The following is a 56,244-nucleotide window of genomic DNA, read 5'->3' on the forward strand; positions in this document are numbered from 1 at the left end:
GGCGGCGGTGCTTGGCGCTCCGCGGGACGCTGTCGCTGAGACCAAGGCGTTGTTGCGGGGGGTTGCCGGCCGTTCCTACGACGAGCAGCGGGCTGCTGAGCGGGCTGCTCAGGGGCGGCGGTTGCGGGAGCTGGCCGGGCTCGGCGAATGAACCCAGGGCTGGCCGGCCTCGGCCAGTGAACCGGCGCTGAACCGGCACCCGGCGTTGTTCGCTGTGCCCACCCTCCCCCACCCTCGGCTTCGCTCGGGCGGGGGACCCCCGTCGCCCTGCGGAACGCCTGCCCACAGAGAGGGCGTTCGTGGGGCGGGTGGGGGGATTTTTGCTTACGGTGGCCGGGGGGCGATGAGCCGAAGGGACGTGCGGCGATGAGTGACATGACGACGAACCCGGACGGTGGCGGCGAAGCCGGGGTGTCCACCCGCAAGGCGCCACGGCGCGGCGGCGGCGACCCCGGGCTCCGGGGGCGTACCACCATCGCCGACGGCGTCGTGGAGAAGATCGCCGGCCTGGCCGCCCGGGATGTCGTCGGCGTCCATGCCCTGGGCAGCGGACTGGCGCGGACCTTCGGGGCCGTACGGGACCGGGTGCCGGGCGGGTCGAAGTCGGTGACCCGGGGTGTGAAGGCCGAGGTCGGCGAGGTGCAGACCGCGCTCGACCTGGAGATCGTCGTGGACTACGGCGTGTCGATCGCCGACGTCGCCCGCGCCGTCCGGGAGAACGTGATCGCCGCCGTGGAGCGGATGACCGGACTTGAGGTCGTCGAGGTCAACATCGCGGTGAGCGACGTCAAACTCCCGGACGAAGAGGACGAGGAACCGGAGCCGCCCCGCATCCAGTGAACGGGGCGTCCGCCCCCGGAAAAGGCCCTGACCACGCACGCCTGACCCATTCGAGGAGCGCCGCATGAGTACCGCCGTGATCGGCATGTTCGCCGGGATGGCACTGGGCTTCGCCGGCTGGTTCGGGGGCTTCGGGGCCTTCCTGGTGGTGGCGGCGCTCGGCGCCGTCGGATTCGTGGCGGGCCGGTTCCTGGAGGGCGAGCTGGAACTCGGCGAGTTCTTCCGCATGCGTGACGACCGGCGCGACCGGCGGCGGTGACACCGGTGAGCGCCGGGACGTCCGCGGCACGCAGCGCCGCGGACCGTGTGGCACCGGGAGAGCGCGGCGCGACCCGGATCGCCGACCGGGTCGTGGCCAAGATCGCCGGCCAGGCCGCCCGTGAGGCGCTGGCACCGCTCCCGGCGGACGCCACCGGGCCGTACGCCAACGTCGTCGTCCGCCACGACACCGCGCGCGTCCGGGTCCACCTCGAACTCGGCTATCCCTGTGACATCGGTGCCTGCTGCGCCGCCGTGCGCCGCCGGGTCGTCGAACGGGTGCGGGAGCTGGTGCGGATGGACGTGCCGGAGGTGGCCGTCCAGGTGGAGCGGCTGCACCTGGTGCCCGCGCCGGACGCGGACCGGGGGAGGGCGCGATGAGCGAGCCCCCCGGACCCGGGACGGACGTTCCCGGGCCCACCGACCTGGAGAAGGCGCCCGGCACCCCGGAACCGGCGCTGCGCGGCAGCGGCCGGTTCTGGTCGGCGCGGCGGGTGCCCGCCGGGATCGTCGCCCTGGCCGTCCTGGTCGTGGCCGGTGTCTTCCTGTACGACATCGCCGCCGTGCGCGCCCACCGGCCGGCGATGCGCTGGCGCCGCGCCCTCGCCCGGCAGCTCGCCGAGCGGCCCCTGGACGACACCTGGGTGCTGGTCGGCGCCGGTGTCGCCGCCGCGCTCGGCCTGTGGCTGGTCGGCCTCGCGGTGACTCCGGGACTGCGGGACCTGCTGCCGATGCGCCGCCCGCACCCCGACGTCCGGGCCGCCCTCCGGCGCGACGCGGCCGCCCTGGTGCTGCGCGACCGGGCCCTGGAGGTCCCCGGCGTCCGCGCCGTGCGGGTCCGGATGGGGCGCGGGAAGGCCGACGTGCGGGCCGTCTCGCACTTCCGCGACCTGGACGACGTACACGCCGATCTGGACACCTCGCTCGCCGACGCCGCACGGGCCCTCGGCCTGGACCGGCCACCGGCGCTGTCCGTGCGCGTCGCACGGCCCGGACGGAAGGGGTGAGACCGTGCGCAGGGGCACCGTCAACCGTGTGCTGACCGGGATCACGGGCCTGCTGCTCCTCGTGGTGGGCGGGTCCGTGCTGGCCGTCGGCCTGGGCGCGTCCGTGCCGTCCTGGTGGCCGTACACCGGCTCGCACGACGTGCTGCTGACCCGGGCCGAATGCACCCGCTGGCGGGACGCCGGCTGGTGGTGGCCGGCCGTCCTCGGAGGGCTGGCCGTCCTCGTCCTGCTGGCCCTGTGGTGGCTGACCGCGCTGCTGCGCCGGCGCCGGCAGGGCGAGATCACCGTCGACACCGGCGACGGCGACGCCGCCCGGCTGCGGACCAGGGCGCTGGAGTCGGCCCTGGCCGCCGAGGCCGGCCGGCAGGACGGCGTGGCCCACGCCGAGGTCCTGCTGACCCGCGGCCGCCGGGGCGCACCCGCGGTCAGGGCCGGACTCCGGCTGGACCCCGACGCGGCCCCGGCCACCGCGCTGACGGACTTCACGACCGGAGCCCTGGCGCACGCCCGCACGTCGGCGGGCCTGCCCGCCCTCCCGGCGGAGGTGCGCCTCAGCGGTGTCAGACACCGCCCGGAGCGGGTCAGTTGAGCCAGGACACGTACCGTCAGGTGCTCAGAACCCGTGCCGCATGCCGCCGTCCACGGGCAGCATGATCCCGGTCAGGTAGGAGGCCGCGGGGGAGAGCAGGAACGCCGCGGTACGGCCGAACTCCTCGGGCGTGCCGTAGCGGCGCAGCGGGATCCGGGACTCGTTGGCGGCCCGGGTGGCCTCCGGGTCCGCGGACAGCCCGTCCAGCTCGCGCACGCGGTCCGTGTCGATGCGGGACGGCAGCAGCCCGACCACACGGATGCCGCGCGGCCCCAGCTCGTCGGCGATCGACTTCGCGAACCCGGCGAGACCGGGCCGCAGTCCGTTGGACACGGTCAGCGCGGGGATCGGCTCGTGCACCGACGCGGACAGCACGAACCCGATGACACCGCCCGCCTCCAGCTCGTCCGCGGCCTTGCGGGCGAGCCGGACCGCGCCGAGGAACACGGACTCGAAGGCGTCGCGCCACTGCTCGTCGGTGTTGTCGGCGACGAAGCCGGGCGGCGGGCCGCCGACGCTGATGAGCACGCCGTGGAAGCCGCCGAAGTGCTCCCGCGCGGCCGCGACGAGCCGCTCGGGCGCCCCCGCGTCGGAGTTGTCGACGGCCACGCCCACCGCGTCCGGCCCGAGTTCGGCGGCGGCGTCGGCGACCCGCTTCTCGTCCCGGCCGGTGATCACCACCTTCGCCCCGTCGGCGACCAGCTCCCGCGCGGCGGCGTTGCCCAGCCCCCGGGTGGCACCCGTGACGACGTACACCCGGTCCTTCAGTCCAAGATCCATGGCCCCTATCCTGCCTTCCCGTCCCCGCCGCCGAACAGGGCGAGCGAGGTGTTCACCAGGGCGATGTGGCTGAACGCCTGCGGGAAGTTGCCCACCTGGCACCCGCCCACCGGGTCGTACTCCTCGGCCAGCAGCCCGACGTCGTTGACGAGCCCGGCGAGCCGGTCGAACAGCTCGCGCGCCTCCTCCGTACGGCCCGTCAGGTGCAGGGCGTCGGCGAGCCAGAACGAGCAGGCGAGGAAGGCGCCCTCGCCGGTCCTCGGCAGGCCGTCTACGACCGGGCCGTCGGGGTCCGTGTCGTAGCGGCGCAGGAAGCCGCCGTGGCCGAGGTCGGCGCGGATCGCGTCGACCGTGCCGGCGACGCGCGGGTCGTCGGGCGGCAGGAAGCCGACGCGGGGGATCAGCAGCAGCGCGGCGTCCAGTCCGGCCGAGCCGTAGTACTGGGTGAAGGTGTTGCGTGCGGCGTCGTAGCCCTTCTCGCACACCTCGCGGTGCACCTCGTCGCGCAGCGTGCGCCAGCCCTCCAGGTCACCCCGCAGGTCCGGGTAGCGTTCCAGGGTGCGTACGGCGCGGTCGGCGGCCACCCACACCATCACCTTGGAGTGCACGAAGTGACGCCGGCCGCCGCGCACCTCCCACAGCCCCTCGTCCGGCTGCCGCCACGCCTTCTCCAGGAACCCCAGGAGCGCGCGCTGCAGGGACCACATGTGCGGCTTGGTGGGCAGTCCGGAGGCGCGGGCCAGCCACAGGGAGTCCATCACCTCGCCGTACACGTCGAGCTGGAGCTGGTCGACGGCGCCGTTGCCGGTCCGCACCGGCGTCGAGCCCGCGAACCCGGTCAGCCAGGGCAACTCGGTCTCCGGGAGCCGTCGTTCGCCCGCCACGCCGTACATGATCTGCAGGTCCGCCGGGTCGCCCGCGACGGCGCGGAGCAGCCAGTCGCGCCATGCCTCGGCCTCGTCCTGGTAGCCGGCGGCCAGCAGGGCGTTGAGGGTCAGGGTGGAGTCGCGCAGCCAGCAGTAGCGGTAGTCCCAGTTGCGCACGCCGCCCGGCTTCTCCGGCAGCGAGGTGGTGGGGGCGGCGACGATCCCGCCGGTCGGGGCGTAGGTGAGGGCCTTCAGGGTGATCAGGGAGCGCACGACGGCGTCCCGGTACGGCCCGTCGTAGCGGCAGCGCGCGGCCCAGCGCCGCCAGTCCGTGACGCTGGTGCGCACCGCCTCGTACGGGTCGATGAGCGGGGGCCGGGGCTCGTGCGAGGGATGCCAGGTGAGCACGAACGCCACCTGTTCGCCGGGTTCGACGGTGAACTCCGAGTGCGTGCCGAAGTCCTCGCCCCAGGTGCGCACGGCCGGTTCGGACCGCAGCCACACGGAGTCCGGTCCGGCGACGGCGACCCGGTGGCCGTCGGAGCGGCGCATCCAGGGGACGACCGAGCCGTAGTCGAAGCGCAGCCGCAGCGTGCTGACGACGGTGACGCGCCCGCTGACCCCCTCCACGACGCGTACGACGTCGGGGGCCCGCTCCCGCTGGGGCATCAGGTCGGTGACGCGCACCGTGCCCTCGCCGGTCTCCCACTCGGTGTCGAGGACCAGCGTGTCGCTCCGGTAGGCGCGGCGGGTGCAGGTGTCCGCCCCCTTGGGGGCGATCCGCCAGTGGCCGTTGTTCTCGTCGCCCAGGATCCTGGCGAAGCACGCGGCGGAGTCGAACCGGGGCAGGCACAGCCAGTCGATCGAGCCGTCCCTGCCGACCAGGGCCGCGGTCTGTTCGTCACCGATGAGGGCGTAGTCCTCGATACGCGCGTTCACGGGGTGCGGCTTCCCGGAGTGGGAGGGGGCCAATCAGGTGGTGGGCCGGGGGAGTGACGGGGACCGGACGATCATCCGGGGGGACCCGGCACCGGCCCGGGGAGTGACGGTCGGGGACGATCACTCCGGGGGACGCTGGACACGGGACGCCGGGCCGGGGGGTGCCGGGTTCGGGACGATCAGCCCGGGGCGCCGGACGCCGGGCCGGGGGGTGCCGGCGCGGAGACCGTCGCCCCCGGTCCCGAGAAGACCACGCCCGGGCCGGACGGCGCCCGGTTGAGCACCCACAGGCCGATCAGGACCGCCACGGCGAAGACGACCGCGACGAGGACGGCGAGGACGAGACGGCGGCGGCGTTCGCGGCGCAGCCATTCCCCGCGGGCCGTGCGGTAGGCGTCGGGGGCGGCGTGCACCCCGCCGGCCAGCGCGGCGAGCGCGTCCGCGAGGTCCCGCTCGGTGCGGTCAGGGCCGGTGTCGTTCATCGCCGGGCCTCCATCGCCTGGGTCAGGGCGGCGATGCCGCGTGAGGTGTGGGTCTTGACCGAGCCGCAGGAGATGCCCATCGCCGCGGCGATCTCGCTCTCCTTCAGGCCGAGCCAGTGCCGCAGCACCAGCGCCTCGCGCTGCCGGGCGGGCAGCTGCTGCAGCGCGCCGATCAGTACGCGCTGGTCGTCGTGGAGCAGCGCGGTGCTCTCGGCGGAGGCCACCGGCTCGGGCACCGGCTGCTCCTCGTGCCGGCGGGCCACCTGGAGGTGGCGTATCCGCATCCGGGTCAGATTGCAGACGGTGGAGCGCAGATAGGCCTCGGCGGCCTCGGTGTCCCTGAGGCGCCGCCACTTGCGGTAGATCTGGTAGTACGCCTCGGCGACCACGTTCTCCGGGTCGTCGGCGCCGAGCAGCACGGCGAGCCGCAGCATCGAGGTGTAGTGCCGCTCGAACAGCCGGGCGACCCCGGCCTCGCGCTCCACGTCGGCCGGGTCGGCGGCCGCGGGGGCCAGGGATGCCGGCGCGGGCGTGCCGGCGCCGGGTCTCAGGTGCTGTCTCACGGGTTGTTCGCTCCCGTCTCGGGGCGCCGCCGGACGGTCAGGCGCGCGGGCAGGTCGGTCAGATCGGCGCCGCGCGGGACGCCCAGCCGGGCCAGAACCGGGGTCGTGGCCACGGCGACGAGCAGGTTGAGCGCCAGGGCGAGGAGACCCGCGTAGACGGCGGGCGCCCCGCTGCCCAGCGGAACGATCGGCGAGAAGCCCTGCCGGACCACCAGGAACGTGCCGGCCAGCATGCCCGCGCCCCAGCCGGCCAGCAGCGCCCGCGGATGCAGCCACCGGGTGTAGAGGCCGACCGCCACCGCCGGGAAGATCTGCAGGATCCACACCCCGCCGAGCAGTTGCAGGTTGATCGCGTCCTGGTCGCGGAGCCCGAACACGAACGCCACCGCGCCCACCTTCGCGGTCAGCGACACCGTCTTGGCGATGCGCACCTGCCGTTTGGGCGTGGCCGTCGGGTGCACGTACTCGACGTAGACGTTGCGGACGAAGCTGGTGGCGGCCGCGATCGACATCACCGCGGCCGGCACCAGCGCGCCGACCGTGATCGCACCGAACACCAGCCCGGCCAGCGGCCCGGGCATCAGCCGGTCCACCAGCATCGGTACGGCCGCCTCCGCGTTGCCCTTGGGCGCCCGCACCCCGGCGGCGAGGGCCGCGATGCCGAGGAAGCCGAACATCGCGAGCAGCCCGATCCAGGCGGGCAGGGCCACGGTCGTCCGGCGCAGGGTCCGCGGGCCGTCCGCGGCGAAGCCGACGGTCAGCACGTGCGGGTACATCAGCAGGGCGAGCGCGGAGCCGAGCGCGAGCGTGGCGTACGCCGGCTGCTGTGCGGGGGTGAGCAGCAGCGCGGGCCCGCCCAGCCGGCGCGCCGCCCCGTCGAACACGCCGCCCGGGCCGTGGAAGCGCTCCAGGACCAGCCAGGTCACGGCCGTGAGGGAGACGAAGACGGCCACGGCCTTCAGCGCCGAGATGACGGTAGGCGCCCGCAGCCCGTGCCGGTACGTGGCCACCGCGAGCCCCGCGAACAGCGCCACCATCACCAGGTCCCCGGTCGCGCCCCGCGGGTACACGCCCCCGGCCGCGAGCACGGCCCGGATGCCGAGCAGTTGCAGCGCCAGGTACGGCATCGTCGCCAGGATGCCGGTCAGCGCGACGACCAGGGCGAGGGGCGGGGAGCCGTACCGGCCGCGCACGAAGTCGGCGACGGTGATGTAGCCGTGCCGGCGGGCCACCGTCCACAGCCGGCCCAGCAGCACGAAGGCGAGCGGGCACATGATCACCGTGTACGGCACGGCGAAGAAGGCGGGCGCGCCGTTGCCGTAGGCCAGGCCGGGGATGGCGGTGAAGGTGTAGGCGGTGAACATCGTGCCGCCCAGCAGCAGCCAGATCCAGCCCGTGCCCAGGCTGCGGTCGGCCAGCGCCCAGCCCTCCAAAGACGGCAGCCGGTCGCTGGGGCGTAGCCGGCGCGCGGTCACGGCGAGCAGCGACGCCCCGCCGATCACGGCGAGGAAGGTCGCCGCGGTGGCGCCATCGGCCATGGGTCACCGTCCCTGGTTGTGCCCTCCCCGGAGAGTTGCGCGGGGGCCGCGTCCGGAGGACAGGAAGCCGGCGGGTGCTCGCGGCGCGCGCCACGGCCCGGCCCCCGGCGGGGCGCAACTCTTCCACAGACCGGCGGCCGGGGGGAGGGGAGCGCAGGTCACGGCACGGTGGGGTCGCCGGTGGCTACGGTGTGTCGTGGGCGCGGGGACGGGCTCTGGCGGCTCTGGCGCGGTCGGCGAGCTTATGCCGGGCGGGCTGACTGACGGGTGGCTGGGCGGCGGTCAGACCGTGGCTTGTTCGCGCGTGGCCCGTCCAACTAGTGGCGACCGTGGCTTGTTCGCGCGTGGCCCGTCCAACTAGTGGCGACCGTGGCTTGTTCGCGCGTGGCCCGTCCAACTAGTGGCGACCGTGTCCCGTCCGATCGTGCCCGTCAGACCGTGGCCTTGTCCGTCTCCGCCGGCCCTGCCGGCCCCGGCGTCTCCGCCGTGTCCTCGGGCGTCTTCTGGGCCGCCTTCTCCTCGCGGTCGCGGATCTCGCGGCGCAGCAGGAACCACCAGCCGACCGGTACCGCCGCGGCGAACAGCCACCACTGGAGCATGTACGCGTAGTTCAGCGGGGCGTCCTCGCTGCCGGGGTCGGAGATCTGCTCCGGGGAGCCGCCCTTGGGCTCCGGCGCGATCTGCTCGACGTAGCCGCCCAGCACGCGTGCGTGCAGCCGCCGGGCTTCCTCCGCGCTGTTGATCAGCATGATCTGCCGGTCGGGGAGGCCCTGGACGTTCTTGATGCCGCTCGCCGCGGTCGTCTCGTCCGCCATCAGCCGGCCCTTGATCGTGGTCCGCCCGGCGGGCGGCGCGGGGATCTTCGGGAACGCGGTCTGCGCGCCGTTCGCGGGGATCCAGCCCCGGTTGACCAGCAGCACCTTGCCGTCGTCGAGGACGAACGGGGTCAGGACGTGGAAGCCGACCTGGTCGTCGGAGTTGGTGCGGCGCCGGACCACCTGTTCGTGGGCGGTGTCGAAGGTGCCCGTCGCGGTGACCGTCCGGTACTTCTCGGTGCGGGTCACGGCGTGGCCGGGGGAGGACAGCTCCTCGACCGGGACCGGCTTGGCGTGCAGCGCCGAGGAGACCAGGTTGTTGCGTGCGGTGCGCTCGTCGTACCGGTGCCCCTGCCAGAAGCCGAGCCTGATCATCGTCGGGATCAGCGCGATCGCGACGAGGGTGAGGATCACCCACTGGCGGCTCAGCAGGAAGCGGTAACGGTGCACCCCACGACGGTACCTCCGGGTCGTGGGGCGCATGCGCGCGGGTACCGGGTCACACCCGGTCCACGACCCCCGTCTTCCCGTCGGCCCGGGCGCAGTGCGCGCCGCAGTACCAGGTGCCGTCGGCCTCCACGCCCTGGCCGATGATCTGCACCCGGCAGTGCTCGCAGATGGGGGCCATGCGGTGGATCGCACAGGAGAAGCAGTCGAAGACGTGCACCGCGCCCTGCGCGTGCACCTCGAACGTCATTCCGTAGTCATTGCCGCAAACTTCGCATTTCGCCATGCGCCACAGGGTGAGCCGTCACCGGTGCCCGGGCGAGCGGGCGCCGGGCGAGTCGCGCGGCAATCACCCATCCGTACGGTCGACCGCCTTCGCCCTGTCAGCCGTGCCGGCGCTGTCAGCCGTCGGCGGGCTCGACGTCCCTCAGGAGCTGCCCGAAAGCCGCCTCGTCCACGATCGGGGTGCCGTACTGCCGCGCCTTGACGGTCTTCGAGGTGCCCGCCCCGGGGTCGTTGGTGACCAGCAGGCTGGTCAGCCGGGACAGGCTCGTCGCCACGTGCAGCCCGGCCTCGACGGCCCGGTCCTCCAGCAGCTCCCGGTCGACGGAGGTGTCGCCGGAGAATGCCACCCGCATGCCCTGTTTGAGTCGTTTGCCCTCTTCGTAGCGGCCCGGGTTGGGGTGCGGGCAGGCCGGGCGCTTTCGGGACGGCCGCCAACTGCCCGGCCGGTAGCCGCCGTAGCCCCCGCTCGCCTGGTGGCCGATCCGGGGCGTGTCCGACCACTCCGTCAGCGGCCGGCACTCCAGCAGCGGCAGCCGTACGCCGCTCGCCGCCGCGCTGCGCAGGCTGGGCCGGAACGCCTCCGCGAGCACCCGCGCGTCGTCCAGCGCGTGGTGCGCCCGCTGCTGGACGACCCCGAAGTACGCCGCCAGCGACTCCAGCTTGTGGTTGGGCAGCGGCAGCCCCAGCTCCTTGGAGAGCGCGATGGTGCACAGCCGCTGCCGCACCGGCGCCTGGCGCTTCGCGCGCGCGTACTCCCGCGCGATCATCTGCCAGTCGAAGACCGCGTTGTGCGCGACGAGGACCCGGCCGTCGAGCCGGGCGGAGAACTCCTCGGCGATGTCCGGGAACAGCGGCGCCCCTTCGAGCGCCTCACTCGTCAGACCGTGTATCCACACGGGTCCCGGATCGCGCTCCGGGTTGACCAGCGTGTACCAGTGGTCCTCCACCTCGCCGCGCGCGTCCAGCCGGTAGACGGCCGCCGAGATGATCCGGTCGTCCCGGGCCAGGCCGGTGGTCTCCACGTCAACGACCGCGTATCCCTGGGGATACGCGGCCGGCCACTGGGTGGGGGAGGACACTGCGGTCGCACGGTCGTCGAGCATGGTCACTGAGGATACGGGCCACGACTGACAGCCCCGCCCCCCAGGTACCGGCTGGGCATGAACTGTCGTACACGTGGACGCCTTTCACGGGCGTACACGCGCGTGTGTGCGGTCACCGCCGGCGCCGTGCGCGGCTCCGCGTGTGTGCGGTCCACCTCCGGCTCCACCCCCGCTCCGCGCGTGTGGGCAGGCGCCCGCCAGGCAGGCGCCCGCCGGGCACCACGCGCGTGGGCTCGGGCCCGCCGGTCAGCCTCCGTCCCCCGCGAGCAGCCCCCGCACCAGGGCCCGTACCGACGTCATGAACAGCCGGTCCGCCGCCGGCGGGCGGGACAGTGCACGGGCCAGGGCCGGGTCGTCCCCGGCTGCCTCGGCACGCCACAGCTCCTCGCCGCCGGGATGCTGCGCCGGGGCGCGCTCCCGGTTCCGCTCGACCAGCACATGGCCGACGACCTGGAACTGCACGGCCCGCACGAACTCGGCCGCCCGCCCGCCGCGCAGCCCCGCCGCGTGCGCCTCGCGCACCAGGGCCTGCTGGGCCGGCAGGAACATGCGGTCGGTCAGCCCGCGTTCGTGCACCAGCGCCACCAGGTGCGGGTGGTCGCGCAACTGCCGGCGCAGCGCCCGCGCGACGGAGACGACCCGCTGCTCCGGCGTACGCCCGCGCGGACGGATTTCACCGAGGTCGGCCACCGTGCGCTCCACCAGGGCGTCGAGCAGCGCCTCGCGGCCCCCGACGTGCCAGTAGATCGACGTGACGGCGGTGCCCAGCCCGGCGGCCAGCCCGCGCATGGTGAGGGCGCCCGGACCCTGCCGCTTCACCAGCTCCGCGGCGGCCGCCAGCACCTCCTCGCGGGACAGCGCGCCTCTCGCCATGTTCATCCCCCTCGCACCTTTTCGTGCGGCCGTATTTACCCGGCACGGACTCTGCTGTAACTGTGTTACAGGTGACGGTTCGTCAGCTACCGGCGGGCGGGGCCCCCGGGAGAAGGGCGGTACGGCGTATGGCACGCGTACGGTACGGCGCACGGACCGAGCGGGAGAGAGCCGCCACCCGCACCGCGAGCGCACGGCTCCCCGACATCTGGTCCACCGGTGTGGTGGCCGTCTGGGAGACCGACCCGGACGCGGTCGCAGCGGTGCTCCCACCCCCGCTCAAGCCCACCGCGCGCCCCCTCGCGCGCGTGAACATCAGCAAGGTCGACCTGCCCGGATACCCGCTGGGCGCGGGCTCCTTCGCGGTCGCCGCCGCCCACGGCGCGGTCGACGGCTGGTACCCGCTGGTCATGCCGATGACCCACGAGCGCGCCCTCACCGGTGGCCGCGAGGTCTTCGGCGAGCCCAAGAAACTGGGCGAGGTGACGCTCGACCGCGACGCGTCCGGCCTGCGCGCCGCGCTGGGCCGCCACGGCATCGACTTCGTGGAGGTGTGCGGCACCGTCGACGGCGACCTGCCCCTGCCGGAGCCGTCCCGCAAGACCGACTTCTACTTCAAGTTCCTGCCCGCCGTCGACGGGTCCGGCTTCGACGGCGACCCCTTGCTGGTGCACTGCGTCCGCCACGAGAGGACACGTCGGCTGCGACGGGTCACCGGCGAGGTCGTGCTGCGCGAGTCCCCCTACGACCCCGTGGCCGACCTCCCGGTGCTGCGCCTGCTGGACCTCACCCTCGGCGAGAAGACCAGCGACCAGAGCGGCCGGGTCGTCGAACGCGCCGACGCGCGTGCCCTGCTGCCGTACGTCCACCAGCGCTACGACGACCCTCTTCAGATCCTCGACGCGCCCCCGGAGCAGGCCTCCGAGGCACCGTCGGAAGGGAGTCACTGATGGACCTCCGCGCGGGACAGGTGGCCGTCGTCACCGGAGCGGCGAGCGGCATCGGCCTCGCCATGGCCCGGCGGTTCGCCGCCGAGGGACTGAAGGTCGTCCTCGCCGACGTCGAGGAGACCGCCCTGGACAAGGCCGCCGCCGACCTGCGGGCGACGGGCGCCGACGTGCACGCGCGCGTGGTCGACGTCGGCGTGCGCGAACAGGTCGTCGCTCTCGCCGAGTCGGCGTACGACACCTACGGCGCCGTGCACCTGCTGTGCAACAACGCCGGGGTCGGCTCCGGCGCCGAGGGCCGCATGTGGGAGCACGAGCCGAACGACTGGCAGTGGGCCTTCAACGTCAACGTGTGGGGCGTCTTCCACGGCGTCCAGGCGTTCGTGCCACGGATGATCAAGTCGGGTCAACCCGGTCATGTCGTCAACACGTCCTCCGGTGACGGCGGCATCGCCCCGCTGCCCACCGCCTCCGTCTATGCCGTCACCAAGGCCGCCGTCGTCACCCTGACCGAGTCGCTCTACGCCCACCTCAGGGCGGAGCACGCGCGCGTGGGCGCCTCCGTGCTCTTCCCGGGCCCGCACATGCTGCGCACCGGCCTGTGGGAGTCGCACCGCAACCGGCCCGCCCGCTACGCCAAGCAGCGGCCCCGCAGAACCCCGTACCGCAGCCTCGGCCAGTGGGAGGCCGCCATGCGCGAGGCCGGCCAGGAGGTCCGCTTCACGCCCGTCGAGGACGTCGCCGACCTGGTCGTGTCCGGCGTCCGCGCCGACCGCTTCTGGCTGCTGCCCGAGAGCGAGCACAGCGACGCCCAGATCCGCGCGCGGGCCCGGTCGATGCTGGACCGCGCGAACCCGTCGTACCTCGAAGGCTTCATTCTCGACTGACTCGACTGACTCGACTGACTCGACTGACTCGACTGACTCGACCGACTCGACCGACTTGACCCAGTTGACCGACCGGGAGGCTGCCATGGCCGGCCAGGACCCGTACCTGATCATCTCCTCCGACTGTCACGCCGGGCTGCCCACCGAGCGGTACCGGCCCTACCTGGAGTCCCGCTTCCACCGGGACTTCGACGATTTCCTCGCCGGCCGCGACCGGCGGCGCGAGGAGATGACCCGGCTCGGCATCCGCAACGAGGCGTTCGCGGACAAGTGGTTCCAGGACAACGAGGAGGGCCTGCGCGGCGGCTGGGACAGCGCGCAGCGCCTGAAGGAGCTGGACGGCGACGGGGTGGCCGCCGAGGTCGTCTTCCCCGACGCCGACGCGGTGGACAGCCGGACGGCGGCTCCCTTCGGCGTGGGCCTCGGCCTGTCCGGCGACCACGACCCCGAACTGGGCATGGCCGGCGCCCGCGCCCACAACCGCTGGCTCGCGGAGTTCGTCTCCGAGCACCCCGAGCGGCACTGCGGAGTCGCCCTGCTGCCCGTCACCGCCGAGACCGGCGCCGTCGTCGCCGAGATCCACCGGGCCCGGGAGTCCGGCCTCGGCGCGCTGATGATCCCGGCCATGTGGGCCGGCAAGGAGCCGTACCACGACCGCCGTTACGACCCCGTGTGGGCGGCGGCCGCCGAGTGCCAGATGCCCGTGCTCACCCACTCCGGCGCGGCCCCGAGGGACGAGTACGGCGACCACCTCGGCATCTACGTCAGCGAGGTGACCTGGTGGCCCGCCCGCCCCCTGTGGTTCCTGCTCTGGTCCGGCGTGTTCGAACGCCACCCCGGGCTGCGGTTCGGGGTCGCCGAGTCGGGCTGCTGGTGGCTGCCGAACCTGCTGTGGTTCATGGACCGCCTCTACCTCGGCGCGCACGGCGGCAAGAAGCTCTCCCCGTTCCAGGAGCTGAAACGCGCGCCCCACGAGTACCTGGACCGGCAGGTGTTCGTGTGCGCCACCAACACCAAGCGGCGCGAACTCGCCCAGCGCTACGAGATCGGCGTCGACAACATCCTGTGGGGCAGCGACTTCCCGCACCCGGAGGGCACCTGGCCCGACACGCGCGCGTGGCTGCGCCGCACCTTCCACGACATTCCGGTCGCCGAGACCCGCCGCATGCTGGGCCTGGCCGCGGCCGAGGCGTTCGGCTTCGACGTCGGCAGGCTGACCCCGCTGGCCCACCGCATCGGCCCGACCCCCGCCGACCTCGGCCAGAGCGCCGACCAGACGGCCGTGGAAGACTCCTGGGCCCGCTCCCGCGAGGTGGGCCGGCACTGGCTCACCGGCCACGACTTCCCCGTGCTGGGGCCCGCGCCCACGGAGGCGGACCGGTGAGCACCGACGACCGGAACGGCGACGACCGACACGCCCCCGACCGGCACGGCGACGACCGACCCATCGACGAGCGGTACACCGTCATCTCCGCCGACTGCCACGCCGGCGCCGACCTCCTCGACTACCAGCCCTACCTGGAGCGCCGCTTCCACGACGACTTCGACGCCTGGGCGGCCACGTACGTCAACCCCTACGAGAACCTGCTCGCCGACTCCGCCGACCGGAACTGGGACTCCGGGCGGCGGCTGGCGGAGCTGGAGGCGGACGGGATCGTCGCCGAGGTCGTCTTCCCGAACACCATCCCGCCGTTCTTCCCGTCCGGCTCGCTCATGGCCCCCGCCCCCACCGCCGGGGAGTTCGAGCGGCGCTGGGCGGGCCTGCGCGCCCACAACCGCTGGCTCGCGGACTTCTGCGCCGCCGCGCCGGGCCGTCGGGCGGGCGTCTTCCAGATCCTCCTGAACGACGTCGAGGAGGCCGTCGCGGAGATCCGCCGGTGCGTGGCGGCCGGCCTGACGGGCGGTCTGCTGCTGCCCGGCACCCCGCCCGGCTCCGGCCTCCCCGAACTCCACGCGCGCGTGTACGACCCGATCTGGGCGGTCTGCGCCGAGCTGGGCGTCCCCGTCAACCACCACGCCGGGTCCGCCTCCCCGCCGCTCGGCGACGAACCGGCCGCCCGCGCGGTCTTCATGGTCGAGACGACCTGGTTCTCCCACCGCGCCCTGTGGCACCTCGTCTTCGGCGGCGCCTTCCGCCGTCACCCCGGCCTGCGGCTCGTCCTCACCGAGCAGGGCTCCGGCTGGATCCCCGGGGTGCTCGACATGCTGGACTACTACCACGAGCGGCTGGTCGCCTCCGCCTCCCGGGCCGACACCGCGGAGGCCAAGTTCGGCGTCGGGCTGGCCGACGGCATGGGCGGCCCGCCCTCCCGGGTGTGGCGGGACAACTGCTTCGTCGGCGCCAGCTTCATGCGCCCGCACGAGGTCCCGCTGCGCGACCGCATCGGCGTCGACAAGATCATGTGGGGCAGCGACTACCCGCACGACGAGGGCACCCACCCCTACACCCGCGAAGCCCTCCGCTTCTCCTGCGCGGGCGTCCCGCGCGCGGAGCTGGCGGCCATGCTCGGCGGCAACGCGGCCCGCGTCTACGGCTTCGACCTCGCCTTCCTCGACGCCGTCGCGGCCAAGGCCGGCCCCACGGTCGCCGAGATCGCCGAGCCGCTCGACGAACCGCCCCCCGGCGCGACCAGCCCGGTCTTCGCCCGAGGAGCGTCGGTACGCGTCTGGTGACACGCGGGGTGCCATCCTCCGTCTGTGACCGAACCGACCCACGAGGAGAACCACGGGGGCGCGCTCGCCGCCCGGCTGAACTGGCTGCGGGCCGCCGTGCTCGGCGCGAACGACGGCATCGTCTCCACCGCGGGCATCGTCGTCGGCGTGGCCGGGGCCACCGACGACCGCGCCGCCCTGCTCACCGCCGGCCTCGCCGGACTGCTCGCCGGGTCGATGTCCATGGCGGCCGGCGAATACGTCTCCGTGTCCACGCAGCGCGACTCCGAGATGGCCGCGCTGGCCGTGGAACGCCGGGAGCTGAGGGAACAGCCGGACGCCGAACTGCGGGAACTCACCGAACTGCTCCGCGCGCGCGGCCTGTCCCGGGAGGTGGCCCGCGAGGCCGCTGAGCAGCTCACCGCGCGGGACGCGCTGCGCGCCCACGCCAGCGTGGAGCTGGGCATCGACCCCGACGAGCTGACCAACCCCTGGCACGCCGCCTGGGCGAGCTTCGTGGCCTTCACTGTGGGCGCCCTGCTGCCCCTGCTGGCCATCGTCCTGCCGTCCGCCCACTGGCGGCTGCTCGTCACCGTGCTCTCCGTGCTCGCCGCGCTCGTCATCACCGGCTGGAGCAGCGCCCGGCTCGGCGCGGCGGCCCCGGGCCGGGCGGTCCTGCGCAACGTCCTGGGCGGCGCGCTCGCCATGGCCGTCACCTACGTCGCCGGCAGCCTGCTGGGAGCGGCCGGGGTGTAGTCCCGCAGGTCCGGGGGCGCCCCGCGCGTCGCGGCCCCGGCCCGGCGCGGCGTACGGTGAGGTGCGCCCGACCACCCCCAGGGCACACCGCACCACTTCGCACGAGCACGAGAAGGACCCTCGCCATGCGCGCCACCACCATCCACGCCCCGTACGACATGCGCGTGGAGGACGTCCCCGACCCGGTGGTGCAACTGCCCACCGACGCCGTCGTGCGCGTGCTGCGCGCCTGCGTCTGCGGCAGCGACCTGTGGGCCTACCGCGGCGAGGCGGCCCGGCAGCCGGGGCAGCGCATCGGCCACGAGTTCCTCGGGATCGTCGAGGAGACCGGCTCGGAGGTGGGCACCATCCGCACCGGAGACCTGGTCGTCGCGCCCTTCATGTGGTCCGACGGCGTCTGCGACTACTGCCGCGAGGGCCTGACGACGTCCTGCGAGCACGGCGGCTTCTGGGGCTCCGTCGGCTACGACGGCGGCCAGGGCGAGGCGGTGCGCGTGCCGTTCGCCGACGGCACCCTCGTCCGGCTGCCCAAGGAGGCCGCCTCCGACGACCATCTGCTGTCCGCGCTGCTGACCCTCTCCGACGTCCTGGGCACGGGCCACCACGCGGCGCTCGGCGCGGGCGTCCGCCCCGGCGCCACGGTCGCCGTCGTCGGGGACGGCGCCGTCGGCCTGTGCGCCGTGCTGGCCGCCAAGAGGCTGGGCGCCGAGCGGATCATCGCCCTGGGCCGGCACGCGGTGCGGACCGACATCGCGCGCCGCTTCGGTGCCACCGACGTGGTCGCCGAGCGCGGGGAGGCGGCCGTCGAGGCCGTGCGCGCCCTGACCCGCGGCCAGGGCGCGCACGCGGTCGTCGAGGCGGTCGGCACCGAGCAGTCGATGCGGACGGCCGTCGAGATCACGCGCGACGGCGGCGCGATCGGCTTCGTCGGCGTCCCGCACGGCAGCGGCACCGGCCTGGACCTCGGCGTGATGTTCGACCGGAACATCGCCCTGCGCGGCGGCGTCGCCCCCGTCCGCACCTACATCCCCGAGCTGCTGCCCGACGTCCTGTCCGGCACGATCGACCCCTCCCCGGTGTTCGACATGACCGTCGGCATCGAGGACGTGCCCGAGGGCTACAAAGCCATGGACGAGCGGACGGCGCTCAAGGTGCTGGTGACGAACGGCACGCATCCCACCCGGGGTTGAGCCACTGGGCGTACTGAATCAACGTTGATTCCAGCGGGCGGGGTCCGAGCCCCACGGCACCGGCGGGCGCGCCCAGTCCGTGGGCCCGCCGGCGAAGGACACGGGCGGCAGGGCATGCCGCAGCTCGCCCAGGGGGCCGGCCGTCTCCGTCACCCAGGCGTCCGGACCCTCGTACGAGGTGCCCGGGACGGGATCCGGCCGGAGTCCGCCCGTCAGCCACTGCGCGGTGCGGGCCAGAGCCAGCCGGACCGTCCGGCCCCCGCCGTCGTACGACCGCTCGGTCAGCGCCCGCAGTACGGCCGCCGCCAGCAGGTATCCGGTGCCGTGGTCCAGCGCCTGGGCGGGCAGGGCGCCGGGCCGGCCGTCCGTACCCTCGATGGCGGCGATGCCCGTCGCGACCTGCACGAGGCTGTCGAAGCCGCGCCGCCCGGCCCACGGCCCGTGCGCGCCCCACGCCGACACCTGCGCGACGACCAGTCCCGGCCGCCGCTCGGCCAGCGCCTCCGGGGAGAGGCCGAAACGGTCCAGGGCGCCCGGCCGGTACCCGGTGACCACGACGTCCGCCGAGGCCAGCAGCTCCTCGAAGGCCGCCCGGTCGGTGTCCAGATCGAGCAGCGCCGAGCGCTTGCCGAAGCCCGTGTCCGCGTGCTGGTCGGCGAGTTCGGGCAGCCGCGGAGCGTCCAGGCGGAGCACGTCGGCGCCCAGCAGGGCCAGCGTGCGGGTGGCGACCGGGCCGGCGAGGACGCGGGTCAGGTCCAGGACCCGCAGCCCGGCGGCCGGCAGCAGGGGAGAGGCGGGAGGGACTGTGGCCGGGAGCGTACGCGCGCGTGCCGGGGCCGTCCGTTCCCGCTCGACCAGCGGCCGTGCGGCCACGGCAGCGGCCTGCGCGTGCCCGGGCCACTCCTGTGGGGTGCGCAGGGCCACGGCGAGCCCGCCGGCGCCGTACACCGACTCCTCCACCTCCAGCGCGGGCAGTTCGCCGATCCGGCCGGCCACGTCCTCCACCGAGGCGTCCTCCGCCAGGCCCAGCGCACCGAGCAACCGGGCCCGGTGGTGGGGGTAGTTGGCGTGGGTGCGGACCCAGCCGTCGGCGGCCGGCCAGAACCGGGACAGCGGCGCGAAGGAGACCGGCGTCCGCCCGTCGATCCGCACCAGCCGCTCACTGTGGAAGGCGGCGGCGACCGCCCCGTCGTCGACGCGCACCTCCGGCACCTCGGCGAGCCCGGCCCGGCGAGCCCCCAGCTCGGCGGCGGCCAGCGCGCACGCCCCGACGCAGGCGCGGGCCAGTTCCCGGACGGGAAGGCGGGCGGCGAGGGCGCCCTCCCGCGGCACGGTGGTGACCCGCGCGAGAAGGGCAGGGTCACCACCGAGAGCGGACCATGCGCTCGTGATTCCAGTCATGACTTCACTATGCATGATTGATGCAATCAACATTGATTGAATCAATATGAGGTCTCGCGTCGTAGGGTCCTACGACGAGCCCGTCCCCCACCTCGTCGGATCGGGCCGCTCTCGATGTCACTGGTCTCACGTAGGCTCACAGGTGACGGAGACCACCTGCGTGGCGGAAAATGGAGTGATCCGGAAGAGGGAGGGGGCCGACGTGCTCATCGACACCTACGGCCGAGTGGCCACCGACCTGCGGGTCTCACTGACCGACCGGTGCAACCTGCGCTGCACGTACTGCATGCCCGAAGAGGGCCTGCAGTGGCTGGCCAAGCCCGACCTGCTCACGGACGACGAGATCGTCCGCCTCATCGACATCGCGGTCCGCCTGCTCGGTGTCGAGGAGGTTCGCTTCACCGGCGGCGAGCCCCTGCTCCGCCCCGGCCTCGTCGGCATCGTCGAGCGCGTCGCGGCCCTCGCCCCGCGCCCCCAGATGTCCCTCACCACCAACGGCATCGGCCTGCGCCGCACCGCGACCGCCCTGAAGGCGGCGGGCCTGGACCGGGTCAACGTCTCCCTGGACACCCTCCGCCCGGACGTCTTCAAGGCCCTCACCCGTCGCGACCGCCACAAGGACGTCCTCGAAGGACTCCAGGCCGCCCGCGAGGCCGGCCTCACCCCGGTCAAGGTCAACACCGTCCTGATGCCCGGCCTGAACGAGGACGAGGCCCCCGACCTGCTGGCCTGGGCCCTGGAGCACGACTACGAACTGCGCTTCATCGAGCAGATGCCCCTGGACGCCCAGCACGGCTGGAAGCGCGAGGGCATGGTCACCGCCGGCGACATCCTCGCCTCCCTGCGCACCCGCTTCGACCTCACCCCCGAGGGCGCGGACGAGCGCGGCTCCGCCCCGGCGGAGCGCTGGCTGGTCGACGGCGGCCCGTACCGGGTGGGCGTGATCGCCTCGGTCACCCGCCCGTTCTGCGCGGCCTGCGACCGCACCCGCCTCACGGCCGACGGCCAGGTCCGCACCTGTCTGTTCGCGACCGAGGAGACCGACCTGCGCGCGGCCCTGCGCTCCGACGCCCCGGACGAGGAGATCGCCCGCATCTGGCGCCTGGCGATGTGGGGCAAGAAGGCCGGCGCCGGCCTCGACGACCCGTCCTTCGTCCAGCCGGACCGCCCGATGTCGGCGATCGGCGGCTAGCGGCCAGGGTCTGATCCGCGGTCCGATCCGCGGTCTGATCCGAGAGGGGGCCCACCAGCCGAAAGGCCTACGAGCCCTCGCGCTCCTGCCACTCCTCGAACCGGACCACGTCCTTCAGGAACCCCCGCACCCCCAGGAACTGCGAGAGGTGCTCGCGGTGCTCCTCGCAGGCGAGCCACGTCTTGCGCCGCTCCGGCGTGTGGATCTTCGGGTTGTTCCACGCCAGCACCCACACGGCGGCGCTGCGGCAGCCCTTGGCGGAGCAGATGGGGGTCTCGTCACTCACTGGTGTACTGGCTTTCCGTCTCACCGAGCCCCGTACACAAGGCGACGCCGAGCAGCCACGGGGGGAGCTGCCCGGCGTCGGTCCGTCGCTCCGACGGGGGATGCGGAGCGCGTACGCAGTATGTCACGGGTGACCCGTCGCCCGGCACTGGAACTGCATGATTGATCTGAGCTTTTCTTGAGCTTGACGGGGGATCACGTTCCGCTTTCCCGGCCCGGCGCGTCCTCCTGCGCGGCCTGCGCCGGCTCCTCCTCCGTGCGCGGCGCCGTGATCATCGGCTTGAACGGCACGGTGACGAAGGTCGACGGCAGCGACGGCGGCCGCTCCCGCCCCGCGTTCGCGATGACCACCGCGATGTACGGCAGGACCGCGCCCAGCACCAGGGCCACGATCGCGACGTACCGCTCCACGTTCCACAGCGTCGCCGCGAGGATCACCGCGACGGTCCGGACCGACATCGAGATGACGTAGCGCCGCTGCCGGCCCCGGATGTCCTCGGCCAGCCCGGTCCGGGCACCGGTGATCCGGAACACCCCGGGACCGCCGTCGCGCTGCTTCCGCGTCACTGTTCCACCATCCGCCCGCATCGGACTCTCCCCCCGGCCCGCACCGTCACCCGCTCCGGCGGGGACCCGGCTCGGACACCTTCCACGGTACGCCGCGGCCGGTCCGCCGACGAGACCGGGTCGCCCCCCGCCTGCGGGAACGCCGGGCCCGCTCCCGCATCCGGGGGAACCCGACGTGCGCCGTCCGATGGGCGCACCCAGACTGGCCGTAATGCTCACGTCGAGCCGTACGAGGAGGCAGCCATGGGCTGGTTGTGGGCGATCATCGTGGGATTCGTGCTGGGCATCATCGCCAAGGCGGTCATCCCCGGCAAGCAGCACAGCCCCCTCTGGCTGACCACCATCTGCGGCATCCTCGGCGCCATCGTCGGCAACGCCGTCGCCCGCGCCGCCGGTGTGGAGGCGACCCCGGGAATCGACTGGAGCCGGCACATCTTCCAGCTGGTCGCGGCGATCATCATCGTGGGCGTGGTCGACATGCTCTACATGGCCACCCTGGGCAAGCACAAGCGGCAACGGCAGCGGGCCTGAGGAACGGCCGGACACGGCGAAGGGCGGCTCCCCGCGCGGGAAGCCGCCCTTCACTGTAATTGCGTGTGCTTGTGGCTCAGGCGGAGCCGACCTCGACCGCCGCCAGGTTCTTCTTGCCGCGCCGCAGCACCAGCCACCGCCCGTGCAGGAGGTCCTCCTTCGCCGGGACGGCGTCCTCGGCGGCGACCTTCACGTTGTTCACGTAGGCACCGCCCTCCTTGACCGTCCGCCGCGCGGCGGACTTGCTGGCCACCAGGCCGACCTCGGCGAACAGGTCCACCACCGGGGCCGGCTCGGCGACCCGGATGTGCGGCACCTCGGCCAGCGCGGCGGCCAGCGTCCGCTCGTCCAGCTCCGCGAGCTCGCCCTGGCCGAAGAGGGCCCTGGACGCGGCGATCACGGCGGCCGTCTGGTCGGCGCCGTGCACCAGCGTGGTCAGCTCCTCGGCGAGGGCCCGCTGCGCGGCCCGCGCCTGCGGACGCTCCTGGGTCTGGCGCTCCAGCTCCTCGATCTCCTCGCGGGACTTGAAGCTGAAGATGCGCAGGAACTTCGAGACGTCACGGTCGTCCGCGTTCACCCAGAACTGGTAGAACGCGTACGGCGTCGTCATCTCGGGGTCCAGCCAGACAGTGCCGGACTCCGTCTTGCCGAACTTCGTGCCGTCCGCCTTCGTGATCAGCGGCGTGCCCAGTGCGTGCACCACGGCGCCCGGGTCGACCCGGTGGATCAGGTCGGTGCCGGACGTCAGGTTGCCCCACTGGTCGCTGCCGCCGGTTTGCAGCGTGCAGCCGTGACGCCGGTACAGCTCCAGAAAGTCCATCCCCTGCAGGATCTGGTAGCTGAACTCCGTGTAGCTGATGCCCGCGTCGGAGTTGAGCCGACGGGAGACGGCCTCCTTGGCGATCATCTTGTTGACGCGGAAGTGCTTGCCCATGTCGCGCAGGAACTCGATGGCCGACATGCCCTGGGTCCAGTCGAGGTTGTTGACCATGATCGCCGCGTTCGGACCCTCGAAATCGAGCAGCGGCTGGATCTGCGCACGCAGGCGCTCCACCCAGCCGGCGACGACCTCAGGAGAGTTCAGCGTGCGCTCGGCCGTCGGTTTGGGGTCGCCGATCAGGCCCGTGGCACCCCCGACCAGGCCCAGCGGGCGGTTGCCCGCCTGCTGGATCCGGCGCATCGTGAGAATCTGCACGAGATTCCCCAGGTGCAGGCTGGGCGCGGTCGGATCGAACCCGCAATAGAACGTGACAGGGCCGTCCGCGAACGCCTTGCGCAATGCGTCCTCGTCCGTGGAGAGGGCCAGGAGCCCGCGCCACTTCAGCTCGTCGACGATGTCCGTCACGGTTCTCGTGTCTCCTCGGTGATCTTCGGGCAGTCGGGTGACAGCCGACTACGAGGTTATACGCCCTGGCTGACAGAGCTCATGTTGAAATCGGGGATCCGCAGCGCGGGCATCGCGGCCCGCGTGAACCAGTCGCTCCACTCGCGCGGCAGCGTCTTCTCCGTCCGCCCCGCCTCCGTGGCCCGGCCCAGCAGGTCCACCGGCGACTCGTTGAACCGGAAATTGTTCACCTGCCCGGTCACCTCGCCGTTCTCCACGAGGTAGACGCCGTCCCTGGTCAGCCCGGTCAGCAGCAGCGTCGCCGGGTCGACCTCGCGGATGTACCACAGGCAGGTCAGCAGCAGCCCGCGCTCGGTACCGGCGACCATCTCCTGGAGCGAGCGGTCCGTCCCGCCGTCCAGGATCAGGTTCCCCGGCGCCGGGGCGACCGGCAGCCCGGTCAGCGCGGCACTGTGCCGGCTGGTCGTCAGATGCCGGAGCACGCCCTCGTCGATCCACTTGGTGGCGCGTACGGGCAGCCCGTTGTCGAACACCGACTGGTCGCCGTCGGAGGAGTGGGCGACCGCGAACGACGGGCACTCCAGACCGGGCTCGTCCGGGTCGCTGCGCAGGGTCAGCGGCAGCTCGGAGAGCCGGTCGCCCACGCGCGTGCCCCCGCCGGGCTTGGAGAACACCGTGCGACCCTCGGCCGCGTCCCGGCCCGAAGCCGACCACATCTGGTAGATCAGCAGGTCCGCCACCGCGGTCGGCGGCAGCAGCGTCTCGTAGCGGCCCGCGGGCAGCTCCAGGCGCCGCTCGGCCCACCCCAGGCGTACGGCCAGCTCGGCGTCCATCACTCCCGGGTCGACGTCCTTGAAGTCCCGCGTGGAGCTGCCGGCCCACGCCGATCGCGTCCGGTCCGGGGACTTGGCGTTCATCTCCAGCGTGCCGGTCGGCTGGTCGTGCCGCAGCCGCAGGCCCGTCGACGTGCCCACGTACGTCGACACCAGCTCGTGGTTGGCGAAGCCGTACAGCTCCCGGCCGCCCGCACGCGCGCGTGCGAACGCCTCGCCGAGGGCCGGGGCGAAGTCCGCGAACACGGCGGACGAGGTCTCGGCGGGCACGTCCGCGAAGTCCGGCGACTCGGGCACCCCCGACACCAGCGGCCGCGCGTCCTCGGCCGCTCCGGCCCCGCGCGCGGCGGCCTCCGCGGCGCGTACCAGCGGCTCCAGCTCCTCCGCGGTCACCGCGGACCGGGACACCACACCGGAGGCGGTGCCCTCCTTCCCGTCCACGGTGGCGATCACGGTGAGCGTACGGCCGCGCGTCACGCCGTTCGTCGTCAGCGCGTTGCCCGCCCAGCGCAGGTTGGCGGTCGACTCCTCGTCGGCGATGACGACACAGCCGTCGGCGGTGGACAGCTCCAGGGCCCGCTCGACGATCTCGTGCGGCTTGCTGCTGCTGGCGCTCATCGACCGGCCTCCTGCGTGGTGTTCAAGATGTTGACGCCCTTGAAGAGGGCGGAGGGGCACCCGTGCGACACCGCCGCGACCTGCCCCGGCTGGGCCTTGCCGCAGTTGAAGGCGCCGCCCAGGACGTACGTCTGCGGACCGCCGACGGCGGCCATCGAACCCCAGAAGTCGGTGGTCGTGGCCTGGTAGGCGACGTCCTTCAGCTGACCGGTGATCCGGCCGTTCTCGATCCGGAAGAAGCGCTGCCCGGTGAACTGGAAGTTGTACCGCTGCATGTCGATCGACCAGGACCGGTCCCCGACCACGTAGATGCCCCGGTCGACACCCCCGATGAGGTCCTCCGTGGACAGCCCCGCCGGATCCGGCGCCAGCGAGACGTTGGCCATGCGCTGCACAGGCACGTGCCCGGGGGAGTCGGCGTACGCGCACCCGTTGGACCGCTCGAAACCGGTCAGCCTCGCGATCCGGCGGTCCAGCTGGTAGCCCACCAGCGTGCCGTCCTTCACCAGGTCCCAGGACTGCGCCTCGACGCCCTCGTCGTCGTAGCCGACGGTCGCCAGGCCGTGCTCGGCGGTCCGGTCACCGGTCACGTTCATCAGCTCGGAGCCGTACTTGAGCTTGCCCAGCTGGTCGAAGGTGGCGAAGGACGTGCCGGCGTAGGCGGCCTCGTAGCCGAGGGCCCGGTCCAGTTCGGTGGCGTGCCCGATGGACTCGTGGATCGTCAGCCACAGGTTGGACGGGTCGACGACCAGGTCGTACAGCCCCGGCTCCACGCTCGGCGCCCGCATCTTCTCCGCCAGCAGCTCCGGGATCCGCTCCAGCTCGGCGTCCCAGTCCCAGCCGGTGCCGGTCAGGTACTCCCAGCCGCGGCCGACGGGCGGCGCGATCGTGCGCATCGAGTCGAACTCCCCGCTCGACTCGTCCACCGACACCGCCGTCAGCTGCGGGTGCAGCCGCACCCGCTGCTGCGTCGTCACGGTCCCGGCCGTGTCGGCGTAGAACTTGTTCTCGTGCACGGTGAGCAGCGAGGCGTCCACGTGGTTCACGCCGTTCGCCGCGAGCAGCCGTGCGCTCCAGTCGGCCAGCAGCGCGGCCTTCTCCTCGTCCGGCACGGAGAACGGGTCGATCTCGTACGACGAGATCCACGTCCGTTCGGCGTGCACCGGCTCGCCGGCCAGCTCCACCCTCTCGTCCGACCCGGCCGCCCTGATCACCTGGGCGGACAGCTTCGCCATCGCCACCGCCTGCGAGGCGACCTTCGCCGCGGCGGCGAGGCTCAGGTCCACACCGGACGCGAAACCCCACGTCCCGCCGTGCACGACCCGCACCGCGTACCCCAGGTCGGTGGTGTCCGACGACCCGGCCGGCTTGGCGTCCCTGAGCCGCCAGGACGCGCTGCGCACCCGCTCGAACCGGAAGTCGGCGTGCTCCGCCCCGAGCGCACGCGCGCGTGCCAGCGCGGCGTCGGCCAGGGACCGTAGCGGAAGCGCCGTGAAGGCTTCGTCGATCGTATGAGGCACCGAGGTCTCCCTGCTGTCGTGTCCTGTCGGGTCCGATCATGTCGCGGGACCGGCCCGGCGGACCACAGGTTTGGGTGTGCCACCGGCTCTTTCTGTAGGGACCCGACAGTGACGCCCGCGAGCCACTGTCGGTGCCCGCTTGCCCTCCGCGGCGGCGCTACCGATAGGTTTTCGATGAAGCCGCCTGCCATCGAAGGTGTCCGGGCGGGTTGTCGGACCGCTTCAAGCCGCTATCGAAAGGGTGATCCGTTGAGCCGCTCGGTTCTCGTCACCGGAGGAAACCGGGGCATCGGCCTCGCCATCGCCCGCGCGTTCGCCGACGCCGGCGACAAGGTCGCGATCACCTACCGCTCGGGCGAGCCGCCGGCCGGCTTCCTGGCGGTCAGGTGCGACATCACCGACCCGGAGCAGGTGGAGCAGGCCTACAAGGAGATCGAGGACCAGCACGGCCCGGTCGAGGTCCTCGTCGCCAACGCCGGCGTCACCAAGGACCAGCTGCTGATGCGCATGTCCGAGGAGGACTTCACCTCGGTCATCGACACCAACCTCACCGGCACCTTCCGGGTCGTCAAGCGCGCCAACCGCGGCATGCTGCGCGCCAAGAAGGGCCGGGTCGTCCTGATCTCCTCCGTCGTCGGCCTGCTCGGCTCGGCGGGGCAGGCGAACTACGCCGCCTCCAAGGCCGCCCTGGTCGGCTTCGCGCGCTCCCTCGCCCGTGAGCTGGGCTCGCGCAACATCACCTTCAACGTCGTCGCGCCCGGTTTCGTCGACACCGACATGACCAAGGCGCTCAGCGAGAAGCAGCGTGAGGGCATCGTGGCCCAGGTGCCGCTGGGCCGGTACGCGCAGCCGGAGGAGATCGCCGCCGCGGTGCGGTTCCTCGCCTCGGACGACGCCTCGTACATCACTGGAGCCGTCATTCCCGTTGACGGCGGACTGGGAATGGGTCACTGATCACCATGAGCGGAATTCTCGAGGGCAAGCGCATCCTGGTCACGGGTGTGCTGATGGAGTCCTCCATCGCCTTCCACGTCGCCAAGCTGGCCCAGGAGCAGGGCGCCGAGATCATCCTGACCGCGTTTCCGCGGCCGACCCTGACCGAGCGCATCGCCAAGAAGCTGCCGAAGCCCGCCAAGGTCATCGAGCTGGACGTGACGAACGAGGAGCACCTCGGGCGGCTGGCCGACGTCGTCGGCGAGGAGCTGGGCGGCCTGGACGGCATCGTCCACTCCATCGGCTTCGCCCCCCAGGACGCGCTCGGCGGCAACTTCCTGAACACGCCGTTCGAGTCGGTCTCCACCGCCATGCACGTCTCGGCGTTCTCCCTGAAGTCGCTGACCACGGCGTGCCTCCCGCTGATGCAGAACGGCGGCTCGGTCGTCGGCCTCACCTTCGACGCCCAGTACGCCTGGCCGCAGTACGACTGGATGGGCCCGGCCAAGGCCGCCCTGGAGGCCACCAGCCGCTACATGGCCCGTGACCTCGGCAAGCAGAACATCCGCTGCAACCTCATCTCGGCCGGCCCGATCGGCTCCATGGCCGCCAAGTCCATCCCGGGCTTCAGCGACCTGGCCGCCGTGTGGGACACCCGCTCCCCGCTGGAGTGGGACCTGAAGGACCCCGAGCCGGCCGGCCGCGGTGTCGTCGCCCTGCTCAGCGACTGGTTCCCGAAGACCACCGGCGAGATCATCCACGTCGACGGCGGTCTGCACGCCATCGGCGCCTGAGCGCCACCCCCACTCCACGGCGGAGGCCCACACCCCCTTGGTGTGGGCCTCTGCCCGTTCCGGGCGTCACCCGAACGGCTCACCGGCCAGGCGCGTCACGCCCCCGAGGCCGCACGCTGGAACCGCGTTCACCTCGCGCAATCCCTCGCAGCCCGGCCGAGGAGGTCCCCTTGTGCGCCTGTCCCGCAGCCTGGCCCCGGTGACCCTGGCCGCAGCCCTCCTGCTGTCCCCGCCGCACGGCGCGGCCTCCCACGCGCGCGCGAGCGACGGAAAGCCGCACGTGCCGGACCTCTTCGGCTCCTCCTGCCGTACGACCGTGCACGGCTCCCACGTGGTCGCCTACTGCCACAACCCCTATGTCGACACCGACCGCGTGAGCCTGCACATCGAGTGCGCCCGCTGGTGGGACATCGACACCGACGGCGCCGCTGTGGACGCCGGACCCGCCATGACCGTACGGCTGACCGGGCGCTGCTGGGCTGACGTCGGCTCGGCGTGGGTCAGCCACCAGAAGGTGACCTGAACCGGCCGGACGGCCACCGGAAGGCCGGCTCGGACCGGACGGAGGGTCAGCCGAACCGGTCCGGACGGCACAGGAACGGGTAGCTCGCCGCCTCCGTGGCCGCCGACTGAGCGTCGCCCGCGCGGATCGCGTCCACCAGCCGGCCGTGGTCCATGTGCGCGCGCGGGCTCATGTCCGCGCCGACGTCCGCGCGCAGCCAGTCCCGTAGGACCTCGCCCAGGTCGGCGTACATCGCCATCATGACGTCGTTGTGGGAGGCGGCCACCACGGCCAGGTGGAACGTCGCGTCGGCCGCCACGAAGACCTCCGCCTCGCCCGTCTCCCACGCCTCCTCACGCCGGACGAGCAGCGCGTCCAGCTGCTTGAGGTCCTTCTCGGTGCGCCGCTCGGCGGCCATCTTCGCCGCCGCGGACTCCAGCGTGGAGCGCAGTTCGGCGATGTGCCGCGGGTCGGCACCGGCGAACCGGCGGTGCATCACGCCGGCCAGCTCGCTCGTCGCCACGACGTAGGTGCCGGAGCCCTGGCGGATGTCCAGCAGGCCGTTGTGCGCGAGCGCGCGGACGGCCTCGCGGACCGTGTTGCGGGCGACGCCGAGCTGCTCGACCAGCTCCGGCTCGGTCGGGATGCGCGAGCCGACCGGCCACTCGCCGGACGCGATCTGATTGCGCAGTTCGGCGATGACCTGCTCGGACAGCGCTGAACGGCGCGGGTGGCTCAGAGGCATGGCACACCTTCGCACGACGGGCCCGGGAGCCGCCGTCCCGGGAATGGACAACCAATCATCCCATGATTCTATGATGGGTCGCATGGCTAGTGAGGAAACCCGGACCACGGACAGCAGGACGGACCCCGGGCCGGACACCCGGCCGGACGGCAGGACGGTCCGGTCGGGCGGCAGGACGGTCCGGTCGGGCGGCAGGACGGTCCGGACGGACAGTCCCACGGACCCGCGCGATCCGGCCGCGGCACCGGGCCGCCCGCGCGCGTGGGCGGCCCGTCTGGTCGTCGTCGGCATCGTGCTGTCCGCGCTGAACCTACGCCCCGCCATCACCAGCCTCGGCGCGCTCCTGGAGGAGGTCCGCGACGGGCTCGGCATGAGCGGCAGCGTGGCCGGCGTGCTCACCTCCGTGCCGCCGCTCTGCTTCGCCGTCTTCGGCGTCATGGCCCCCCGCCTCGCCCGCCGCTTCGGCCTCGCCGCCGTGGTCTGCGCGGGCATGGCCGCCATCACCGCCGGCCTGCTGATACGGCCGTACACGGGGAACACGGCCGGATTCCTGGCCGGCAGCGCGCTCGCCCTGATGGGCATAGCCGTCAGCAACGTGCTGATGCCGGTCATCGTCAAGCGCTGGTTTCCGGACCGGGTCGGCTCCATGACCGGCCTGTACTCGATGGCCCTCGCCCTCGGCACCTCCCTCGCCGCCGCGGTCACCGTGCCGATGACCGACGCGCTGGGCGGCAGCTGGCAGTCCGGGCTCACCGTATGGGCGGTGATCGCGGCCGTCGCCGTACTGCCGTGGCTCCCGCTGGTACGGGACCGGGGCGCCACCCCCGCCGGCCCAGCACCCCAGGCGGACGCCGAGCCGGACGCCGAAGCCGGTCCCGAGCCGGCGCCCGCGCTGCGGATCACCCGGAGCCGCACCGCCTGGGCGCTCGCCGTGTTCTTCGGACTCCAGGCCACCGCCGCCTACATCACGATGGGCTGGATGGCGCAGATCTTCCGGGACGCCGGTGTCCCCGCCGGTACGGCGGGCCTGCTGCTCGCGGTCACCATGGTCATGGGAGTGCCCCTCGCCTTCGTCATACCGCGGCTCGCCACCCGCCTGCCCCACCAGGGGCCGATCGTCCTGGCCCTCGGCGTCTGCGGCCTCGCCGGATACGCCGGCCTGTACCTGGCGCCGGCCGCCGGCGCCTGGGCCTGGGCCCTGCTCCTCGGCGTCTCCAACTGTGCCTTCCCGCTGGCGCTGACGATGGTCGGCATGCGGGCCCGGACCGGCGCGGGCGTCGCCCAGCTGTCCGCGTTCGCGCAGAGCACCGGCTACCTGATCTCCATCCCCGGCCCCCTCCTGGTGGGCGTCCTCTACCAGCAGAGCGGTGGCTGGGGCGTGCCGATCGCCCTGATGGCGGCGCTGATGCTGCCCCAGATGGCGGTGGGCTTCCTCGCGGGCCGCGACCGCACGGTCGAGGACGAGGCGGCGGCCGCGCGCTGACGGCCTCACCGGACCGGGCGACACGCGGCGGACCCCGGCGGGCCAGGCCCGGGCGAGAGGTGGGAGACTGGCCGCATGCCAGTGCTCGATCCACACCCGCAGAACAGCCAGAAGAAGCTGCTGCTCGTCTTCGGCACGTTCTTCGCGATCTTCGCCGTCATCGCCGTCATCGCGACCCTCGCCTCCCCCTGACCGGCCCCTGAGCGCCCTCCTGACCGGCCATGGTGGGGCTGGCCCCACCATCCCCTAGGGGGTGAGGGTCAGGGTCAAGTGGGTGGATCTCCGGATGGGTTGGCGACCCCGGATTCCGTAGCTTCGAAGTGTGACCACGGCAGACGGCCACACGGACCACTCGAAGACCACGGAGGCGACCATGCCGGCCCGTACGCACACCCGGCCCCACCCGGCGACCACGGGCGGCGTCGACACCCGGCTGCGCTGGTGGGCCCTCGCCCTGCCCGCGCTCGCCTTCATCGCGCTCCTCGCGCTGATACTGAACCCCGCGGACGCGCACGCGGCGAGCGGCGACCCGGTGATCGCCCACCTCTTCGAGCGCGTGCAGCTGCTGCTCACGCGCTGACGCGACGCCTCCGTGCGCGGTGAATCCCCATGTCAACTCCCTGCGCCGCATGGCCTGTTTCATGCGAAGCTGGGTTCCATGAGCGTCGCAGAACCCCGCAGGATCGTCCTTTTCCGGCATGCGAAAGCCGACTGGCCCGAGGTGTCCGACCATGAGCGCCCGCTCGCCGAGCGAGGCCGCATGGACGCCGCGGTCGCCGGACGCAAGCTGACCGACACCGGCATCACCTTCGACCTGGCCCTGTGCTCCACCGCGACCCGGACCCGCGAGACCTGGAAGCTCGCCGTCCACGAACTCACCCACCGGCCGAAGACCGTCTACGAGGAGCGGGTCTACGAGGCCTCGCCGGGCGAGCTGATCGCCGTGCTCAACGAGATCCCCGACGACGTGCGGTCGGCCGTCCTGATCGGCCACAACCCGGGCGTGCACGGCCTGGCCGAGATCCTCGCCGGCACGGCCGAGGGCGACGCCCGCGAGCGGATGAACCGCCGCGGCTTCCCCGCCGCCGGCTTCGCGCTGCTGACCTTCGACGGCACCTGGAAGGGCCTCGAACCGGGCACGGCCACCCTCGCGGACTACTGGGCGCCCTCCGAGTGAGGCGACCCGGCCGCTACGGCCGAGGGCCCGGTACCGACCAGGTACCGGGCCCTCGGCCGTACGTGGTCGCGGGAGGCTCAGCCCTCGCTGTGCGTGTCGGCCGCCTCGACCTCCTCGCGGGTGATCCCCAGCAGATACAGGACCGTGTCGAGGAAGGGGACGTTCACCGCCGTGTGCGCCGCCTGGCGGACCACCGGCTTGGCGTTGAAGGCGACGCCCAGGCCGGCCGCGTTCAGCATGTCGAGGTCGTTGGCGCCGTCGCCGATCGCCACGGTCTGCGACAGCGGGACCCCGGCCTCCGCCGCGAACCGGCGCAGCAGCCGCGCCTTGCCCGCCCGGTCCACGATCTCCCCGGTGACCCGGCCGGTCAGCCGGCCGTCGACGATCTCCAGCTTGTTGGCCTGCGCGAAGTCCAGACCCAGACGCTCCTTCAGGTCGTCCGTGACCTGGGTGAAACCACCGGAGACGACCCCCACTTGGAAGCCGAGGCGCTTCAGGGTGCGGATCAGCGTACGGGCGCCCGGCGTCAGCCGGACCTCGCTGCGCACCTTGTCCACCACCGAGGCGTCCAGCCCCCGCAGCAGCGCCACGCGCGCGTGCAGCGACTGCTCGAAGTCCAGCTCACCGCGCATCGCCGCCGCCGTCACCTCGGCGACCTTGTCCTCGCAGCCCGCGTGCGCGGCGAACAGCTCGATGACCTCGTCCTGGATGAGCGTGGAGTCCACGTCCATGACCACCAGCCGCTGGGCACGCCGGTGCAGGCCGGCCGCGACGACCGCGACATCGACACCCAGTGCCGCCGCCTCCGACACCAGGGCCGTGCGCAGCGGTTCCGTCTCCACGCCGGAAACGGCGAACTCCACGGCGGTCACCGGGTACTTGGCGAGCCGGAAGATACGGTCGATGTTGCCGCCGGCCTTCGCGATCCTGGCCGCTATGGCCGCCGTCGACTCGGCGGTCAGCGGATGTCCGAGGACGGTCACCAGGGAGCGGCCGAGACCACGGGGACGGTTGTCGCCGTGCCCGGAGATGATCTCCGCCTCCATCTTCATCGACTCGGCCCAGCTGTGTACGGTGGCCCTGAGGTCGCCCTCCAGACCGGCCGGCGGCTGCGTGACCAGCGCGCACAGCACCAGGCGGCCCCGGGTGACGACCTGCTCGATGTCGACGACGTCGACCAGGTAGGCGGCGAGGGTGTCGAAGAGGCCGGCCGTGATGCCCGGCCGGTCCTTGCCGAAGATCTTGACGAGGAGAGTGGGTTCCTCGGAGGTCTGCGAAGCGGTCTGCGAAGCGCTCATGGTGTCACCACCGTATCCGGCACCCCGTGCCGCGCGCCCACACGGTCCGCCTGCCGGACACAGGAACAACAGGCACCCACCCCGACTCTCCCACGCCGGCCCCGACCCTCCACCGCCCGGAAGCGCCCCGGCCCAGCCTCGCCTCCACCGCCCAGGCACGGTCGCCTTCCGCCCCGCCCACCGCCCGGCTGCGACCCCGCTCCGCCCCGCTCGCAGCTCCAGGGCACGGCCTCCTTTCCGCCAACGGTTGCATCGCCCGGATGCGGCCCCGTTCCGCCGATGGTTTCGCCGCCCGGGCACGGCTCCTGCCACCACCCTTCACCGCCCGCTATTGCCCCGCTCGACCTCGGCCGTACCGACTTGCACGGTTGCGTTCCGCCCCGGTTGCATCGCCCGGACGCGGCCCCGTTCCGCCGACGGTTGCAGCGCCCGGGTACAGCCCCTTCCGCCCCCTCCACCGCCCGCATGCCGGGGCCCCGCCGCGCCCCCGCCCCGCCACCCGGAAACGGCCGCACTCAGCCCGGCGCCAGGTGACTCAGTGGCCGCGTCCCTTCGGTGTGTCCGGTGGTGCGGGCGGGGGTGGTGGGGGAGGGGGTGGTGGCCAGGTGCCGGGGGACCTCCGTGGGCGACGGCCGCGGTCGGTCTCGGGACCCCGCCGGGGTGGGCGTAGCGGCGATGGGGCCGGGCCGAGCGGACCGGCGACGGTGGGAGCGCCGGACAGGTCGTCACCGGGCGGCGCCGATCGCGGGCCGGGCCGCGCGTCCTCCGGCTCCTCCCTCAGCCCCTCCGGCCGACGGAGGTACGGATTGGTGCCGGGGTCGGGCGGCCGGTACGGCGAACTCGGTCGGTACGGGCCGTCCCCGGCGTGCTCGACCGGGCCCCGCGTGGCCCCGTCCGCCGCCTTGTCCGCCGCCTTCTCGACGGCCCCTGCCCCGGCCTCCGTTGCCAGGGCCGCCGCCCGTGTCCCCGCGACCCCGCACGCCCGGGCCAGGGCCGCCCCCGCGGCCCCCGCCCCCGCACCCCACGCCGCCCCCAGCAGCAGCGCCGTCCCGAGGTGTCCGTGGAGGTCGATGCCGGCCCCGAACGCGTCGAGGCCCAGCACGGACAGCGAGGCGTTCGCCGTCACGTCGGTCAGCAGGGTGAGGAGCGGCAGCGCGAGTGCCGTCGCGAGCGCCAGCCGTACCGCGCACTGCCTCACGAAGCGCGCCCCACCGGGGGGACTCCCGGCGCGCGGCCCGCCCGGCACCGGGGTCCGTACCGCCGTCAGCACCCCCGCCAGCAGCATCAGCAGAGCCGCCGCCACCGCCAGCAGCCAGACGCGCCCGTCCAGATCCGCCAGCCGGCCCAGGGTCACGGGCCGGTCGGAGCGGGGGGTCAGGAACTGGTCCAAGGGGTGGGGGAGCACGGTCGCGAGGGCACCGGTCGCCCTGCCGGTCCACGGGACGAACAGACCCAGCGAGACCCCGAGCCAGACTCCGTTCGGGGCGCCCAGGAGGGCCGCGCCGGCGATCCGCCGGGGGTGGTCGTCGCCGAGCGCGGCGTACGCGGCCGCCGCGATCCCCGCCACCACGGCCACGAGCTGCACGGTGACCAGCGCCGAGACCGCGGGCCGTACCACCCGGTGCACCACGCTCCAGCCGCGCGGCAGGGGCGTTCGGCGTGCGGCGAGCAGCGCGATCAGCAGAACCCCGGCGGACCAGGCGAAACCGCCGAGCAGGGTGGCCGCGGTGTCCACGGTGAACCCGACCGCCGCCTTGGCGTGGATGAGGTCGCCGATCCGGTCCGGCAGCAGTCCCCCGATGTCCCCGAGGCCGCCGAGTCCCGGAATGCTGATCCCGCCGCCCTTGCCGCCCCCGGCGCCGGGCAGCCTGCCGAGGCCGAGGGCCGCGCCGTCGAGGGTGATGACGTCGTGGCCGGCCCAGGCGAGACCGCCCAGCATCCCCACGAAGAGCGCGACCACCGTGCCCGCGCGCGCGAGGAGTTCGGCGGGGGCGATCACAACTCCGGCCGTGCGCAGGGACCGTAGGAAGAACCACGACAGCAGCAGCGCGCCCGCCAGGCTCACCCCGAGTGGCGTGATCTCGACGGCGGTGTGGGCCTGGGCGCCTTTCAGTCCAAAGGCGGACACATCGCCCGACGGGGAGACGGAACCACCTGCCCCCAGCACCACAACGGCCGCCGTCATGGGGCCCAGTGAGCCGGCCGAGTCCGCCCGCAGCAGGTGCAGACCGAGCGCGGCCGTCCCTCCCATGCCGATCAACGCCCAGCTCACGGCGGCGATCGCGGACATCAGGATGTCCGCCCAGGGCAGCCCGGCACCGGGCCCCGCGGCACCGGGCACCCCGGAACCGCTACCGCGCGGCCCGTTCGCGCGACGGGCGACGGGAACGTGACGCCAGGACCTGGCAGCGCTCATGGCAGACCCCCCGATCCACAGCGCGGCACCGGCGCCGCGCTTGTCCCCCTCGCGGGGGAATACCACTCTCCGGCCGGGTTTCAACCCCGTCAACGGCGCGCATCGAAGCGTGCGCCGGGGTTCTTCACAAGGCCCGGCTTTCGGTCATGGGCCGGAGCCTGAAATAGTTCCCCACGATGTTCGACATCCCTAGACTCCCTGCGATGGGGGAAACTCGGGGGACAACTCAGTGGGGCATGGAGTGCCGGAACTCGTACTGGAATCAAACGGACGGACCTGGACGCTCGATGCGTCCAGGCCCTACACCCTCGGCCGCGATCCGCAGGGTGACATCGTCTTCGACGACGCCAGGGTGTCCTGGCGCCACGCCACGGTCAGCTTCAACGGCCGCAGTTGGGTCGTCGAGGACCACGGCAGCACCAACGGAACGTTCGTGGGGGGCCAGCGGATCCACCAGCTGGAGGTCGGCCCCGGAACGGCCGTGTACCTCGGCAACGCGACCGACGGGCCGTGCCTGAACCTGTCCGGTGCCGCCGCGCCCGCGCAGGCGCAGCCGCAGGCGGCGCCGTACGCGGCCCAGGGCGCGGGCGCCGGCTGGTCCCAGACGCCGCAACAGGCCCCGCAGCAGCCCGCGGCACAGCAGCCGGCGGCACCGCAACAGGCCCCGCAGGCCGGATGGCAGCAGCCGCAGCAGCCCCAGCAGCCGGCGGCGTTCCCGCAGCAGCAGGGCGGCCCGGCCGAGCAGTTCGCGCAGAAGACGCCCGGTGGTGGCGCGGGGGCGCCGCCGGTCTACGGCGACCGCAGCCCGACGACCTTCCACCAGTTCTCCGTCGGCCGCGTGATGCGCATCGGCCGTGCCCTGGAGAACGAGCTGGTCGTCTCCGACCTGCAGGTCTCCCGGCACCACGCCGAGTTCCACTCGACGCCCGACGGCCGCTTCGAGATCCGCGACCTCGGCTCGCACAACGGCACGTACGTCAACGGCCAGCCGATCGCCAAGGGCGGTACGGCGCTCCTCGGCCCGACCGACATCGTCGGCGTCGGCCACTCCACCTTCCGCATCGTCGGCGACCGGCTCGAGGAGTTCGTCGACACCGGTGAGGTCTCCTTCTCGGCCCGCCACCTGACCGTCACGGTCGACGGCGGCAAGCAGATCCTCAAGGACGTCTCCTTCGGCGTCCCGGAGAAGTCGCTGATCGCGGTCATCGGCCCCTCCGGCTCCGGCAAGTCGACGCTCCTCAAGGCGCTCACCGGCTACCGGCCCGCCAACCAGGGCGAGGTGCTGTACGACAACCGCAACCTGTACAAGCAGTTCGCCGAGCTGCGCCAGCGCATCGGTCTGGTCCCGCAGGACGACATCCTGCACAAGGAGCTGACCGTCAAGAAGGCCCTGAAGTACGCGGCCAAGCTGCGCTTCCCGGCCGACACCACGGCGCAGGAACGCGACGCCCGCATCGAAGAGGTGCTGCGCGAGCTGAAGCTCGACATCCACAAGGACAAGAAGGTCACCTCCCTCTCCGGTGGCCAGCGCAAGCGTGTGTCGGTGGCCCTGGAGCTGCTCACCAAGCCGTCGCTGATCTTCCTGGACGAGCCCACCTCGGGCCTCGACCCGGGCATGGACCGCGACGTCATGCAGCTGCTGCGCGGTCTCGCCGACGACGGCCGTACGGTCCTCGTGGTCACCCACTCGGTGGCCGAGCTGGCGATCTGCGACAAGCTGCTGGTGATGGCCCCGGGCGGCTCGGTCGCCTACTTCGGTCCGCCGGAGGAGGCGCTGAACTTCTTCGGCTACGACACCTGGGCCGACGTCTTCTCCGCCTTCGAGAACTACCGCGACTACGACTGGGCGGGCCGCTGGAAGGGCTCGCAGCACTACCAGATGTACGCAGCGGACATCGACGCCGTGGCCCCGCAGTCCGTACACATGCCTCCGCCGCAGGCCATCAAGCCGCCCAAGCCGCAGGCGTGGGGCTCCCAGTTGATGACATTGATCCGGCGCTATGTGTCCGTCATCGTGTCCGACAAGGGCTTCCTCGCCCTGACGGTGATCCTGCCGGCCGTACTGGGTGCGGTCAGCCTGTTGATCGATCATGACAAGGGCCTGCTGGTCAACCCGGTCAACCCCAGGACGGGCGCCCACATCCCGAACGGCACGGCGACCACGGTCCTGCTGATCCTCGCGGTCGGCGCGTGCTTCGCGGGCGCCGCCAACTCCGTTCGTGAGCTGATCAAGGAACGGGTGATCTACGAGCGGGAACGGGCGACCGGCCTGTCCCGGTCCGCGTACCTGATGTCCAAGGTCGTCGTCCTCGGTGCCGTCACCGTGCTGCAGGGCCTGATGGTCGGCCTGATCGGCTTCTCCAGCCGCGAGGTGCCCGGCAAGGGCCTCGTCCTGGGCAGCTCGACGCTGTTCGAGCTGTGCCTGCCGATCATGGCGCTCGGCTTCACGTCGATGATGTTCGGCCTGGTGATCTCCTCGCTGGTGAAGACGGCCGAGAAGACCATGCCGCTGCTGGTCATGTTCGCGATCATCCAGGTCGTGTTCACCGGCTGCCTCTTCACCCTGCACGGCACGCTCGGCGTCAACGAGTTCTCGTACCTGATGCCGTCCCGCTGGGCGGTGGCCGCGGCCGGCTCCACGCTGGACTTCAACAACATCGCCCCGAACACCGACGACCCGACCAGCACGGACCCGCTGTGGGACCACCAGGCCTCGGCCTGGGGCCTGGACATGGTGGCGCTGATCGCGCTCGGTGTGGTCTGCGGCTTCTTCGTGGCCCGCTTCCTGCGTCGGCACGAGCCCGAGGTCATGCGCAAGTAGGCGACCGCCCCTCTGGGCGTGCGGACAGGCCGAAGGGCGGCACCCGGTCACCGGGTGCCGCCCTTCGGCGTGCGTTCAGAGGTCCGCGCCAGCCTCAGTACGCGCTGTTGACGTTGTCGATCGAGCCGTACCGGTGCGCCGCGTAGTTGGCGGCGGCGGTGATGTTGGCGACCGGGTCGTAGATGTTCCACGAGGTGCCCGCGACGTGGTACGCCGCGAAGGTCGGCGGGATGACCTGCAGCAGACCCTTCGAGGGGATGCCGTTGATCGCGTTGACGTCCCAGTTGTTGATGGCCATGGGGTTGCCCGAGGACTCCCGCATGATGTTGCGGTGCAGGCCGCTGTAGCTGCCCGGGATGCCCTTGGCGTGCATGATGTCCAGCGAGTGCCGGATCCAGCCGTCCAGGTTGTTCGCGTACGTCTTCGCGGCGACCGTCTCCATCTGCGGGCGCTGCGCGGACCGGTTCGCGGCCTGCTTGGCGGCGCGCTCCTGCGCGGCCTTCTTCGCGGCGGCCCGCTTGGCGGCGGCCGCGTCGGCCGCCTTCTTCTTCGCGGCGGCCTCGGCGTCGGCCTTCTTCTTGGCGGCGGCCTGGTCGGCGGCCTTCTTCTTCGCCGCGAAGGTGTCGAGCTTGACCTTGTCGCTCGTGAGCTGGTCGGTGACCGTGCCCTTGACGTCCTTCAGGTCCTTGACCTGGCCGTAGGCGACCTGCGAAGCCGCCGTCGGCTCGCCGGTGGCCACCGTGTCGGCGCTGCTCGGCACGGCCGAGAAGGCGAGGGCGGCGGCGCCGAGCGTGCTCACACCGGCGATGGCGATCTTGTGCTGCCTGGTCAGCGTGCGACTGAGACGGCGATCGAGGATGTTCTTGGGCATGGCTGATGGACCTCTTCGAGTAGCGCGGAGGTCGCTCCTGCGTCCGCCGGGGGAATCGGCTCCTCCCACACGAACGCCGCGGGGGTGAACCCACGGCGCTGAGCGACGGGAGCAATTCTTAGCGGCCGCAAAATGCCCAGGCAAAGGTGTGACGTACGAAGCCCGATAGTGGATCAGGGATAGGCAAAACGGGACAGACTGGACCGTCTGTCCCGTTCATGCGGGAGGGGTTGTCTCCTATGCCCGGTCGTACGTGATGTGCGCCCTATGCGCGGGCTCACATCGACCACGTAACAGTCTCACCCGGAGTTGCCCCCGCAACGCTCTGCGTGAGGGGCCTCCTCCGGGAGGATGAGATGCACGTCGCCGAACTCGTGCCACAGATAGAGCCCGCGCAGCGCCTCCTCGTAACTCCGGTCGACCGCCGCGCGCCCCGCCACCGCCCGCAGCATCAGCAGATGCGAGGCCTCCGGCTCGTGCAGCCCGGTCAGCAGCCCGTCGACCACGCGTACCCCGCGCTCCGGGGTGACAACCAGATCCGTCCACCCCGCGGCCGCCCGCACCAGCCCGTCCGGGCCCACCGCCGACTCCACGGCCCGCACGGCCGTCGTACCGACCGCCACCACCCGGCGCCCCGACGCCCGCGCCGCGTTGATCAGCCGCGCCGACGCCTCGGGCACCGAGAACCGCTCCGGGTACGGCGGCTCGTGCGCCTCCGCCGACGCCACCCCCGTGTGCAGCGTGACCGGCGCGAACTGCACCCCCCGGCTCACCAGCTCCGCCACCAGCCGCGCCGTGAACGGCCGCGCCGCACTCGGCATCTCCGCACTCCCCGACCCGTCCGGCGCGGGCAGCGCGAACACCGTTTGGTACACCGACAGCGGCTGATCCCGGTCCGTATAGGAGTAGCGGATCGGCCGCCCGTGCTCCCGCAGCACCCGCAGCACCTCCGCCCCCGACACACTCGCCCGCCACAGCCGGTCCCCACGCGGGCTCAGCGGCTCCTCCAGCATCAGCCGCGCCCCGCCGGGCAACGCCACCACGGTCCCCGCGCGCGAGCCCGCACGCACGCGCGTGGTGCCCCGCCCGTCCGGCTCGCGCAGCTCGACCGCCCACCGGCCGTCGTCCCCGCGCGTGGAGAAGTGCACCACCACGCGCGCGGGCCCGGCCTGCCCGTCCACGGCCGCCGCCAGCGTCACCGAGGTGTTCACCACCAGCAGGTCCCCGGCCCGCAGCAGCCCCGGCAGCTCCGCGAACACGTGGTGCGTCACCTCGGTACCGCGCGACACCAGCAGCCGTACGGCATCCCGGTCCAGCCCCGGACCGCGCTGCTCGGCCGGCACCCGCGCGGACAGCTCCTCCGGCACCTTCACCGCCGTACTCATCGCCCCTCCACCAGAGCCGGCGCCGCGTACCGCCCGCTCGCCGGCCGCTCGTCCAGCAGCCGCAGGAACGCCGGTACGACACCGGAGGGCGCCGGACGCGGATCGTCGTCGTCCGGTACGGCGGCCGCGTACAGATCGGTCGCCATGTCCCCGGGGTCCACCGCCCACACCCGTAGCCCCGGCTCCTCGGCGCCCAGCACCGCCGCCAGCTGGTCCAGCGCCGCCTTGGAGGCGCCGTAGCCGCCCCACGTCTCGTACGCCTCCGCCGCCGCGTCCGAGCTGACCGTGACGACCGCGCCCGCAGGTGACTCCCGCAGCAGCGGCAGTGCCTCCTGGACCAGGCCCAGCGCCGCCACCACGTTCACCTCCAGCGCCCGCCGCAGCCCCGCCACCGGCAGCTCCGCCAGCCGCACCAGCGGCTCGGAGCCCAGCGCGCTCGCGTTGTTCACCAGCAGGTCGACCCCGCCCAGCCCCCGCGCGGCCGCCACCAGCGCCGACCGGTGCCCGGCGTCCGTGACGTCCCCGGCCAGCGCCTCCACGCGCCCGCCGCCCTGCCCGGCGACCGCCTCCGCCGCCTCCTTGAGGGCGTCGGCGCCCCGGGCGTCGAGCACCAGGTCCCAGCCGCGCGCGGCCAGCCCCTCGGCGAGCGCCCGCCCCAGCCCCTTCGAGGCCCCCGTGATGATCGCTACCGGCATGACAACCGTCCCCTCGTCGCTCCCCGCCCCCGTCGGGCGGGTGATCTCAACGTAGGAACGGCGGCCCCCGCACCGCCTCGGACGCGGGCCGCAAACCGGAGGGTCCCTTCGACGTACGCCGCCCGCCCGGGGCCGGGCGACCTACCCCCACGGCCCTAGGCCCTGAGGACCAGCCCCGCCGTCCCCCTGTCCGATCCGGTCTGTCATACCCCGCCGGTACCGTGAGGTCATGAGTCAAGGCCCCCGGTCCGGCCTCGCCGCGGTCAGCGCCGCGCTGCTGGCCATGAGCAGGCACCTGGAGGTGCGCGACGTCCTGAAGACGATCGTCGCCTCCGCCCGCGAGCTGCTCGACGCGCAGTACGCCGCGCTGGGCGTCCCGGACGACCACGGAGGCTTCGCCCAGTTCGTCGTCGACGGCGTCAGCGACGCCCAGTGGAAGGCCATCGGCCCGCTGCCCCGGCGGCACGGCATCCTCGCCGCGATGCTGGACGAGGCCCGGCCGCAGCGCCTCGCCGACGTACGCAAGGACGCCCGCTTCGAGGGCTGGCCCTCCGCCCACCCCGACCTCGTCGACTTCCTGGGCCTGCCCATCCGCGACGGCGACGAGGTCATCGGCGCACTCTTCCTCGCGAACAAGAACTGTCCAAAGCCCGAGGGCAGCTGCGGCTTCACCGCCGACGACGAGGAACTCCTCTCCATCCTCGCCCAGCACGCCGCCATCGCCCTCACCAACGCCCGTCTCTACGAACGCAGCCGCGAACTGACCATCGCCGAGGAACGCTCCCGCCTCGCCCACGAGCTGCACGACGCCGTCAGCCAGAAGCTCTTCTCCCTGCGCCTGACCGCCCAGGCCGCCGCCGCGCTGGTCGACCGCGACCCCGCCCGCGCCAAGGGCGAGCTGCACCAGGTCGCCGCGCTCGCCGCCGAGGCCACCGAAGAGCTGCGTGCCGCCGTCGTCGAGCTGCGCCCCGCCGCCCTCGACGAGGACGGCCTGATCGCCACCCTGCGCACCCAGACCCAGGTCCTCGACCGCGCCCACACCGCGCGCGTGACCTTCTCCACCACCGGCTTCCGCGCCCTGCCCGCCGCCCAGGAGGAGGCCCTGCTGCGCGTCGCCCAGGAAGCCCTGCACAACGCCCTGCGGCACGCAGGCGCCGACCAGGTCCACGTCAGCGTGGACCGGCGCGGCGGCGGAGCCGTCCTGCGGGTCACCGACGACGGCGGCGGCTTCGAACCGAAGACGGTCCGGCGCGCCGGACGCCACCTCGGCCTGGTCTCCATGCGGGACCGCGCGAGCGGGGTCGGCGGCAGGCTCACCGTGGAATCGGCGCCCGGCAAGGGCACCACGATCGAGATGGAGGTCCCCGGTGGCTGAGGCGATCAGGGTGCTCCTCGTCGACGACCACCAGGTCGTCCGCCGGGGACTGCGCACCTTCCTGGAGGTACAGGACGACATCGAGGTCGTCGGCGAGGCCGCCGACGGCGCCGAAGGGGTCGAGCGCGCCGAGGAACTCCGGCCCGACGTCGTCCTCATGGACGTCAAGATGCCGGGCATGGACGGGATCGAGGCTCTGCGCCGGCTCCGCGAGCTCGACAACCCCGCGCGCGTGCTGATCGTCACCAGCTTCACCGAGCAGCGCACGGTCGTCCCCGCCCTGCGGGCCGGCGCCGCCGGGTACGTGTACAAGGACGTGGACCCCGACGCCCTGGCCGGCGCCATCCGCTCCGTGCACGCCGGGCACATCCTGCTCCAGCCGGAGGTCGCGGGCGCCCTGCTCTCCCAGGAGGAGAACAACTCCGGTCAGGGACGGGGGAGTTCCCTCACCGACCGGGAGCGTGAGGTGCTCGGGCTGATAGCCGACGGGCGCTCCAACCGGGAGATCGCCCGCGCGCTCGTGCTGTCCGAGAAGACGGTCAAGACGCACGTGTCGAACATCCTGATGAAGCTCGACCTGGCGGACCGCACCCAGGCGGCGCTTTGGGCCGTACGTCACGGTGTGACGGGCTGAGATTCATACCGTCGTGGGAATGTCACCCGGATGGCGCATCCTCCGGCGATCTCCGCCGTTCTCCAGTGCGTGCCGCGGCGCACCTGCCGCGGTGAACACCTAGGAGGGGCTGAAAGTGAAGAACCTGAAGAAGGCGGCGGCCGTGACGCTGGTGGCGGGGGGCCTGATGGCCGCTGGCGCGGGGATGGCGTCCGCCGCGGACGGCGCCTGGGCCGACGGCGCGGCCCAGGGCTCTCCCGGTGTCGCCTCCGGCAACCTCGTCCAGGTCCCGGTGCACGTCCCGGTGAACGCGGTGGGCAACAGCGTGAGCGTCATCGGCGCGCTGAACCCCGCGTTCGGCAACCTGGGCCTCAACCACTGACACATGCTGCCGGCCGCAGGCTTCCCACCCCACGGCGAGGCCTGCGGCCGTCTTCGCCTGCGGGCGCGCGGTGGCTTGTCGCGCAGTTCCCCGCGCCCCTGACGGGGCACGTACGTATCTACCCAGCTGCGGGCATGCGTGCCGCAAGGGCGGCACGGGTGGGCGCAGCGGTACCCGGCGAGCGCCGGTGAGCGGACCCACCCCCGACCGGGCACAGGGACGCTCAGCGAAGGCCCCGCTCCCGTTCCTCCACAACGGAGTTGTACGCCGCCACCTGCGCCCGCCGAGCGGTCCGCTCCACCGGCCGCAACGCCTCCGCCCGAGCGGCCATCTCCGCGGAGCTGACCGCACCCCCGTGCCCATTTCCGTACGCCAGGGACACCAGCAGCCCCACCCGCTGAGCCAGCTCCAACACCCGCACCGCACGCGGCGGATACCCGGGCGCCAGCACCTCCTCCCCCCGCCCCCGCTCGGCCCGCGCCCGATACGCGTCGATCGCCGCCTCAGCCACCGGCCCCGACCCGGCGACATCCAGCTTCGACAGCACCTCGGTCGCCTCCCGCAGGGCCTCCGCCAGCTCCCGCTCCGCCTCGCCCAGCGACGGCACGTCCGCGGGCGGCGCCTCCCGCACCGGCAGGCAGTGCCACACCACCTCGACATGAACATCACCCTCGGGCCCGGCCTCGTACACCTCAGGCACCAGCCCGAACGCGGCCCCGAAGCAGACCACCGCCTCCTCCGCCTCCAGCGCCCGCGCATTGAACGGCGGCGGCCCGCTCAACCCCAGCGGATGCCCCGGCGCCGGCAACGCGACCCGCAGCCCCGTCGCCCCCAGCGCCCGCAGCCGGCCCAGCGCCAGCGACAGCCCGACCTGGGCGGACTCACCCGGCAGCCCCTCCACCCGGTGCACCGCGTCCTCACCCACAATGGCGAGCACGGCGTCATCCGGAGAGACAAGTCCGGCCAAAAGGGCGTTTCCCCAAGCGGCAAGGCGTCCTGAACGCGGTTCCGAGAGCATGCCCCCACCCTAAGGACCGGACCGATGGATGGGAGCCGCGCACGCGTGGCGTAGATTTCATATGGGCTGCGCCCACCGGCGCGGCGGACCGAGCCACAGGCGTACGCGACAGCCGAGACCGGCCACACTGCAAGGGGAGACAACGCGCTCATGAGCGATGTTCTGGAGCTTCAGGACGTATCCGTGGTCCGCGAGGGCCGGGCTCTGGTGGACCAGGTCTCCTGGTCGGTGAAGGAGGGCGAGCGCTGGGTCATCCTCGGCCCCAACGGCGCCGGCAAGACCACCCTCCTGAACGTCGCCTCCAGCTACCTCTTCCCCAGCAAGGGCACCGCCACCATCCTCGGCGACACCCTCGGCAAGGTCGACGTCTTCGAGCTGCGCCCGCGCATCGGCGTGGCCGGCGTCGCCATGTCCGAGAAGCTCCCCAAGCGCCAGACCGTCCTGCAGACCGTCCTCACCGCCGCCTACGGCATGACCGCCGGCTGGCAGGAGGAGTACGAGGACGTCGACGAGCAGCGGGCCCGCGCTTTCCTCGACCGCCTCGGCATGAGCGACTACCTCGACCGCCGCTTCGGCACCCTCTCCGAGGGCGAGCGCAAGCGCACCCTCATCGCCCGCGCCCTCATGACCGACCCCGAACTGCTCCTCCTCGACGAGCCCGCCGCCGGCCTCGACCTCGGCGGCCGCGAGGACCTGGTCCGCCGCCTGGGCCGGCTCGCCCGTGACCCGATCGCCCCCTCCATGATCATGGTCACCCACCATGTCGAGGAGATCGCCCCCGGCTTCACCCACGTCCTCATGATCCGTCAGGGCAAGGTCCTCGCCGCAGGCCCGATCGAGCTGGAACTCACCTCCCGCAACCTCTCCCTCTGCTTCGGCCTCCCGCTCGTCGTCGAGCAGGTCGGCGAGCGCTGGACCGCGCAGGGCCTGCCGATGGCCTGACGCCCGCGCCCACGCGCCCTGTCGGCCGTCAACCCGCGGACCTACCATGGCCGTGTGAACGGCATCGAGGCATGGGTGTGGTGGCTCGTCGGCGCGGCGGCGCTCGGCATCCCCCTCGTGGTCACCGCGATGCCCGAGTTCGGCATGCTCGCCGCCGGTGCCGTCGCCGCCGCGATCGCCGCGGGTCTCGGCTTCGACGCCGTGATCCAGGTGCTGACCTTCGTCGTCGTCTCGGTCGCCCTCATCGCCGTCGTCCGGCCCATCGCCGTACGGCACGGCGCGCAGCGCCCCCAACTCGCCACCGGAGTGGACGCGTTGAAGGGCAGACAGGCCGTCGTACTGGAACGCGTCGACGGCTCGGGCGGCCGTATCAAACTCGCCGGGGAAGTCTGGTCGGCCCGCGCCCTCGACACCGGCCGCGCCTACGACGTCGGCCAGGAAGTGGACGTCGTGGACATCGAGGGGGCCACCGCGATCGTCATCTGAGTCATCCGGAGCCATCCGGAGTCATCCGAGTCATCTCGCCCATCTGACCCACGAGTTGCACGACGGTCTGTCAGACTCGACCAGCAAGATCTTCAACAGCCATAAGATCTGCCGAAGGCGCCGAAGCGGAGAAGGGTACGGGGAGCGACGATGGAACCGGTCATCATCGTCTTGATCATCCTGGTGGTGTTGGTCTTCATCGCCCTGATCAAGACCATCCAAGTCATCCCACAGGCGAGCGCCGCCATCGTCGAGCGCTTCGGCCGCTACACGCGGACGCTGAACGCGGGCCTGAACATCGTGGTCCCGTTCATCGACACCATCCGCAACCGCATCGACCTGCGCGAACAGGTCGTACCGTTCCCGCCCCAGCCGGTGATCACCCAGGACAACCTGGTCGTCAACATCGACACCGTCATCTACTACCAGGTGACCGACGCCCGGGCCGCCACCTACGAGGTCGCCAGCTACATCCAGGCCATCGAGCAGCTCACCGTCACCACGCTCCGCAACATCATCGGCGGCATGGACCTCGAACGCACCCTGACCTCCCGCGAGGAGATCAACGCGGCCCTGCGGGGCGTCCTCGACGAGGCCACCGGCAAGTGGGGCATCCGCGTCAACCGCGTGGAACTGAAGGCCATCGAACCCCCGACCTCCATCCAGGACTCGATGGAGAAGCAGATGCGCGCCGACCGTGACAAGCGCGCCGCCATCCTCACCGCGGAGGGCACCCGCCAGGCCGCCATCCTCACCGCCGAGGGCGAGAAGCAGTCCCAGATCCTGCGCGCCGAGGGTGAGGCCAAGGCAGCGGCCCTGCGCGCCGAGGGTGAAGCCCAGGCCGTCCGCACGGTGTTCGAGGCGATCCACGCCGGCGACCCCGACCAGAAGCTGCTGTCCTACCAATACCTCCAGATGCTCCCCAAGATCGCCGAGGGCGACGCCAACAAGCTCTGGATCGTCCCCAGCGAAATCGGCGACGCCCTCAAGGGCCTTTCCGGAGCCATGGGCAACTTCGGCCCCCTGGGCGGCGGCCAGGGCGGCAACGGCGGCAACAACCCCACGGTCCCACCCCAGAACACCGGCACGCCCCCCCAACGCTACGAAAAGCCCGGCATCGACTAGGGGCAGCGCCCCTAAGGGGCGCGGGGAACTGCGCGAGCAACCGACACGGACCCGCGCCCGCACACGCGCAGAACCCGGCAGACGCCTAGGCCGCTTCCCCAACCAACCACCCAGGCAAAGCCTCGAACTCCTCGGCCCCCAGCGACAGCAACATCGCATTGGCAGGCGTCGGCTCGAACGGCGCCCGCAACAACGCCATCCCCGCCTCCTCCGGAGTCCGGTCCGCCTTCCGGTGGTTGTCCTCCGCGCACGCCGCCACCGTGTTCAGCCACGTGTCCCGCCCGCCCTGCGCCCGCGGCAGCACATGGTCCACCGTCGTGGCCCGGCGCCCGCAGTACGCGCACCGGTGCCGGTCCCGGACCAGCACACCCCGCCGCGACCACGGCGCTTGTCTTCGGAACGGCACCCGTACATACCTGCACAGCCTGATCACCTGGGGCGCGGGTATGTCGAGATCGGCACCGCGCATCCGCAGCTCGGGGTGGGCCTGCTCGACGACCGCCTTGTCCTGCAGCACCAGCACGACGGCACGGTTCAGAGTGACCGTCGACAGCGGTTCGAAGCTCGCGTTGAGGACCAACGTGTCACGCATCCAGCCCACCTCCCATGTGCACCTGCCCACCCCCGGCGGGCTTGGATCAACTCTGGACGGGCGCGCCGAGATGGACAACGCAATAAAAAATGCCCGTCTCTGATCACTTCCAGGACCAGAGGCGGGCAAACGTTCTATGAACGTCCGATGTTCGACAGGGCCGGGCCGGCTCAGCCCTCACCCGGATTCTCGTACTCACCGATCAGCTGGGCGCGGCCGATCGTGTGGAACCGCAGGTTGAAGCCGACGACGGCCGGAGAGGCGTCCGAGTCCGGACCGAGCTTCTCCTGGTCCACCGCGTACACCGTGAAGACGTACCGGTGCGGACCGTCCCCGGGCGGCGGAGCGGCCCCGCCGAACTCCTTCGACCCGTAGTCGCTCCGCGCGTGTACGGCACCCTCGGGCAGCCCCTCGAACTTGCCGCTGCCCGCGCCGGCCGGCAGCTCGGTCACCGACGCCGGGATGTCGAACAGGACCCAGTGCCAGAACCCGCTGCCCGTCGGCGCGTCGGGGTCGTAGCAGGTCACGGCGAAGCTCTTGGTCCCCGGCGGGAAGCCTTCCCACCGCAGCTGCGGGGAGGTGTTGCCCTCAGCCTGCACCTGGGCGCTCCCCAGTGTCGCGCCCTCCTCGACGTCCGTGCTCGTCACCGTGAACGACGGCACGGGCGGGTGGAAGTCGTGGGGGAGCGGCCGCCGCTTGAGCTCGGTCACCTCGGTACCTCCTGATCGATTCCGTTCGGTGGAACCGAGCCTAGAACCAGTTGCGCCTGCTGCCGACCTCGGACAGCCACTGGTTGAGGTATGCCGTCCAGTCGGTCCCCTGGAAGTCGTGCAGACCCACCTGGAAGGAGCGGTAGGTGTCCGAGCCCTCGCTGAACAGGCCGGGCTTCTTGTCCATCTCCAGAACGACGTCCATGGCGTGCTCGTCGGCGATGAAGCTCAGCTCGACCTGGTTCAGGCCCCGGTACTGCGACGGCGGGTAGAACTCGATCTCCTGGTAGAACGGCAGCCGCTGCCGCGTGCCCCGGATGTGCCCGCGCTCCATGTCCGCGTTCTTGAAGCGGAAGCCCAGCTGGATGAAGGCGTCGAGGATCGCCTGCTGCGCCGGCAGCGGGTGCACGTTGATCGGGTCCAGGTCGGTGGAGTCGAGCGCGCGGGCGATCTCCAGCTCGGTGGTCACCCCGATGTGCATCCCGCGCAGGGACTGCCCGTCGATCATCGTGACCGGCGTCTCCCAGGGGATCTCCAGCCCGAACGGCACCGCGTGCACGGCACCCGACTGCAGCTCGAAGGCACCGCCGAGGCGCACCTTCGTGAACTCGATGTTCTGCTTGTACTCCTCGTCGCCGCTCTCCACCTCGACCCGGGCCTGCAGGCCGACGGACAGCCCCTCGATGTCCTGGTTCACGGACCCGCCCTGGATCCGGACCTCGCCCTGGACCACACCGCCCGGGACGACGTTGACCTCGGTCAGCACGGTCTCGACCGAGGCACCGCCGGCACCGAGGCTCGCGAGCAGCTTCTTGAACGCCATTGACTCTCCCTTTACGAATGGACCCTCGCCCCGTACAAACGCGATCCAGCCGCCACCGGTTCCGCTCTGGCGCTGACCCGTCTGGACTACCCTCGGACGGCATGATCGCGCCCCCGGACCGTACGCCACTGCCCCGAGAGTTCTTCGACCGCCCCGTCCTGGAGGTTGCCCCCGACCTCCTCGGCCGCGTCCTGGTCCGGACGACCCCCGACGGCCCGATCGCCGTACGCCTGACAGAAGTGGAGGCGTACGACGGCCCCAACGATCCCGGCTCCCACGCCTACCGCGGCCAGACCCCCCGCAACGCCGTGATGTTCGGCCCGCCCGGACATGTATACGTCTACTTCACCTACGGCATGTGGCACTGCATGAACCTCGTCTGTGGCCCCGAGGGCCGGGCGAGCGCGGTCCTGCTCCGGGCCGGGGAGGTGATCGAGGGCGTCGAGCCCGCCCGCAAACGCCGGCTCTCGGCCCGTAACGACGAGGAACTGGCCAAGGGCCCGGCCCGACTGGCCACGGCCCTGGGCATCGACCGGGCCCTGGACGGCACTGACGCGTGCGCCTCGGACGAGACACCCCTGAGGATGCTGACCGGCACGGCCGTACCCCGCGACCAGGTACGCAATGGTCCACGCACCGGCGTCGCCGGCGAGGGGGGTGACGGGGAGATCCACCCGTGGCGGTTCTGGATCGCCAACGACCCGACGGTGAGCCCCTATCGGGCGCACGTGCCGAGGCGCCGCCGAAGTTGACGCGGCCTTGCGAGGTGCGTAATGTAGCCCGAGCCGCTGAACCGGGTACGGCGATCGCCAGCAGCCGGAGCGGCCAACCCACTATCTAGCTACAACCCCTCATTGGGGTCGTTTTCGGCGCGCCCGCGTGCCCGAATTCGAACTCGCGAGACTCGATTATGAGTTGCCGAGGGAATCGGCTAACGTAGTGAATGTCGAAAGGGCGACGGCGAAAGCCGAAACCTCCAGACAAATCCCGCCGACCGGGAATCGGACGCCGAAAGGATCTGATAGAGTCGGAAACGCAAGACCGAAGGGAAGCGCCCGGAGGAAAGCCGCGAGAGAGTCTCTCGGGTGAGTACAAAGGAAGCGACCGTTCCTTGAGAACTCAACAGCGTGCCAAAAATCAACGCCAGATATGTTGATACCCCGTCTCCGGTCATCACGACCGGGACGAGGTTCCTTTGAAATACACAGCGAGGACGCTGTGAACGGTCGGATCATTCCTCCGACTGTTCCGCTCTCGTGGTGCTCACCGGCTGAATTAATTTTCTGGCCGAGTAAACATTCACGGAGAGTTTGATCCTGGCTCAGGACGAACGCTGGCGGCGTGCTTAACACATGCAAGTCGAACGATGAACCTCCTTCGGGAGGGGATTAGTGGCGAACGGGTGAGTAACACGTGGGCAATCTGCCCTTCACTCTGGGACAAGCCCTGGAAACGGGGTCTAATACCGGATACGAGGTTCGGAGGCATCTTCGAACTTGGAAAGCTCCGGCGGTGAAGGATGAGCCCGCGGCCTATCAGCTTGTTGGTGAGGTAGTGGCTCACCAAGGCGACGACGGGTAGCCGGCCTGAGAGGGCGACCGGCCACACTGGGACTGAGACACGGCCCAGACTCCTACGGGAGGCAGCAGTGGGGAATATTGCACAATGGGCGAAAGCCTGATGCAGCGACGCCGCGTGAGGGATGACGGCCTTCGGGTTGTAAACCTCTTTCAGCAGGGAAGAAGCGAAAGTGACGGTACCTGCAGAAGAAGCGCCGGCTAACTACGTGCCAGCAGCCGCGGTAATACGTAGGGCGCAAGCGTTGTCCGGAATTATTGGGCGTAAAGAGCTCGTAGGCGGCTTGTCACGTCGATTGTGAAAGCCCGAGGCTTAACCTCGGGTCTGCAGTCGATACGGGCTAGCTAGAGTGTGGTAGGGGAGATCGGAATTCCTGGTGTAGCGGTGAAATGCGCAGATATCAGGAGGAACACCGGTGGCGAAGGCGGATCTCTGGGCCATTACTGACGCTGAGGAGCGAAAGCGTGGGGAGCGAACAGGATTAGATACCCTGGTAGTCCACGCCGTAAACGGTGGGAACTAGGTGTTGGCGACATTCCACGTCGTCGGTGCCGCAGCTAACGCATTAAGTTCCCCGCCTGGGGAGTACGGCCGCAAGGCTAAAACTCAAAGGAATTGACGGGGGCCCGCACAAGCGGCGGAGCATGTGGCTTAATTCGACGCAACGCGAAGAACCTTACCAAGGCTTGACATATACCGGAAACATCCAGAGATGGGTGCCCCCTTGTGGTCGGTATACAGGTGGTGCATGGCTGTCGTCAGCTCGTGTCGTGAGATGTTGGGTTAAGTCCCGCAACGAGCGCAACCCTTGTTCTGTGTTGCCAGCATGCCTTTCGGGGTGATGGGGACTCACAGGAGACCGCCGGGGTCAACTCGGAGGAAGGTGGGGACGACGTCAAGTCATCATGCCCCTTATGTCTTGGGCTGCACACGTGCTACAATGGCCGGTACAATGAGCTGCGATACCGTGAGGTGGAGCGAATCTCAAAAAGCCGGTCTCAGTTCGGATTGGGGTCTGCAACTCGACCCCATGAAGTCGGAGTCGCTAGTAATCGCAGATCAGCATTGCTGCGGTGAATACGTTCCCGGGCCTTGTACACACCGCCCGTCACGTCACGAAAGTCGGTAACACCCGAAGCCGGTGGCCCAACCCCTTGTGGGAGGGAGCTGTCGAAGGTGGGACTGGCGATTGGGACGAAGTCGTAACAAGGTAGCCGTACCGGAAGGTGCGGCTGGATCACCTCCTTTCTAAGGAGCACATAGCCGACTGCAAGCAAATGTCTTGCACGGTTGCTCATGGGTGGAACGTTGATTATTCGGCACCGGTCCTGAAATTCTCCTGCTAGTACTGCTTCGGCGTGGAACACAGAGGGAACGGACGGACGGTGCCGGGCACGCTGTTGGGTATCTGAAGGTACGGCCGATACGGCTGCCTTCAGCTGCCGGCCCCAGTGCACTCGAACCGTAAGAGTTCGGGGTGATGGGTGGCTGGTCGTTGTTTGAGAACTGCACAGTGGACGCGAGCATCTGTGGCCAAGTTTTTAAGGGCGCACGGTGGATGCCTTGGCACCAGGAACCGATGAAGGACGTGGGAGGCCGCGATAGTCCCCGGGGAGTCGTCAACCAGGCTTTGATCCGGGGGTTTCCGAATGGGGAAACCCGGCAGTCGTCATGGGCTGTCACCCACTGCTGAACACATAGGCAGTGTGGAGGGAACGAGGGGAAGTGAAACATCTCAGTACCCTCAGGAAGAGAAAACAACCGTGATTCCGGGAGTAGTGGCGAGCGAAACCGGATGAGGCCAAACCGTATGCGTGTGAGACCCGGCAGGGGTTGCGCGTGCGGGGTTGTGGGATCTCTCTTCTGTCGTCTGCCGGCGGCAGGACGAGTCAGAAACCGTTGATGTAGGCGAAGGACATGCGAAAGGTCCGGCGTAGAGGGTAAGACCCCCGTAGTCGAAACGTCAGCGGCTCGTTTGAGAGACACCCAAGTAGCACGGGGCCCGAGAAATCCCGTGTGAATCTGGCGGGACCACCCGCTAAGCCTAAATATTCCCTGGTGACCGATAGCGGATAGTACCGTGAGGGAATGGTGAAAAGTACCGCGGGAGCGGAGTGAAATAGTACCTGAAACCGTGTGCCTACAAGCCGTGGGAGCGTCGGAATGTGCTTGCACATTCTCGTGACTGCGTGCCTTTTGAAGAATGAGCCTGCGAGTTTGCGGTGTGTTGCGAGGTTAACCCGGGTGGGGAAGCCGTAGCGAAAGCGAGTCCGAACAGGGCGCCGTCTTTAATTAGACACTGAGTAGCACGCTCAAGACCCGAAGCGGAGTGATCTAGCCATGGGCAGGTTGAAGCGGAGGTAAGACTTCGTGGAGGACCGAACCCACCAGGGTTGAAAACCTGGGGGATGACCTGTGGTTAGGGGTGAAAGGCCAATCAAACTCCGTGATAGCTGGTTCTCCCCGAAATGCATTTAGGTGCAGCGTCGTGTGTTTCTTGCCGGAGGTAGAGCACTGGATAGGCGATGGGCCCTACCGGGTTACTGACCTTAGCCAAACTCCGAATGCCGGTAAGTGAGAGCGCGGCAGTGAGACTGTGGGGGATAAGCTCCATGGTCGAGAGGGAAACAGCCCAGAGCATCGACTAAGGCCCCTAAGCGTACGCTAAGTGGGAAAGGATGTGGAGTCGCAGAGACAACCAGGAGGTTGGCTTAGAAGCAGCCACCCTTGAAAGAGTGCGTAATAGCTCACTGGTCTAGTGATTCCGCGCCGACAATGTAGCGGGGCTCAAGCGTACCGCCGAAGTCGTGTCATTGCAGCATATACGCCCAACGGCGGCTGTGATGGGTAGGGGAGCGTCGTCTGCCGGGTGAAGCAGCACCGGAAGGTAGTTGTGGACGGTTGACGAGTGAGAATGCAGGCATGAGTAGCGATACAAACGTGAGAAACGTTTGCGCCGATTGACTAAGGGTTCCTGGGTCAAGCTGATCTGCCCAGGGTAAGTCGGGACCTAAGGCGAGGCCGACAGGCGTAGTCGATGGATAACCGGTTGATATTCCGGTACCCGCTGTGAAGCGTCAAACATCGAGCATCGTGATGCTAAGGCCGTGAAGCCGCCCTTGATCTCTTCGGAGTGATGGGGAGTGGTGGAGCCGCTGAACCAAGCGGTTAGTAGGTGAGTGATGGGGTGACGCAGGAAGGTAGTCCATCCCGGGCGGTGGTTGTCCCGGGGTAAGGGTGTAGCCCGAGTGGTAGGCAAATCCGCCACTCATGCAGGGTGAGACCTGATGCCGAGCCGATTGTGGTGAAGTGGATGATCCTATGCTGTCGAGAAAAGCCTCTAGCGAGTTTCATGGCGGCCCGTACCCTAAACCGACTCAGGTGGTCAGGTAGAGAATACCGAGGCGTTCGGGTGAACTATGGTTAAGGAACTCGGCAAAATGCCCCCGTAACTTCGGGAGAAGGGGGGCCACATCCGGTGACGAGTCTTGCACTCCGAGCTGGGGGTGGCCGCAGAGACCAGCGAGAAGCGACTGTTTACTAAAAACACAGGTCCGTGCGAAGCCGTAAGGCGATGTATACGGACTGACGCCTGCCCGGTGCTGGAACGTTAAGGGGACCGGTTAGCTCACTTTCGGGTGGGCGAAGCTGAGAACTTAAGCGCCAGTAAACGGCGGTGGTAACTATAACCATCCTAAGGTAGCGAAATTCCTTGTCGGGTAAGTTCCGACCTGCACGAATGGCGTAACGACTTCTCGACTGTCTCAACCATAGGCCCGGTGAAATTGCACTACGAGTAAAGATGCTCGTTTCGCGCAGCAGGACGGAAAGACCCCGGGACCTTTACTACAGTTTGATATTGGTGTTCGGTTCGGCTTGTGTAGGATAGCTGGGAGACTTTGAAGTTCACACGCCAGTGTGGGTGGAGTCGTCGTTGAAATACCAGTCTGGTCGTGCTGGATGTCTAACCTGGGTCCGTGATCCGGATCAGGGACAGTGTCTGATGGGTAGTTTAACTGGGGCGGTTGCCTCCTAAAGAGTAACGGAGGCGCCCAAAGGTTCCCTCAGCCTGGTTGGCAATCAGGTGTTGAGTGTAAGTGCACAAGGGAGCTTGACTGTGAGACCGACGGGTCGAGCAGGGACGAAAGTCGGGACTAGTGATCCGGCGGTGGCTTGTGGAAGCGCCGTCGCTCAACGGATAAAAGGTACCCCGGGGATAACAGGCTGATCTTCCCCAAGAGTCCATATCGACGGGATGGTTTGGCACCTCGATGTCGGCTCGTCGCATCCTGGGGCTGGAGTCGGTCCCAAGGGTTGGGCTGTTCGCCCATTAAAGCGGTACGCGAGCTGGGTTTAGAACGTCGTGAGACAGTTCGGTCCCTATCCGCTGTGCGCGTAGGAGTCTTGAGAAGGGCTGTCCCTAGTACGAGAGGACCGGGACGGACGAACCTCTGGTGTGCCAGTTGTTCTGCCAAGGGCATGGCTGGTTGGCTACGTTCGGGAGGGATAACCGCTGAAAGCATCTAAGCGGGAAGCCTGCTTCGAGATGAGGACTCCCACCCACTTGATGGGGTAAGGCTCCCAGTAGACGACTGGGTTGATAGGCCAGATATGGAAGCACCGTGAGGTGTGGAGTTGACTGGTACTAATAGGCCGAGGGCTTGTCCATTGATGCTCGCGTCCACTGTGTATGTTCTGAGGCAACGAACGGTTGCCGGCTTTGAGTCGAACCATGAACACAACTGAAGAGTGTGCTTGTTCGCTCGAAACCATTAGGGTTTCGGTGGTCATAGCGTGAGGGAAACGCCCGGTTACATTCCGAACCCGGAAGCTAAGCCTCACAGCGCCGATGGTACTGCAGGGGGGACCCTGTGGGAGAGTAGGACACCGCCGAGCAATCTTTGGGAAGGACCCCTGGTCCCCAGCGTTCAGCTGGGACCAGGGGTCCTTTCGTTTTTACAATGCTTGAAGTACCGAAGACAGGAGTCGCCATGTCCACCAACTCTCCCGACGACCGACCGGAGCGCGACCAGCGGCGACGGGACAGTGGTGACCGCGGCGACCGGGGCGACCGTGGCGGGTTCCGGCGTGACGACAACCGCCGTGACGACAACCGCGGTGGCCGCGGCGGTGGTTACGGCCGCCGTGACGACCGAGATCGCGGCCCCCGCCGTGACGACCGCGGCGGCGACCGCGGCGGTTACGGCCGGCGCGACGACAGCCGCGGCGGATTCGTTCGCCGTGACGACCGCAGGGACGACCGCCGCGATGACCGCCGTGACGACCGCGACCGGGGTGACCGCGGCGGCTTCCGGCGCGATGACCGCCGTGATGACCGAGGCGGCTACGGCGGCGATCGGGATCGCGGGTA

Annotated in this window: 54 protein-coding genes, 3 rRNA genes and 1 pseudogene (2 of these 58 cut by a window edge); 33 read left to right on the top strand and 25 right to left on the bottom strand. The window is 71.1% G+C overall.

Going from position 1 to position 56,244, the window contains the following annotated elements; translation table 11 throughout:
- The 6 genes from DBP14_RS27790 to amaP form a co-directional block, all read left to right on the top strand.
- Positions 1 to 151: the final stretch of an enoyl-CoA hydratase/isomerase family protein gene (locus DBP14_RS27790; RefSeq protein ID WP_129309842.1), read on the top strand. It extends 653 nt beyond the left edge of the window; 151 of the gene's 804 nt are visible here — the last part of the coding sequence; its start codon lies off the left edge, out of view; the stop codon is at positions 149 to 151.
- A 215-nt stretch (positions 152 to 366) separates the two neighbouring features.
- Complete coding sequence (locus tag DBP14_RS27795; RefSeq protein ID WP_129309843.1) at positions 367 to 840, top strand: Asp23/Gls24 family envelope stress response protein; 474 nt, start codon at positions 367 to 369, stop codon at positions 838 to 840.
- Between the two features lie 64 nt (positions 841 to 904).
- Complete coding sequence (locus DBP14_RS27800; protein ID WP_129309844.1) at positions 905 to 1,099, top strand: hypothetical protein; 195 nt, start codon at positions 905 to 907, stop codon at positions 1,097 to 1,099.
- Between the two features lie 5 nt (positions 1,100 to 1,104).
- Positions 1,105 to 1,479, top strand: coding sequence for an Asp23/Gls24 family envelope stress response protein (locus tag DBP14_RS27805; RefSeq protein WP_206739368.1), 375 nt, complete (start codon positions 1,105 to 1,107; stop codon positions 1,477 to 1,479).
- Positions 1,476 to 2,105, top strand: coding sequence for a DUF6286 domain-containing protein (locus DBP14_RS27810; protein ID WP_129309846.1), 630 nt, complete (start codon positions 1,476 to 1,478; stop codon positions 2,103 to 2,105). Before DBP14_RS27805 ends, DBP14_RS27810 begins: the two co-directional genes overlap by 4 nt.
- 4 nt (positions 2,106 to 2,109) lie before the next feature.
- On the top strand, positions 2,110 to 2,694 hold the full coding sequence (amaP, locus tag DBP14_RS27815; RefSeq protein ID WP_129309847.1) for an alkaline shock response membrane anchor protein AmaP: 585 nt from the start codon (positions 2,110 to 2,112) through the stop codon (positions 2,692 to 2,694).
- A 24-nt stretch (positions 2,695 to 2,718) separates the two neighbouring features.
- Here amaP and DBP14_RS27820 read toward each other — a convergent pair whose 3' ends face one another.
- From DBP14_RS27820 to DBP14_RS27860, 9 genes are all read right to left on the bottom strand, one after another.
- Positions 2,719 to 3,474 carry an SDR family oxidoreductase gene (locus tag DBP14_RS27820; protein ID WP_129309848.1) on the bottom strand — a complete coding sequence of 252 codons (756 nt, stop codon included), beginning with the start codon at positions 3,472 to 3,474 and terminating at the stop codon, positions 2,719 to 2,721.
- Positions 3,475 to 3,479: 5 nt separating this feature from the next.
- The gene (locus tag DBP14_RS27825; protein ID WP_129309849.1) at positions 3,480 to 5,279 is read right to left on the bottom strand and encodes a glycoside hydrolase family 15 protein; all 1,800 of its coding nucleotides are present in this window, start codon (positions 5,277 to 5,279) and stop codon (positions 3,480 to 3,482) included.
- Positions 5,280 to 5,458: 179 nt separating this feature from the next.
- The gene (locus DBP14_RS27830; RefSeq protein WP_129309850.1) at positions 5,459 to 5,761 is read right to left on the bottom strand and encodes a hypothetical protein; all 303 of its coding nucleotides are present in this window, start codon (positions 5,759 to 5,761) and stop codon (positions 5,459 to 5,461) included.
- Positions 5,758 to 6,312, bottom strand: coding sequence for a SigE family RNA polymerase sigma factor (locus DBP14_RS27835; protein WP_241741293.1), 555 nt, complete (start codon positions 6,310 to 6,312; stop codon positions 5,758 to 5,760). The genes DBP14_RS27830 and DBP14_RS27835 overlap by 4 nt, the downstream gene beginning before the upstream one ends.
- Positions 6,313 to 6,320: 8 nt before the next feature.
- Positions 6,321 to 7,862 (bottom strand): sodium:solute symporter, encoded by a 1,542-nt coding sequence (locus DBP14_RS27840; protein WP_129309852.1) that lies wholly within the window; start codon positions 7,860 to 7,862, stop codon positions 6,321 to 6,323.
- Between the two features lie 431 nt (positions 7,863 to 8,293).
- Positions 8,294 to 9,160, bottom strand: coding sequence for an SURF1 family protein (locus DBP14_RS27845; RefSeq protein WP_164992419.1), 867 nt, complete (start codon positions 9,158 to 9,160; stop codon positions 8,294 to 8,296).
- 16 nt (positions 9,161 to 9,176) lie between these two features.
- On the bottom strand, positions 9,177 to 9,410 hold the full coding sequence (locus tag DBP14_RS27850) for a hypothetical protein (RefSeq protein WP_129309854.1): 234 nt from the start codon (positions 9,408 to 9,410) through the stop codon (positions 9,177 to 9,179).
- 115 nt (positions 9,411 to 9,525) lie between these two features.
- Entirely contained in the window at positions 9,526 to 10,512 is a 987-nt protein-coding gene (locus tag DBP14_RS27855; RefSeq protein ID WP_129309855.1) for a DEDDh family exonuclease, read from the bottom strand.
- Positions 10,513 to 10,758: 246 nt separating this feature from the next.
- Complete coding sequence (locus tag DBP14_RS27860; protein ID WP_129312123.1) at positions 10,759 to 11,385, bottom strand: TetR/AcrR family transcriptional regulator; 627 nt, start codon at positions 11,383 to 11,385, stop codon at positions 10,759 to 10,761.
- A 128-nt stretch (positions 11,386 to 11,513) separates the two neighbouring features.
- Here DBP14_RS27860 and DBP14_RS27865 point away from each other — a divergent pair, with 128 nt between their 5' ends.
- From DBP14_RS27865 to DBP14_RS27890, 6 genes are all read left to right on the top strand, one after another.
- Positions 11,514 to 12,335 carry an acetoacetate decarboxylase family protein gene (locus DBP14_RS27865; protein ID WP_129309856.1) on the top strand — a complete coding sequence of 274 codons (822 nt, stop codon included), beginning with the start codon at positions 11,514 to 11,516 and terminating at the stop codon, positions 12,333 to 12,335.
- Positions 12,335 to 13,219: an SDR family NAD(P)-dependent oxidoreductase gene (locus DBP14_RS27870; RefSeq protein WP_129309857.1), complete on the top strand. Its 885-nt coding sequence runs from the start codon at positions 12,335 to 12,337 to the stop codon at positions 13,217 to 13,219. The genes DBP14_RS27865 and DBP14_RS27870 overlap by 1 nt, the downstream gene beginning before the upstream one ends.
- A gap of 85 nt (positions 13,220 to 13,304) precedes the next feature.
- The gene (locus DBP14_RS27875; protein WP_129309858.1) at positions 13,305 to 14,603 is read left to right on the top strand and encodes an amidohydrolase family protein; all 1,299 of its coding nucleotides are present in this window, start codon (positions 13,305 to 13,307) and stop codon (positions 14,601 to 14,603) included.
- 62 nt (positions 14,604 to 14,665) lie between these two features.
- Positions 14,666 to 15,892: an amidohydrolase family protein gene (locus DBP14_RS27880; protein ID WP_129312124.1), complete on the top strand. Its 1,227-nt coding sequence runs from the start codon at positions 14,666 to 14,668 to the stop codon at positions 15,890 to 15,892.
- Positions 15,893 to 15,916: 24 nt separating this feature from the next.
- Positions 15,917 to 16,627, top strand: a complete 711-nt coding sequence (locus DBP14_RS27885) for a VIT family protein (RefSeq protein ID WP_129309859.1) — start codon at positions 15,917 to 15,919, stop codon at positions 16,625 to 16,627.
- Positions 16,628 to 16,752: 125 nt separating this feature from the next.
- A complete protein-coding gene (locus tag DBP14_RS27890; protein WP_129309860.1) occupies positions 16,753 to 17,817 on the top strand; it encodes a zinc-dependent alcohol dehydrogenase family protein in 1,065 nt (354 codons plus the stop codon).
- 18 nt (positions 17,818 to 17,835) lie between these two features.
- Here DBP14_RS27890 and DBP14_RS27895 read toward each other — a convergent pair whose 3' ends face one another.
- Positions 17,836 to 19,218, bottom strand: a complete 1,383-nt coding sequence (locus tag DBP14_RS27895; RefSeq protein WP_129309861.1) for a CoA transferase — start codon at positions 19,216 to 19,218, stop codon at positions 17,836 to 17,838.
- Positions 19,219 to 19,420: 202 nt separating this feature from the next.
- Between DBP14_RS27895 and moaA the strand changes: the two genes are divergently transcribed.
- Complete coding sequence (moaA, locus tag DBP14_RS27900) at positions 19,421 to 20,410, top strand: GTP 3',8-cyclase MoaA (protein WP_241741294.1); 990 nt, start codon at positions 19,421 to 19,423, stop codon at positions 20,408 to 20,410.
- Positions 20,411 to 20,477: 67 nt separating this feature from the next.
- Here the strand turns inward: moaA and DBP14_RS27905 are convergent, their stop codons facing one another.
- Positions 20,478 to 20,696 carry a hypothetical protein gene (locus DBP14_RS27905; protein WP_129309862.1) on the bottom strand — a complete coding sequence of 73 codons (219 nt, stop codon included), beginning with the start codon at positions 20,694 to 20,696 and terminating at the stop codon, positions 20,478 to 20,480.
- 194 nt (positions 20,697 to 20,890) lie between these two features.
- Positions 20,891 to 21,262: a DUF3099 domain-containing protein gene (locus DBP14_RS27910; protein WP_241741049.1), complete on the bottom strand. Its 372-nt coding sequence runs from the start codon at positions 21,260 to 21,262 to the stop codon at positions 20,891 to 20,893.
- 243 nt (positions 21,263 to 21,505) lie between these two features.
- Between DBP14_RS27910 and DBP14_RS27915 the strand changes: the two genes are divergently transcribed.
- Positions 21,506 to 21,793 (top strand): GlsB/YeaQ/YmgE family stress response membrane protein, encoded by a 288-nt coding sequence (locus tag DBP14_RS27915; RefSeq protein WP_129309864.1) that lies wholly within the window; start codon positions 21,506 to 21,508, stop codon positions 21,791 to 21,793.
- 76 nt (positions 21,794 to 21,869) lie between these two features.
- On the opposite strand, the gene tyrS is transcribed toward DBP14_RS27915, so the two are convergent.
- Genes tyrS through DBP14_RS27930 form a run of 3 tightly spaced genes read right to left on the bottom strand, consistent with a single transcriptional unit; the run spans position 21,870 to position 26,109 of the window.
- On the bottom strand, positions 21,870 to 23,138 hold the full coding sequence (gene tyrS / locus DBP14_RS27920) for a tyrosine--tRNA ligase (protein ID WP_129309865.1): 1,269 nt from the start codon (positions 23,136 to 23,138) through the stop codon (positions 21,870 to 21,872).
- A gap of 56 nt (positions 23,139 to 23,194) precedes the next feature.
- Complete coding sequence (locus DBP14_RS27925) at positions 23,195 to 24,589, bottom strand: metallopeptidase TldD-related protein (RefSeq protein WP_129309866.1); 1,395 nt, start codon at positions 24,587 to 24,589, stop codon at positions 23,195 to 23,197.
- Complete coding sequence (locus DBP14_RS27930; RefSeq protein ID WP_129309867.1) at positions 24,586 to 26,109, bottom strand: TldD/PmbA family protein; 1,524 nt, start codon at positions 26,107 to 26,109, stop codon at positions 24,586 to 24,588. The genes DBP14_RS27925 and DBP14_RS27930 overlap by 4 nt, the downstream gene beginning before the upstream one ends.
- A gap of 249 nt (positions 26,110 to 26,358) precedes the next feature.
- Between DBP14_RS27930 and fabG the strand changes: the two genes are divergently transcribed.
- From fabG to DBP14_RS27945, 3 genes are all read left to right on the top strand, one after another.
- Positions 26,359 to 27,063 (top strand): 3-oxoacyl-[acyl-carrier-protein] reductase, encoded by a 705-nt coding sequence (gene fabG / locus DBP14_RS27935; RefSeq protein WP_129309868.1) that lies wholly within the window; start codon positions 26,359 to 26,361, stop codon positions 27,061 to 27,063.
- A gap of 5 nt (positions 27,064 to 27,068) precedes the next feature.
- Positions 27,069 to 27,836 (top strand): enoyl-ACP reductase FabI, encoded by a 768-nt coding sequence (fabI, locus tag DBP14_RS27940; protein ID WP_129309869.1) that lies wholly within the window; start codon positions 27,069 to 27,071, stop codon positions 27,834 to 27,836.
- A gap of 172 nt (positions 27,837 to 28,008) precedes the next feature.
- Positions 28,009 to 28,359 (top strand): hypothetical protein, encoded by a 351-nt coding sequence (locus tag DBP14_RS27945; protein ID WP_129309870.1) that lies wholly within the window; start codon positions 28,009 to 28,011, stop codon positions 28,357 to 28,359.
- Positions 28,360 to 28,405: 46 nt separating this feature from the next.
- Here DBP14_RS27945 and DBP14_RS27950 read toward each other — a convergent pair whose 3' ends face one another.
- A complete protein-coding gene (locus tag DBP14_RS27950; protein ID WP_129309871.1) occupies positions 28,406 to 29,083 on the bottom strand; it encodes a FadR/GntR family transcriptional regulator in 678 nt (225 codons plus the stop codon).
- Positions 29,084 to 29,153: 70 nt separating this feature from the next.
- Between DBP14_RS27950 and DBP14_RS27955 the strand changes: the two genes are divergently transcribed.
- The 4 genes from DBP14_RS27955 (at position 29,154) to DBP14_RS27965 (ending at position 31,743) form a co-directional block, all read left to right on the top strand.
- Complete coding sequence (locus DBP14_RS27955; protein ID WP_241741050.1) at positions 29,154 to 30,566, top strand: MFS transporter; 1,413 nt, start codon at positions 29,154 to 29,156, stop codon at positions 30,564 to 30,566.
- A gap of 75 nt (positions 30,567 to 30,641) precedes the next feature.
- Positions 30,642 to 30,758, top strand: coding sequence for an SGM_5486 family transporter-associated protein (locus tag DBP14_RS37350; RefSeq protein WP_277752737.1), 117 nt, complete (start codon positions 30,642 to 30,644; stop codon positions 30,756 to 30,758).
- A 181-nt stretch (positions 30,759 to 30,939) separates the two neighbouring features.
- A complete protein-coding gene (locus tag DBP14_RS27960) occupies positions 30,940 to 31,146 on the top strand; it encodes a hypothetical protein (RefSeq protein ID WP_129312126.1) in 207 nt (68 codons plus the stop codon).
- A gap of 78 nt (positions 31,147 to 31,224) precedes the next feature.
- Positions 31,225 to 31,743, top strand: a complete 519-nt coding sequence (locus DBP14_RS27965; RefSeq protein WP_129309873.1) for a histidine phosphatase family protein — start codon at positions 31,225 to 31,227, stop codon at positions 31,741 to 31,743.
- A 77-nt stretch (positions 31,744 to 31,820) separates the two neighbouring features.
- On the opposite strand, the gene serB is transcribed toward DBP14_RS27965, so the two are convergent.
- A complete protein-coding gene (serB, locus tag DBP14_RS27970; protein ID WP_129309874.1) occupies positions 31,821 to 33,041 on the bottom strand; it encodes a phosphoserine phosphatase SerB in 1,221 nt (406 codons plus the stop codon).
- 535 nt (positions 33,042 to 33,576) lie between these two features.
- Positions 33,577 to 35,457 (bottom strand): streptophobe family protein, encoded by a 1,881-nt coding sequence (locus tag DBP14_RS27975; RefSeq protein WP_277752738.1) that lies wholly within the window; start codon positions 35,455 to 35,457, stop codon positions 33,577 to 33,579.
- 241 nt (positions 35,458 to 35,698) lie between these two features.
- On the opposite strand from DBP14_RS27975, the gene DBP14_RS27980 reads away from it, so the two are divergent.
- Positions 35,699 to 38,278: an FHA domain-containing protein gene (locus DBP14_RS27980; RefSeq protein ID WP_129309875.1), complete on the top strand. Its 2,580-nt coding sequence runs from the start codon at positions 35,699 to 35,701 to the stop codon at positions 38,276 to 38,278.
- Positions 38,279 to 38,372: 94 nt separating this feature from the next.
- Here the strand turns inward: DBP14_RS27980 and DBP14_RS27985 are convergent, their stop codons facing one another.
- The 3 genes from DBP14_RS27985 to DBP14_RS27995 all read right to left on the bottom strand — a co-directional run bounded on the left by DBP14_RS27985 (position 38,373) and on the right by DBP14_RS27995 (position 41,229).
- Complete coding sequence (locus DBP14_RS27985; protein WP_129309876.1) at positions 38,373 to 39,149, bottom strand: transglycosylase SLT domain-containing protein; 777 nt, start codon at positions 39,147 to 39,149, stop codon at positions 38,373 to 38,375.
- A gap of 299 nt (positions 39,150 to 39,448) precedes the next feature.
- Complete coding sequence (locus DBP14_RS27990) at positions 39,449 to 40,534, bottom strand: S-adenosylmethionine:tRNA ribosyltransferase-isomerase (protein ID WP_129309877.1); 1,086 nt, start codon at positions 40,532 to 40,534, stop codon at positions 39,449 to 39,451.
- A complete protein-coding gene (locus DBP14_RS27995) occupies positions 40,531 to 41,229 on the bottom strand; it encodes an SDR family oxidoreductase (RefSeq protein WP_129309878.1) in 699 nt (232 codons plus the stop codon). Before DBP14_RS27995 ends, DBP14_RS27990 begins: the two co-directional genes overlap by 4 nt.
- Before the next feature lie 229 nt (positions 41,230 to 41,458).
- Between DBP14_RS27995 and DBP14_RS28000 the strand changes: the two genes are divergently transcribed.
- From DBP14_RS28000 to DBP14_RS28010, 3 genes are all read left to right on the top strand, one after another.
- Positions 41,459 to 42,604, top strand: coding sequence for a GAF domain-containing sensor histidine kinase (locus DBP14_RS28000; RefSeq protein ID WP_129309879.1), 1,146 nt, complete (start codon positions 41,459 to 41,461; stop codon positions 42,602 to 42,604).
- Positions 42,597 to 43,238, top strand: coding sequence for a response regulator transcription factor (locus DBP14_RS28005; protein WP_129309880.1), 642 nt, complete (start codon positions 42,597 to 42,599; stop codon positions 43,236 to 43,238). Before DBP14_RS28000 ends, DBP14_RS28005 begins: the two co-directional genes overlap by 8 nt.
- A gap of 115 nt (positions 43,239 to 43,353) precedes the next feature.
- A complete protein-coding gene (locus tag DBP14_RS28010; protein ID WP_129309881.1) occupies positions 43,354 to 43,599 on the top strand; it encodes a chaplin in 246 nt (81 codons plus the stop codon).
- 223 nt (positions 43,600 to 43,822) lie between these two features.
- Here DBP14_RS28010 and DBP14_RS28015 read toward each other — a convergent pair whose 3' ends face one another.
- Entirely contained in the window at positions 43,823 to 44,617 is a 795-nt protein-coding gene (locus tag DBP14_RS28015) for a hypothetical protein (protein ID WP_129309882.1), read from the bottom strand.
- A 150-nt stretch (positions 44,618 to 44,767) separates the two neighbouring features.
- Between DBP14_RS28015 and DBP14_RS28020 the strand changes: the two genes are divergently transcribed.
- From DBP14_RS28020 to DBP14_RS28030, 3 genes are all read left to right on the top strand, one after another.
- The gene (locus tag DBP14_RS28020) at positions 44,768 to 45,559 is read left to right on the top strand and encodes an ABC transporter ATP-binding protein (protein WP_129309883.1); all 792 of its coding nucleotides are present in this window, start codon (positions 44,768 to 44,770) and stop codon (positions 45,557 to 45,559) included.
- A 54-nt stretch (positions 45,560 to 45,613) separates the two neighbouring features.
- On the top strand, positions 45,614 to 46,045 hold the full coding sequence (locus DBP14_RS28025; protein WP_129309884.1) for an NfeD family protein: 432 nt from the start codon (positions 45,614 to 45,616) through the stop codon (positions 46,043 to 46,045).
- Between the two features lie 150 nt (positions 46,046 to 46,195).
- Entirely contained in the window at positions 46,196 to 47,170 is a 975-nt protein-coding gene (locus DBP14_RS28030; RefSeq protein WP_129309885.1) for an SPFH domain-containing protein, read from the top strand.
- Between the two features lie 85 nt (positions 47,171 to 47,255).
- Here the strand turns inward: DBP14_RS28030 and DBP14_RS28035 are convergent, their stop codons facing one another.
- The 3 genes from DBP14_RS28035 to DBP14_RS28045 form a co-directional block, all read right to left on the bottom strand.
- Positions 47,256 to 47,762: an HNH endonuclease gene (locus DBP14_RS28035; protein ID WP_129309886.1), complete on the bottom strand. Its 507-nt coding sequence runs from the start codon at positions 47,760 to 47,762 to the stop codon at positions 47,256 to 47,258.
- Positions 47,763 to 47,932: 170 nt separating this feature from the next.
- Positions 47,933 to 48,472: a YbhB/YbcL family Raf kinase inhibitor-like protein gene (locus DBP14_RS28040; protein WP_129309887.1), complete on the bottom strand. Its 540-nt coding sequence runs from the start codon at positions 48,470 to 48,472 to the stop codon at positions 47,933 to 47,935.
- A gap of 40 nt (positions 48,473 to 48,512) precedes the next feature.
- Positions 48,513 to 49,295 (bottom strand): sporulation protein, encoded by a 783-nt coding sequence (locus DBP14_RS28045; RefSeq protein ID WP_129309888.1) that lies wholly within the window; start codon positions 49,293 to 49,295, stop codon positions 48,513 to 48,515.
- 101 nt (positions 49,296 to 49,396) lie between these two features.
- Here DBP14_RS28045 and DBP14_RS28050 point away from each other — a divergent pair, with 101 nt between their 5' ends.
- From DBP14_RS28050 to DBP14_RS37030, 5 genes and pseudogenes are all read left to right on the top strand, one after another.
- Positions 49,397 to 50,047, top strand: a complete 651-nt coding sequence (locus tag DBP14_RS28050; RefSeq protein ID WP_129309889.1) for a DNA-3-methyladenine glycosylase — start codon at positions 49,397 to 49,399, stop codon at positions 50,045 to 50,047.
- 546 nt (positions 50,048 to 50,593) lie between these two features.
- Positions 50,594 to 52,121 (top strand): 16S ribosomal RNA (locus DBP14_RS28060).
- Positions 52,122 to 52,404: 283 nt separating this feature from the next.
- Positions 52,405 to 55,542: ribosomal RNA gene (locus DBP14_RS28065) — 23S ribosomal RNA — on the top strand.
- Between the two features lie 110 nt (positions 55,543 to 55,652).
- Positions 55,653 to 55,769 (top strand): 5S ribosomal RNA (rrf, locus tag DBP14_RS28070).
- Together the 16S, 23S and 5S rRNA genes form the textbook arrangement of a ribosomal RNA operon.
- 146 nt (positions 55,770 to 55,915) lie before the next feature.
- A pseudogene (locus DBP14_RS37030) lies at positions 55,916 to 56,244 on the top strand (hypothetical protein); its annotated part runs 541 nt beyond the window's last position; the annotation flags it as partial.

The organism is Streptomyces sp. L2 (assembly GCF_004124325.1).
GTDB lineage: Bacteria > Actinomycetota > Actinomycetes > Streptomycetales > Streptomycetaceae > Streptomyces.

Coding starts and splice junctions, on each gene's coding strand:
- DBP14_RS27965 (WP_129309873.1), top strand. CDS start 31,225: ATGAGCGTCGCAGAACCCCGCAGGATCGTCCTTTTCCGGCATGCGAAA.
- DBP14_RS27820 (WP_129309848.1), bottom strand. CDS start 3,474: ATGGATCTTGGACTGAAGGACCGGGTGTACGTCGTCACGGGTGCCACC.
- serB (WP_129309874.1), bottom strand. CDS start 33,041: ATGAGCGCTTCGCAGACCGCTTCGCAGACCTCCGAGGAACCCACTCTC.
- DBP14_RS27830 (WP_129309850.1), bottom strand. CDS start 5,761: ATGAACGACACCGGCCCTGACCGCACCGAGCGGGACCTCGCGGACGCG.
- DBP14_RS27845 (WP_164992419.1), bottom strand. CDS start 9,160: ATGCGCCCCACGACCCGGAGGTACCGTCGTGGGGTGCACCGTTACCGC.
- DBP14_RS28050 (WP_129309889.1), top strand. CDS start 49,397: ATGATCGCGCCCCCGGACCGTACGCCACTGCCCCGAGAGTTCTTCGAC.
- DBP14_RS27865 (WP_129309856.1), top strand. CDS start 11,514: ATGGCACGCGTACGGTACGGCGCACGGACCGAGCGGGAGAGAGCCGCC.
- DBP14_RS27915 (WP_129309864.1), top strand. CDS start 21,506: ATGGGCTGGTTGTGGGCGATCATCGTGGGATTCGTGCTGGGCATCATC.
- DBP14_RS27870 (WP_129309857.1), top strand. CDS start 12,335: ATGGACCTCCGCGCGGGACAGGTGGCCGTCGTCACCGGAGCGGCGAGC.
- DBP14_RS27875 (WP_129309858.1), top strand. CDS start 13,305: ATGGCCGGCCAGGACCCGTACCTGATCATCTCCTCCGACTGTCACGCC.
- DBP14_RS28020 (WP_129309883.1), top strand. CDS start 44,768: ATGAGCGATGTTCTGGAGCTTCAGGACGTATCCGTGGTCCGCGAGGGC.
- DBP14_RS27960 (WP_129312126.1), top strand. CDS start 30,940: ATGCCGGCCCGTACGCACACCCGGCCCCACCCGGCGACCACGGGCGGC.
- DBP14_RS27810 (WP_129309846.1), top strand. CDS start 1,476: ATGAGCGAGCCCCCCGGACCCGGGACGGACGTTCCCGGGCCCACCGAC.
- DBP14_RS27855 (WP_129309855.1), bottom strand. CDS start 10,512: ATGCTCGACGACCGTGCGACCGCAGTGTCCTCCCCCACCCAGTGGCCG.
- DBP14_RS27925 (WP_129309866.1), bottom strand. CDS start 24,589: ATGAGCGCCAGCAGCAGCAAGCCGCACGAGATCGTCGAGCGGGCCCTG.
- DBP14_RS28000 (WP_129309879.1), top strand. CDS start 41,459: ATGAGTCAAGGCCCCCGGTCCGGCCTCGCCGCGGTCAGCGCCGCGCTG.
- DBP14_RS27795 (WP_129309843.1), top strand. CDS start 367: ATGAGTGACATGACGACGAACCCGGACGGTGGCGGCGAAGCCGGGGTG.
- DBP14_RS27950 (WP_129309871.1), bottom strand. CDS start 29,083: ATGCCTCTGAGCCACCCGCGCCGTTCAGCGCTGTCCGAGCAGGTCATC.
- DBP14_RS27975 (WP_277752738.1), bottom strand. CDS start 35,457: ATGAGCGCTGCCAGGTCCTGGCGTCACGTTCCCGTCGCCCGTCGCGCG.
- DBP14_RS27860 (WP_129312123.1), bottom strand. CDS start 11,385: ATGGCGAGAGGCGCGCTGTCCCGCGAGGAGGTGCTGGCGGCCGCCGCG.
- DBP14_RS27985 (WP_129309876.1), bottom strand. CDS start 39,149: ATGCCCAAGAACATCCTCGATCGCCGTCTCAGTCGCACGCTGACCAGG.
- DBP14_RS27890 (WP_129309860.1), top strand. CDS start 16,753: ATGCGCGCCACCACCATCCACGCCCCGTACGACATGCGCGTGGAGGAC.
- DBP14_RS27850 (WP_129309854.1), bottom strand. CDS start 9,410: ATGGCGAAATGCGAAGTTTGCGGCAATGACTACGGAATGACGTTCGAG.
- DBP14_RS27990 (WP_129309877.1), bottom strand. CDS start 40,534: ATGAGTACGGCGGTGAAGGTGCCGGAGGAGCTGTCCGCGCGGGTGCCG.
- DBP14_RS27895 (WP_129309861.1), bottom strand. CDS start 19,218: ATGACTGGAATCACGAGCGCATGGTCCGCTCTCGGTGGTGACCCTGCC.
- DBP14_RS28045 (WP_129309888.1), bottom strand. CDS start 49,295: ATGGCGTTCAAGAAGCTGCTCGCGAGCCTCGGTGCCGGCGGTGCCTCG.
- DBP14_RS28015 (WP_129309882.1), bottom strand. CDS start 44,617: ATGCTCTCGGAACCGCGTTCAGGACGCCTTGCCGCTTGGGGAAACGCC.
- fabI (WP_129309869.1), top strand. CDS start 27,069: ATGAGCGGAATTCTCGAGGGCAAGCGCATCCTGGTCACGGGTGTGCTG.
- DBP14_RS37350 (WP_277752737.1), top strand. CDS start 30,642: ATGCCAGTGCTCGATCCACACCCGCAGAACAGCCAGAAGAAGCTGCTG.
- DBP14_RS27840 (WP_129309852.1), bottom strand. CDS start 7,862: ATGGCCGATGGCGCCACCGCGGCGACCTTCCTCGCCGTGATCGGCGGG.
- DBP14_RS28035 (WP_129309886.1), bottom strand. CDS start 47,762: ATGCGTGACACGTTGGTCCTCAACGCGAGCTTCGAACCGCTGTCGACG.
- DBP14_RS27955 (WP_241741050.1), top strand. CDS start 29,154: ATGATGGGTCGCATGGCTAGTGAGGAAACCCGGACCACGGACAGCAGG.
- DBP14_RS27995 (WP_129309878.1), bottom strand. CDS start 41,229: ATGCCGGTAGCGATCATCACGGGGGCCTCGAAGGGGCTGGGGCGGGCG.
- DBP14_RS27800 (WP_129309844.1), top strand. CDS start 905: ATGAGTACCGCCGTGATCGGCATGTTCGCCGGGATGGCACTGGGCTTC.
- DBP14_RS28030 (WP_129309885.1), top strand. CDS start 46,196: ATGGAACCGGTCATCATCGTCTTGATCATCCTGGTGGTGTTGGTCTTC.